The sequence below is a fragment of the Candidatus Polarisedimenticolia bacterium genome (assembly GCA_036004685.1).
Classification (GTDB): Bacteria; Acidobacteriota; Polarisedimenticolia; order Gp22-AA2; family AA152; genus DASYRE01.
The window spans coordinates 1-57671 of record DASYRE010000042.1 but is presented as its reverse complement, the minus strand read 5'-3'; the positions used below and the strand labels follow the sequence as shown (position 1 = coordinate 57671).

Below are 57671 nucleotides of genomic sequence, written 5' to 3'. Positions count from 1 at the left end.
TGTAAGAGTCAAGTTTTTGCAATGCGGTCTTTCATAGCGTTCGCTGCGGCGCTGCTCTTGGGGGTGGCACCCAATTGGTGCACTTCGTACTACTTGAGCACCGACGTGCCATCGCTCCTAGGAGGCACCAACTACACAACCAACCAGATCATGCGTAGCGATGACGCGGTCTACGTGTTGCAGGCCTCCCTGCCGGCGGGCACCGAAATCGCCTCCCTGCACCGCCGGGCCGACGGCAGCTACCTCTTCTCCCCGGCCCAGCCGGTCACCCTGGGCGCTACCGACTTCCAGCCCCGAGACCTCGTCTCTTACGACGGCACCGCGTTCGCCATGTTCCTCGACGGAAGCGCCGAGGGGATTCCCGCCGGTGCCCGAATCGACGCCCTCTTTGTGGATCCGGTCACTGGCAACCCCGTCCTCTCCTTCGACACTCCGGTGACTTTCGGCGTAGAGACCTTCAGCCCCTCCGACCTGGTCAGCCGTACCGGAGCCGGCGCGTTCGCGCTGTTCTGGGACGCCGATGCGGCGGGAGTACCCGCCTATGCCAACGTAGTGGGCGCCGACGTGAATGCCGCGGGCGACCCGGTCGTCAGCTTCGACGTGCCGACGAACCTGGGGGGGACCGAGTTCCTGCCCGGGCAACTAGTGAGGTGGGACGGAGTCGCCTTCGGCAGCTTCCTCGTGGATCCCGCCTGGCCCCCCTCCGCCCAACTCCGGGACTTCAGCTTCGTTCCCAGCGCGCCAGCCGGCCGGGTAGCTGACGACGGATGCCTCCCGGCAGCTGTGGCGTTGACGGTGACCCGCGATCCGGTCACCGGGGACCTTACCCTGACCTGGGACGCCTCGTGCCTGGCCGACGACAGCGATTACGAGATTTATGAGAGCGCGATGATGGGGCCCACTGGAGCTCAGGGCTTCTACAGCCATGCTTCGAGGTTCTGCACCAGCGGCGGTTCGCTGAGCCTCATGTTCGCTCCGCTTTCCGTCAGCGCTCCGGCCATCGGCAATTACTACCTAGTGGTTCCCCGGAACGCCGTGCGGGAGGGGTCCTATGGTCGTGACAGCAATTGCGTGGAGCGTCCGCCTGGAGACGGGTCCTGCGAGGCCCAGGAAATAGCGCCCTGTCCCTGATCCGTCGCCAGTGAAGTGGGCCAGCGAGATTTGACGGGCTGAAGTAGGCCACCGACATTTGGCGCCCATTCTTGTCTCGATCGGCCACTTCGGGGACGGGGGCTGGAGGAGAGACCTTAGGCGGCGCGCTTGAGGGCGACGAGGGGTAAATGTCGTCGCCCGGCCAGGTAGCAGACTTCCATTTCGAGTCCGACTCCTGCCTGGCCCCGGACTGGCGCGGCGCACGGAGATCGCCGTGGCGACCGGCAGCGGGGTTCGAAGCGAGGCGGACGGTTTGCCCGACACCGGCCGTGGTAGACCTCGTCGGGGGTGGCGCCGTTAAGCTAGGCCTGAGGCCGGTGGGCGTTGGCATCGGATCATGACCGGAGGATGCCACAGTCCCCGAAGTTCCTGCAAGCAACAGCCGGAGGTAACCTTGTGCCCAAGAGGTGGCGACGAAAGAACAAGGCCGGACGTGCAATCTCAGCCTACCTCAGTTCGAACCTCCGATCACTTGCTCCCCGAGGTGATCCCGGTCCCAAGTCTGAATTGAGTTCGAAGTACTGATCCACCTGGGGAGCCAAACCTTCCCCACCCATTCTTCGTGGATGAAAAGAGTCCCGTCACCAAGCGCAGTCAGGACTCTCGTTCCTCTAGAATCCACGCGAGTTTACTGCCGCCAGGACCCTCCTCCTCCGAGCCGCAGATCCGTTAACCAGAGAGCATAGTAATACCTCCGAGGGCGGGACAATTCTCTCGATCTCTGTCCGGGGCTCCCTGCGGGACCGCCGGGTTCTCGCCAGGGGAGTTAAAGGCCCGGATCACGATTTTGTGACCGGTCACGCGGAAGGGAGGGTGGAAGAGCGGTCGTTCCTTGCGTCAAACGCTTGCGGCGACAATATTTGAGGGGGCCCAAGCGGGCTGAAATCCAACGGCGCACGGGAGATCACCTTGCGGCTGCTTCGGTACCCTCTTCGAATAGGTGGTTTTCTCCACACTCTCGCCACGCTTTCATTCGCGGCCTTCCCGCTCGTCGCCTTGCTCGCGGCGTCCGCTTCCCCGCTCGCCTTCACCGAAGAGACGGACAAGCGCGAGCTGGCGGCGCTGGGGCCGGAGGCGACGCCGCTTCTGGCGCTGCCGCTGACCGACGCGCCGGGGGCGACGACGGTCATCACCGCCGAGGAAATCGAGCGCTCGGCGGCGGCGAACATCTTCGAGCTGCTGCGCCGGGTGCCGGGGGTCGACATCCGCTACACGCCGATGGGCGGGCACATCGGGATCCGGTCGACGGGCGCCTCGCCCTTCACCGAGGAGGTCCTGATGCTGATCGACGGCTCGCCTTACAACAGCCCCGACAAGGGGGGGTTCCCGGGGCATCCGAACTACACCGGGTTCTTCCCGCTCGATCGCATCGAGCGGATCGAAATCATCAAGGGGCCGATCTCGGTCATCTACGGGGCGAACGCCTTCGGCGGGGTGATCAACATCGTCTCGAAGCAGGCGGCCGACACGATCGCCGACAAGATCGAAGGGGTCTCGTCGGGGGCGACGCTGCTGGTGGGGAGCCGCGACACCTTCGACCGGAGGGTCCGGGCGGCGGCGGTGAAGGGGCAATGGGATTCCACCTTCGAGCTGGGCACCTCCGACGGGGCCACGCCGATTCGGCTGAACGGCGACGCCGATCACAGCCGCACCGACGCCTACGTAGCGGCGCGGCGGGGGGCGTTCTCCTTCTCGGCGCTGCACCAGCAGAACCGCAACGGCTCCTTCGATTTCGAAGGGACGCCGACGCGCACGGCGCGGCAAAGCGTCGACATCCTCGACACGCATTACGAGAAGAAGGCCGGGGAGTTCGTCCTGCACGGATCGGCGACGCTCAACCGCTACCGCGGCACGACGTGCGCCGTGTGCCACAACAACCAGACGGGGCCGCCGGACGACGCGGCGACGTCGGAGGTGGGCAACGAGCGCGAGACCGACAGCCGCGTGCGGGTCGCCTTTCGCGCCGACCGGACGCTGACCGACCACCAGGATCTCAACGTCGGCCTCGAGGCCTCCCACGACTCGGTCCACCGCGACATCGTCAAGATCGCCGGCGCGCCCGCGGGGCTGGACAGCGGCGGCGTTTTCGTCCAGCACCAATGGCACTTCCGCGACCGGTCGCTGCACCTGCTGTCGGGCCTGCGGCGGGACTATGCCGAGTTCCTGGGCGGGGCCACCTCGCCGCGCTTCGCGCTGGTGGCCGAGCCGACCGAGAACTTGATCCTGCGCGGCTCGCTGGCGCGCGCCTTCCGGGCTCCCACCTGGAACGAGCGCTACCGCCGCCAGCGCTTCCTCCCCGAGGAGCTGGCGCCCGGCTTGATCCTCGTCTTCCAGGGGAATCCCCAACTGGGTCGCGAGCGGATCGACACGCTCGAATTCGGCGTCTCCTGGCGCGCCGCGGAGCCGATGGTCTTGAAGTTCGACGGCTATTACAACCGGATTCATGACTTCATCCAGCTCGGGCCCGGCGTCTTCACGCCGGGGGTCCCGAACGAGATCCGGCGCGGCTACGAGAACCGGGACCCGGGATTCTCGCTGCGGGGCGGAGAGATCACGCTCCTCTCCCGGCCGCTGAAAAACCTCGACCTCACCGCGGCCTATGCCTTCCGGAGCTCGAGCCTCGACCACGACGACGGGGCGGCGGCGTACGCGCCGCGGAGCCGCGCCATCCTGACGGCGGCGTGGAGTCCCCACCCTCGCTGGACCTTCGACCTCGCGGGGAGCTACTCGAGCGGCTACACCGTCTCCTCGCCCGACGTCTTCGGGGTGCGGCCCCAGCCTTCCTATGAATTGTTCGACGCCGCGGCCCGGTACCACTTCGCCGCCGGCAAGGGAAGGTTCAGCGGCGGGCTGCTGGTGAGAAACGCGACGAACGCGCACCCGCGCGAGACCCTGATCAATGACGACATCGACACTTCCCTGCGCGGCCGGGTGGTGGCGCTCGAGCTGAAGGGCGACTTTTGATCCGACTCATCTCGCAGACTTCGATGGCGCTGACGCTGTTCATCGCCACCGCCGGAGCGGCGCCTGCCGACAATCCGTCCGGGATGCGGGTGAAGATCCTCGTCTCAGGGGAGCACAGCGCCTACCGCCGGGCCGAGGCGGCGGCGCGCGAAGCGCTCATGAAGTCGGCGCCGCGCGCCGAGGTGACGAGTCTCCAGGTCGGCGCCGGGGGCCGGGCCAAGAACGAGCCGGAGCAGCGCCCGTCGCTCATCATCGCCATCGGCTCGCGCGCCGCGCGGGTCGCCCGGGAGATGTTCGACGGCGCGCCGCTGTCGTACGCCATGGTCCTCGATCCCGCTTCCGTCGGGCTTCCGAGCCCCGGTGATTCTCCCGGGGCCAAGGTGACCGGGGTGACGATGGAGGTGACGACCGACCGGCAGTTCGATCTGATGCGCGAGATGGTTCCGGGCCTGCGCCGGATCGGCGTCATCTACGATCCGTCGGTGTCGGGCGAGTCGGTGCGCCGCGCCATCGAAGTGGCGCGCGCCGACGGCCTGGTCCTCGTGCCGCAGGCGGTCCGCTCGGAAGGCGAGGTCCTGCGGGCGGCCCAGCTCCTGTCGGGGGAAGTGGACGCGTTCTGGGCCCTGGCTGATCCGACGGTTCTCACGCCGGCCAACGCGCGCGCCCTGATCCTCCTCGCGCTGCGCGCCAAGAAGCCGCTTTTCGCCGCCTCCGAAGGGTTCGTCCGCAGCGGCGCGCTGGCGGCGCTCGCCGCCGATCCGGAGGAAGTGGGGCGGCGGGCCGCCCAGATGGGCCTCGCGCTGCTGGACGGCAAGTCGCCGAAGGGGCTTCGTCCGGAGCGCCCGCCCAGCGTCGCCCTCTTCCTGAACCGCGCGACCGCGGCGCACCTCGGAGTGAGCCTTCCGAGCGACATCGTCCTGCGGGCCCGGACGATCTATCCCCAGCCATGAAGCGTCTCCTCCGCCTCTTCAACCGGCTCACCGTCCGCATGGTCCTGCCCTTCGCGGTGGCGCTGATCGCGGTCCTCGGAGTGACGACGTTCTTCCTCGGGCGCACCGTGCGGGCCGAAGGGCTGCGCGAGCTGAACGAGCGCGCCAGCCTGCTGGCGGAGACGCTCGCCTACAATGCCGAGCTGCCGCTGCTCGCCCGGGACTCCGAAGCTCTCCGCACGCTGCTCGAAGGCGCCCGGCGCGATCCCGACCTCCTCGAGGCCTCGGTGTTCGACTCCGAAGGCCGCGCTCTGGCGCGGTTCACGGCCGGCGCGCCCTCAAGTGCCGTCCCGCGAACGATGCAGAAGGGATCGATCTTCCTGACCGCCCTCATCCGCACGGAAGGCAGCCCCGCGGCCGGCGGCGATTCGGCGGCGTTCGTCCTGGACGAGCCGCGCGGCAAGCCCGGCACGCCGATCGGCCGGGTCCGGCTGACGATTTCGACCGATCGGACGGTGGCGCGGACGCGGCGGCTGCAATCCCAGATCGCGGGCGCGGGCGCGGGGCTCCTGCTGCTCTGCGTCGGGATCGGCTTCGGGGTGGTCCGGATCATCGGCACGCCGCTGCGCGAGCTGGTGTCGGCGACGCGCCGGGTGTCGCAAGGAGATCTCTCCGTGCGGGTCACCCCCTCGACGGCCGACGAGATCGGCGAGCTGGGGGTGGCGTTCAACCGCATGGCGGCCGATCTCGACGTGACGCGCTCGGAGCTGGAAGCGGAGCGCTCCGCGCTGGAGCGGCGGGTGGAGGAGCGCACCGCCGCGCTGCAGCGCGCCCAGGAGACGCTGCTTCATTCGGAGAAGATGAAGGCGGTGGGGCAGCTCGTCGCGGGCGTGGCGCACGAGCTGAACAACCCGCTGACGGTGGTCCTCGGCTACGCCGGGCTGCTCCGGCAGCAGACCGCCGACGCCGCCACGCAGCGGAAGCTCGACCTGCTCGCCGGCGAGGCCGAGCGCTGCCAGAAGATCGTGCAGAACCTCCTCACCTTCGCCCGGAAGCAGAAGCACGAGCGCGGCATGGTCGACGTGAACGACGCCATCACGCGGACCGTGGGGCTGCGGGCCTACCAGCTCCGGGGCGAGAACATCGAGGTGGTCACCGATCTGGTGAAGGGGCTGCCCGCGACCTGGGCCGACGTGAGCCAGCTCCAGCAGGTGGTCCTGAACCTGATCGTGAACGCTGAGCAGGCGATTCAGGACGCAGGCAAAGGGAGCCGGATCCGGATCGCGACGCGGCAGGCCGAGGGACGCATCGAGATCGAGGTGGAGGACGACGGCCCCGGGATTCCGCCGGGCCTGCGCAGCAAGATCTTCGAGCCTTTCTTCACGACCAAGCCGGTGGGGCGCGGGACGGGGCTGGGGCTGTCGATCTGCTACGGGATCGTGGAGGCGCACGGCGGATCGGTGGACGTGGAAAGCGAGCCGGGCCGCGGAACGACCTTCCGACTCAAGATCCCGATCGCCGCCCGCCCCGCCAACTCCCCCGAAGCGGGCGCGGCGGCGCCGGCCGGCCGGGCGCCCGCGGTCCCGGCGCGAGCCCGCCAGGTCCTGGTGATCGACGACGATCCGGCGGTCCTGCAGTTCGTCGGAGACGCTTTCGCGGGGCTGCCGATCCGGGTCGAATCGGCGATGGGGGGGCGCGACGGCATCGCGCGGCTCGCCTCCGGGCGCGCTTTCGACCTGATCCTCGCCGACATCCGCATGCCCGACGTCGACGGGCGCGCCGTCTTCCTGTACATCCGCGAGAAGCGGCCGGAGCTGGAGAACAAGCTGGTCTTCGCCACGGGCGACGTCGCCAACGCCGAGTCGGCGGACTTCCTCAAACGGACCGGGCGCCCGATCCTGGAGAAGCCGTTCACCGTCGACGCGCTGCGGGAGATGGTGACGAGGCTGTCGAACTGAGAGGCGAGGAGCGGGCGCTTACAGCCCGAACTCCGACTTCACGAAGAGAGGCTGGTAGTCGTAGGCGGCCAGGGCCTGCTTGCCGCCCTGCTCGCGGTCGACCAGGCTGAACACGGCGGCCACTTTCAGGCGGGCTTCCTCCACGGCCCGGATCGCATCCAGCGTGGAGCCGCCGCTGGTGACGACGTCCTCGAAGACCACGACGCGGCTGCCGGCCGCGGGAGGATTCTCGATCAGCCGCCGGGTGCCGTGCGCCTTGCCTTCCTTGCGGACGAGGAAGGCGGCCATCGGCTTCCCCTTCTGCCACGACAGCGCCGCCAGGTGTCCGACGATCGGGTCGGCGCCGATCGTCGGGCCGCCGATCGCGCTCACCTCGCCGGGAAGCGCGACGATCCTCTCCCAAAGCAGCTCCCCGATGAGCGCGACGCCCTCGGGGTGGAGCGTCACGCGCTTGCAGTCGAAATAGACGCTGGAGCGGGCGCCCGAGGCGAGGACGAAATCGCCTTGCAGCAGGCAGCGCTCCCGGATCAGGCTCTTGAGCCGCTGGCGCGTTCCGGCCGTTTCCCCCTCTGTTTCCATGCCCGGTACTATAGCCGGAACGCCGGTCGGCCACAACGAGGCGGCGGTGCTATACTTTCAACAAGCTATGCGTCTCCATCACCTTACGTCCGCCGCGCTCGGGGCGCTTTTCCTGGCTCTGGCCGCGGGTTTCGCGACGCCCCCGGCCCGGGCGGGCGAGAGCCTGTACGAGATCAACGTCGACAAGCCGACGCCGGGATGGCGGGAAGGGCCCGTCCGCTACATCATCACCAAGGAAGAGGACAAGACTTACAAGATGCTGAAGACGGAGCAGGAGCGGGCCAACTTCATCGACCTCTTCTGGCGCCGCCGGGACCCCACGCCGAGGACGGAATACAACGAATTCAAGGAGCAGATCCGGAACCGGGCGCTCGACTCGATCCGCCTCTACTCCGAGACCTCCACCCCGGGATGGCTGACCGACATGGGGAAGATCTACATCCTCGTCGGGCCGCCCGACGAGATGGTCCGCGACCGGGTGGCCCGGGGGCACCGCGGCACGGTGCTCTGGATCTACCGGCATCCCCCCTTTCCCGACCTCCCCCCGAACACCGTCATCGCTTTCGCCAAGAACGTGCAGGGGGAGTACGAGCTGAGCAACAAGCCCACCTTCGACTCCGACGTGGCCCACGGGCTGCAGTTCATGGGGGACAAGCCGCGGGATCCCGACTTCAACCTGCCGATCTTCAACGGCAAGGACCCGCTGCTCCTTTCCCAGGGGGTTCCCTACTCCCAGAGTGATTTCGAGACAAGCTTCATCTATTCGCGCGTGCAGACCCTGCCGCCGAAGGAGGCGGCGATCCTCCACGACGTCGTGGTCACCCGCAGCAGCTTCGAGGTCTTCCCGCTGAAGAGCCGTTATTCCTTCTTCAAGACCGATTCGGGGCAGACGCTCGTGGCCATCACGATCGCCGTCAAGACGACCTCGGTGATGTACCGCTCGGAGGGCGGCAAGGAGCGGCCCGATCTGGGCCTCTTCGGCAAGCTGATCGACCAGGATCATCCGGGGGCGGAGGTGCCGATCTCCTCGCGCGAGGCGTTCGCCCCGGCTCCCCAGAACGACAAGGCGGGAATCGGCGATCACCTCCTGTACCAGGCGGTCGTGCCGGCGCCGCCGGGGCGCTACCTGGCGGTGTTCGCGGCGGAGGATCGGGTGGCGGGCAAGACCGGCGCGTACCGGGAGCCGCTGGTCGTCCCCGATCTCTCGAAGAACGATTCCTTGATGCTCAGCACCCTGACGGTGGCCAAGAGCCTCTCCCAGCACGCCCGCGCCGAAGGCGAGAAGCCGTCGCCGTTCCTCTTCGGATCGCTGGAGATCGTGCAGGCGGCCGAGCCGCTCTTCAAGCCGTCGGATGCGCTGAGCTTCTACTATCAGATCTACAACGTGAAGAAGGATCCCGAAGGACGCGCCAGCCTCGAGATCGATTACGACGTTTCCGCCTTCCAGCCCGACGGCAACGTCTCCCTGGGACGGATCCATCTCGGCCCCACCGCCTCCCAGGCGCAGGCCTACACGCTGCCGCTCGATCGATTCCCGACCGGCGAATACCGGCTGAAGGTGACGGTGAGCGACAAGCTGGCCGGAACCCAGGCCTCGGAAGAGATCTCCTTCTCCGTGATGCCCTAAAACCGGGAGACCCGGAAGCGGTACAGTGCCACGCCGTAGCCGGGAAGCTCCAGCCGGAAGCGATCCGGCTCCCCCGACCCAGCGGGGGAGGCTTCGAGCTTCCGCTGCGCGGCGCGCTCCGCGTGCCGGTACGTCAGCCGCTCGGGCGGCCCCGCCAGCTTCCATCCTTTCTCCAGGACGAGCTCCACGCCGCGTGCCTCGCGCTCGGAGGCGTTGGCGACCGCCAGGATCCAGCTGTCGCCCGACCGCTTGAGCATCGAGTCGATCGATTCGGCCCCCCCTTCCAGGCGATGGGGGAGATCGTTGTAATCGGCCCGCGTCAGGAAGCCGGTCTCGCGCTCCAGCGTCGCGAGCTCGGCGGCGGCGGGGACGAGGACCCGGGTCCAGTAAGGGTCGGCTGATGTCAGGAGCGTGTCGGCGTAGTCCTGGTAGAAATGGAGGCCGGTGGCGCCGTTCAGCACCGCCGCATAGAGCATGTAGCGCAGCTGGTGAAGGTCGGGGCGCGACGCCAGCAGCGCGGCCGCGTCGTGCGGCGCCGCGGCATACGACGGATCCTCGGGGTCCTCCACGATCCGTCCGCTCCCTCCGTTGACCACCATCCAGACCGGCTTCCCCTGGCGCCCGGCGCCGTCGGTGACGTCGTCGGCCAGCCGCCTCGCCGACTGGCGAATGCCGTTGATCGAAGTCTCCGGGAACTCCGACATCAGCCCGCCCACGGCGCCTTTCCTCGGGTTGCCGCCGCGGCGCAGGGTCGCCACGATGTCGAACGCTCCGGAGGCGTGGTAGCGGGCGACGTCGTCCCAACCGTAGGTGTTGAAGTAGACGCCGGCCGGCAGGTCGCTGCCGTAGAGCTCCAGCTGGCGGCCGAAGAGCGAGAGGCGCGCGGCGTTCTCCTTCATCCGGCGCGCCGTGCGCTCCAGCTCGCCGAGATCGCCCCCGATCTGGGGATTGAAGTTCGACTCGTCGAGCCAGACGCCCAGGATTCCCGGCATCCGGTGGATGGCGGGGTGGTACGCGTCACATGCCTCGGCGTGGTCGGGACAGCCGCGGCAGGCGGGACATTCGGCGGCGGCGGGACCGGCGCAGCCGCCGCAGGCCGGGTCGAGCATGGCGGCCATGGCGAACGACTCGATGCCGAGGGACGCCTTCTCCGGAAACGTCCCCCCCGACGTCGTGAAGTTGAAGATCGACAGCCGGGCGACGCCGGCCCAGGTGAGATCGCTCGGAATCATGTGGATTCCCAGCCCGAAGAAGGGACGGCCGTCGCGGCGCACGAGAGCCAGACGTCCCCGATCCCGGCGCGGCGGAGGGGGCGCCGCGCTCGAAGCGGCAAGCCGGAGATCGTCGAGCTGAACCGTGCCGGTGCCGTGCAGCCGGACCTGGAGAAAGAGGTTGAACCGGCCGTCGCTGCCGTTCGCCGGCGGCGGGAAAACGTCGGCCGGCGGCGTCGTAAAGCGCATCTTGCGAAGCTCCCAGGGGGTCGTCCCGTCGCGCCGCGGAGAAGCTCCCGACGGAAACAGGCGCTTCGTCCAGTCGGCGTCGGGGCCCAAGAGCCAGAAGAACAGTCCGCAGCCTTGGCCGTAGCCCCGCGGCTCCGCCACGGCCGACACGAGATCGATGCCGCGGACCCAGACCGAGAGATCGTAGGTGGTCCAGGGCCGCACTCGGACGTCTTGATGGAAATAGACGTTGGTGCTTGGCTTTCCGGCGGCGCGCGAGAGCGAGACCTCCGCCACGCGCTTCCCCTCCGGCGCCCCCGGAATCGCCACCGCCCGGAGCCTCGCGCCCGGCTCGGCCTTCCCCACGATGTCCCAAGCCGCCGGAGAATCGGCCGGTCCCTCCTCGAAGCCGCCGTTCAGGACGAGATTGGCGGCAGGAGACGGCCCGCTGAGACGCGCGGGGGCCGGCGGGATCCGCGAGAATCGGGGCGGTTTCCGGCCGGCGCACGACGCGGGGGCGAGGAGAGCGGGGACGGCGAGAAGCAGGGCCGCGCCGAGGGTTCTGGCGCGGCAACGGACCGGGCCAAGGACGCGGCGGGGCCTCAGTGGCATCGAGCCTGCCGGCGCGCGCCGGCGATCACTTCCTCCTCCGACAGGCTGGTCTCTACGTGGCAGTGCGAGGCCGAGATGACGACGGGCCCTCCGGACGTGTCGCCCCAGACACCGGTGGGATAGGGAACGACGAACGCGAACGCTCCGTCGCGGGCCGCCGTGGTGGTCGCGCTGTAGGTGAACTGCCGCCCGGCGTCGGAGTCGATCCGGATCTTCAAAGTCACCTCCTCGCCCGGATCGGTTCTTCCCTCGATGCGGGCCCCCTTCACGCGCTCGAAGATCTTCACTCGCGAGGCTTCGAGCGGCGCGGCGAGGCCGGGGATCCTCCGCCGGTGGGTCTCCGGAGACTCGTGCACCAGCCGGAACGAAGAGAGCGCGGCGATCTTCTCCCCCGCCGCCTCGTAGGCGGACCCGTCGAACAGGGCCAGCCGGACTCCGAAGGTGCGAAAGAACCGGGGGCTGGGGATAGCGCGCCGGTTGCCGGGCTGGATCGCCAGGTAGTCGTCGACTCTCTTGCCCGACAGCCGCGCGTAGTCGGGGATGGCGTTTTCCTGATTGTAGAGGAGGACGTAGCGCAGGCGCAGGCGATCGAGCTCCTCGACCAGAGGCCCCTCGTCCTCCGCCAGGAAGAGGCGCGCCGATTCGAAGATCGGCTTTTCGTGCCAGGGCGCGAGGCTGAAAGGATTGCAGAAGTTGGGGCGCTCGCCGATCACGGTGACCCAGTGGCCGAACGTGAAATCGGCGAGCACGCCGTATTCGGGGCGCTTGTCGGGCTCCATCAGGTGGCTGGTTTTCGGCGTGCGATCGCGCATCCACTCCAGGGAGGGATAGAGGTGAGGGAGCGCCGGGGTCGACGAGACGTTCCCCGGGAGGGAGTGGATCGACTCCCGGAGGATGGGGGCGAGAGGCAGCAGGATCACCAGCGCCCCGGCGCCGCCGATCGACCAGCGCAGGGATCGCTTGCGGGTGCGGCGCCGCAGCGCGTCGACGCCGGCGCGCAGCGCCCAGAGGATGACGATGCAGTAAGGCACGGCGAAGTAGTTCAGGAACCGGGCCTGCGAGGCGCCGAGCATCGCGGTGAACAGCGACAGGGCGAGCAGGCTGTTCATCCGGACGTCGCCGAACCGGTTCTTCACGAGCGCGCGCCCCAGGAGGAAGAACGCCAGCGGCGCTATATAGAGAAGAGGAGAGAAATACTCGACGAGCTGACCTTCCGGAAGCCTCCAGGCCGGGGTCGACTCCACGAGCAGCGCGATGACCCGATCCTTCCTCGTCAGGAAATCGAGTCCCCCGCTGCCGCGCACCAGAATCCAGCCGCCGAGGCCGAGCAGGAAGAGGACGACGAGTCCCCCTCCCGCGGCGCGCAGCCATCCGAGCCGGCGGCCGGGGGAGAAGATGACTTCCGCGAGCGCTGGAATCAGCAGCGCGGCAGTCCCGAGGATCGCCACCTGGTACCAGGAAAGGAAAAGGTAGCTGAATCGGGAGAGGCCTTCGTGGGGCGAGAGGAGCACCAGCGGGATCAGCAGGAGCGCCCCCCAGAAGATCACTCGCAGCGCGCTGCGCCCGGCCGCCGATTCGGGCCGGCCGAGGAGGCGGTCGAGGATCATCTGCCCCGCCGCGAAGACCGCCAGGAACCCGGCGTAGAGGATCGAGCCGGTCCAGCAGAAGACCCCGAGGGCCAGGGCCACCCCGCCCCAGAACGAGAAGCGGCTGCCGGGATCGTCGCGCAGCGCCCGGAGGAAGAACAGGACCGCCGTGCCGAAGGAGATCATCTCGACCACGTGATGATCGAGCCGCCCCACCGTGGAGATCGCTTGCTGCGCCGGCAGGAACGCGAACAGCAGGGCGGCGGCGAGCGCCTCCCACCGCGCGCGGCCGAGGATCTCCTCCGCCAGGAGCAGCACGAGCACGGCGGTGACCGCCCCGACGAACGGGATCAGCAAGGCCGCCGTGACTTCCACCTGGTGACGGGTCGGATGCCCGAGCCCGGCGATCCAGGAGACCCCGGCGACGAAGAGATCGAATCCGGGAGGCCAGGTGATGCGGGCCCCCTGCGGGAAGTTGGTGTAGAAGTCGAAGACGGGGACGCGCGGGAAGTGCGTCAGGGTGAGCAGGACGCGCCGCAGGTGATAGTAGGGATCGTCGAACCCGAGGAGGACGCGGTCCCCCGCCAGCACCGATCGGACGTTCCGCAGGCGCAGGGCCAGGGCCACGCCGTAGACGAGCAGCGCCCGGCCGAGCAGTCCGGCTTTTTTCACTTGAGGAGGCCCGCGTCCCGGCGCAGCGAGTTGACCGCCAGGGCCAGCGCGCGGCCGCGATGGCTCACCTGCCGCTTCACCGCCGGAAGCATCTGGGCGAACGTGAGGTGCAGGCTCGGATAATAGAAGATCGGGTCGTAGCCGAAACCGCCGGTCCCGCGCGGCTCGCGCAGGAGAACCCCCTCCGACTCGCCGCGAAACGTGCCGACGACCTTGCCCGGCAGCGCCAGGACCACGACCGCCACGTACTTCGCCCGCCGCTCCCCGTCGGGGACGGCCGCGACCGCCTCGAGGAGCTTGCGCGTCCGCTCCGGGTCGCTCAGCCCCGCGCCCCCGTACCGGGCGGAGAGGACGCCCGGCGCCCCTCCCAGCGCCGCCACCTCGATCCCCGAATCATCCGACAGGGTGGGCAGGCCGGTGGCTTCGCCGTAATGGAGCGCCTTCCGGGTCGCGTTCTCCTCGTACGACGTCTCCTCCTCCGGGCAGTCGGGGACGTCGGGGAAATCGAAGGCGCCCCGCAGCGTCAGGCGGAGCGGGACGAGCGCTTCGGCGATCTCGGCGAACTTGCCTCGGTTGCGGGTCGCGATGAGAAGCTCCACCGGGGGAAGCCTCCGTCACTGGAGCAGCGAGGGCAGGAAATCGGAAAGCAGGCTCCGCTGGCGTTCGAACAGGCGGTCGATGCCGTCGTTCGCCAGCTGGAGCATCTTCTGCATCTCCTCCGGCGTGAAGGGCGTCTTCTCGGCGGTCCCCTGTACTTCCACGTATTTCTGGGCGGAGGTGCGGACGATGTTCATGTCGACGTCGGCGCGCGAATCCTCCTCGTAGCTCAGGTCGAGGCTCGGCGTCCCCTCCAGGATCCCGACCGAGGTGGCGGCTACCAACCCGTTCAGAGGCTTCTTCAGGAGCTGGTCGCGATCCCGCATCTTGCGGAACGCCAGCGCCAGCGCGACGAATCCGCCGGTGATCGAGGCGGTCCGGGTACCCCCGTCGGCCTGGATCACGTCGCAGTCGATCCAGATCGTCCGCTCGCCGATGGCGGAGAGCTGGGTCACGGCGCGCAGCGAGCGGCCGATCAGGCGCTGGATCTCCTGGGTGCGCCCCGAGGGGCGGCCGCGCGACGCCTCGCGCTGCGTCCGCACGTCGGTGGAGCGCGGCAGCATGCCGTACTCCGCGGTGATCCATCCGTGGCCCTGCCCGCGGAGCCACTGGGGCACGCGGTCCTCCTGGCTCGCCGTGCAGATCACCTTCGTGTCGCCCAGGACGATCTGGGCCGAGCCTTCCGCGTACTTGTTCACGCCCAGCTCGATTCGAATCTCGCGCATCTGGTTCGGGCCCCGTCCGTCCTTCCGCAGCATCAGCTCTCTCCCGTGATGTCGACCTGTTCGAGCCGCGCCAGCGGCATCCCCAGAAACCTCGAGCCCACCTCCTCGAAGCGCCGCGAAGAGTCGGTCACGAAGAAATGGTGCGAGCCCTTCTCCCTGCCTTCGGCGAGGAGGCCCTTCTCCGCGAGCAGCATCGCCGTCTCCTCCGCCACCGCCGCCGCGGAGTCGACGAGCGTGATGGCGTCGCCGAGCACTTTCGCGATCACCCCGCGCAGGAGCGGGTAGTGCGTGCATCCCAGGACCATGGCGTCGATGCCGCGCTCGTCGAAGGCCGACAGGTAGCTCCGGGCCACGAGCAGCGCCACTTCCGATTCGGCCCACCCCTCCTCCGCGAGCGGGACGAAGAGCGGGCAGGCCACCGCCGTCACGCGCGCCTCGCGCCGGGCGCGCCGGATCGCCTCCGGATAGGCGGCGCTGCGAATCGTGGCCTCCGTGGCGATCACGCCGATCCGCCCCGTGGCGCTCGCGCGGCAGGCGCGGCGGGCCCCCGGATCGATCACCCCGAGCGACGGCACCGGCAGCTCGTCCGCCAGCGCCGGCAGCGCCAGGGCGGAGGCGGTGTTGCAGGCGACGACCAGCGCCTTGATCCCGCGCCGCAGGAGGAAGCGGGCCGACTCCCGCGTGTAGCGGGTCACCGTCTCCTCCGACTTCGTGCCGTAGGGCACGCGCGCCGTGTCCCCCAGATAGAGGAGGCTCTCCGCCCGCAGCCGCGCCGACAAGGCCCGGAAGACGGTCAGCCCGCCGATCCCCGAATCGAAGACGCCGATCGGCCGCGGATCGGCCACCTCAGGGCCCCTCCTTCTGCGAGACGATCGACATGTCGGGGAGATAGGCTCGGGTCAGGTCCAGGTGCTCCCGCAGGGTGCTGCGCTCCTCCCCTTCCACGAGAATCTTGACCCGCTTGATCTCCGGGAAATTGAAGGTGAGGGTGTCGACGAGCGAGAAGACGGTGTCGATCTCTCCCGAGGAGCCGCCGGGATGCGCGTCGACGAACGCCCGGGAGAAGTCGACGTAGGCGGTCCCGTCGGCCGCCAGGTAGACCTCCCGCAGCTCCGCCGCGGACGGGATCGTGGGCAGCAGCGACTCCCGGGGTCCGTCGATCAGCTCCTTGATCGTCTGGCGGGCTTGATCGGTCACGGTGTCGGTCAGAAAGATCTTCCGCTTCTCGCCTTGCAGATCGACTCCGCCCTGCGCCTGGAAGAAGAGCGTGACCTCCCGCTGGTTTTGCTCGGAGCCTTCGACCGGGGAGCGGCTCAGGGCCGGCGTCTCGGGGGACGCGGCCTGCTCCGGAGTGGGCGCGGGAGCCGGCGTCGCGGCCTTGCGCGAGTCGACCTTCCAGAGCATCGCTGCGGCGATCAGCGAGACGGAGAGGACCATCGCGCCCAGGAGGAACGCCTTGTCGCGGGGCTTCATCGCAGTCCCAGCTGTTTTTCGGAGCGTTCCTTGAAGGCGGCGACGCTATCGACGATGGCCGCGGCGATGCGGTCCCGGTAGACCCCTTCCTTGAGCCTCGCCTCTTCTTCGCCGTTGGTGATGAACCCGATCTCCACCAGGACGGCGGGCATCGTGGCCCCCATCAGCACCCGGAACGGCGCCTGCTTGACGCCGCGGCTCTCGATGCGCAGCGCGTCGTTCAGGTTCTGCTGGATCGTCTCGGCCAGCTGGCTGCTCTCGGAAAGGAATTGCGACTGCGCGAGATCCCAGAGCACCATCCCGAGGTTCGAATTGCCGGGGGGGGCCGCCACGCCCAGGGTGTTGTTCTCCAGCGCGGCCAGGGCGCGGGATTCGTCGTCCGTCGCCTGGTAGGAGAGGAAATAGGTCTCGGCGCCGCGGGCCTCTTTCGCGCGCGAGGCGTTGACGTGGATCGACAGGAAGAGATCGGCGCGCTCGTGATTGGCGATGGCGGTGCGCTCGTCGAGCGGCACCTGCTTGTCCCCTTCCCGCGTGAGGATCACGTTCACCCCGAGCTTGCGGCTCAGGCCGGCCTGGATCCGGCGGGCGACGTCGAGCGTCACGTCCTTCTCGAGCAGGCCGGTCGGGCCTTTCGCCCCGGTCTCGCTTCCCCCGTGGCCCGCGTCGACCACGATCACCTGGATCCCGGGCTTCTTCGTCGGCACCGGGATGCTCCGCGCCGTCGGGCCCTCCGGGACGGGCGCGCGCCCCGGCGGCTCCTGCTCGGGTAGGCGCGGCGGCGGCTCCGCCCCCGGCGCGGCGCGCGCGCCCGCGCCGAGCGGCGAGGGGCCCGGGACACCGGCGCGCCGCTGAAAATCGATGACCAGGCGGAAGGGGGAGGTCATCTCGAAGGAGCTCACCGATCCGAACTCGGGCCCGGTGAAGAAAAGGAGATCGGTCTGGCGCGAGCCGCGATCGAGCTTGAAGCGATCGAGCACGGGATCGTCCAGCCTCTTCGACTTGAAGGGAATCGATCGGAAAGATCCCTGGAGAGTCAGGGTGACGCGATCGGCCTGGCGGAGAATCTGGTAGGCGGGGCGCGCCGGGAACTCCAGGATGACGCGGGTCGCAAGCGGCAGATTCTGGATCCGCACCCCGACTTCGCCCTCGCCCAGCTCCGCCGCCCCCGCGGCGAGCGCAGCCAGCAGGATCGCGAGGGCGGACGCCGCCGCCGCGGACCGGACAGGGAGCTGAATCGGATGTGGCAACGGATCCTCGGGCCCTGGCACGCCAGGGCCAAGCCTCGGCTGACGAGGGTAGCGTGACCGGGAAGGATAGGCAAGTGATCGGGGAGCCGTCAACTCGGCGGCGGGCCGGCGCCGCCCGCGCGAGTCGAGACCGTTGAGTTGGCGAAGGTTATCTCTTTATTGCCGGCCGCCTGCGGCGCGACCGCGACGGCGAGGACGCGTCGAGACGCAATCCGCGGCGCCATCCGGGGCGGACCCGCCGGCGATTGGTAGCGTGACCAGGGTAGTAGTAAGGATGAGACGCGAGACCGTTCCTCTGCCGCTTTGGCTCGGGGCGCTTCTCGCGGCCGGCGGGATTACCGCCTTGCCGAGCGAATCCCGCGGTGGCTCCCGAGCCGGCCGCTACTTCCGGCCGTCCTTCGCAACCTTCTCGAACGTCAGCCAGCGATCGGTCCCCGCGAAGGCCTGGTGCTTCCGGGTCACGGGCTCCAGCCCGGGCTCCGCCACCTCGCTGATCTGCAGGTCGGCCAGCGCCTCCAGCCCGCTGGTGCGGAACGCCCTCAGGGCGCGCTCCAGCGCCATGCCGCTGGACCGGAAGGCGAGCAGCGTGCAGAACTGCAGCGCGTAGCCGAGCTTTCCGAGATCGGCGTTGGTCAGGAGCGTTCCGCCCTGCTTCGCCTTGCCCCAGTGCAACGACGGGGAGAGGTTGAAGCCGAGCATCTGGTTCGGATAGCGCTCGTGGATCGCCTCGGCGAACTGCCGGGGACCGTCCAGGAGCGTGTCGTTGAACTCCGGCCAGATCACGTCGACGATGCCGAGCGAGGCGGCCTCGAGGCCGCGCTCGATGGCGTTGCGGATCCCGGGCTCACGTCCCCCCGGGACGGCGCCGTCGACCGCGTCGGTGCGGGCGATGATCACGACGTCCTTGCCGGCGGCCTGGGCCGCCGCGCGGATGGCGATCAGTTTCTCGATCCAGCGGCGCGTCTCGACCAGCACTTTGGGCCGCTTCTTGCCGTGATGGGCGACGATGTGGCCGCAAGTGCGCTCCGCGGGGTCCTGATCTTCCAGGTGCACCCCGGCGACGCCGGCGCGGATCAGCTCCCGGGTGAGGGTGAAGGTCTGGGTGGGCCCTCCGAACCCGGCCTCGATGTCGGCGAAGATGGGAGGGACGTTGAGGATCTCGCCGCCGGTGTCGTAGAAATGCGTGTCGCGGGTCCCCTCGACGCCGCGGATCAGCTCGCGGACGAGATCCACCATCGAATGCGAGGGATAGATCCCGATGTCGGGATACATGCTGTGGGCGACGGCCAGCTGCCAGCCGCTCGCGTAGATGGCGTCGAACCCGACCCGGGTGAGCATCGAGGCGGTCAGGGCGTCGAAAGCGCCCGCGGTGTGCGTGAAGGAGTTGCGCGGATCCGAGTGCCGCTTCTCGAAACGCTCCCGCAGCATGGCGCGCAGCTTCAGGCAGGGGTCGATCCCTTCCGGCGGCGCGAAGAGCCGCGCCACCTCTTCCTCGGGATATCTCCAGGTCCGTTCCTCCGCCGCGCCGACCGCCACTTCCACCCCCGCTTCGCTCACCGCCGCTTCCACCTCCAGTCCCATGATCCTCACCTCCGGTTTTGGATTTATTCCAGCCGTTAGAATTCGCCCCGCCGAATCATCGCTTCCGACAGCTCGCGCGCCCGGCGATAGCGTCGCGCCACGCCTGCCTCGTCCGGGCCCGCGGACGCGAGAATCTTCTCCAACTCCTCGTCGAACAGCCGGCTGACGAGCTCCAGCGTGATCGCCGCTCCCTCCTCCGTCGCCACGCCGTGCCGGATCCTCTGGGCGATCATCAGCCGGTAGATCCGATCGGTGGCGAGATCCTCCATGAACCCCCCGATCAGGTTTCCGTGATGGTCGAAGCCGCGGATCAGCCGCGCTCCCAGTCCCGAGAGCACTCCGAAGCGGTATTCGATCACCGTCCGCACCGCGTCGCGCGTCCCGGCCAGGCTGACGTGCCCCACGCCCCGGGGGTTCGGCGTCAACTGGGGCTCGGCGGGAGCTTCCGGATGGGTCACGCCGATCTGGTTGGGGGACGGGAACTGCCGGATCGCCCCTTCGTGCTGGTCGGGGTGTCCGGTCCAGGCGCCGTCGAACCCCGCCGCCGCTTCGTTGCTCTTGTCGACAGCGAGGCGCTCCAGGGCGATCCGGTTCAGCTCCGCGTTCTTGCGATCCGGGAAGAGCGCGGTCATGCCGCCGATGGCGAGGGCCCCGCGGCGGTGGCACACGTCGACCAGCCGGAGCCGGACGTTCTGGAAGAAAGGGATGTCGTGGGGAATCGTGTTTCGATCCGGGAGAATCCACTCCGGGTCGGCCAGCTTGTAATGGAGCAGGCTCGCCATGTAGTCCCAGCGCCCCAGGTTCAGACCGATCGCGTGGCGGCGCGACTCGTGGAGGATCTCCTCGATTTGCAAGGCCGCGGGGAGCGATTCGATCAGGAACATCACCTTCGTGGTCCCGACCGGGAGGCCCACCGCTTCCTCCATGGCCGCGATCAGGTCGCTCCACCACCTCGCCTCCTCCGCCGATTCGGTCTTGGGGAGATAGAAGCAGAGCTTGCGTTGCGCGGAGGGGTCCTTGGCGACCGCCCGCCGCTCGGCGGCGGTCCGGAAGAAGACCACGGCGAGATCGAACAGCGAGGCGGAGACCTCCTCGTGCGGCACCACCCGGCCTTCCGCGAGGTGCAGCCCCCGGGGGCGGTAGAACATGAGCTGGCGGCTGGAGCGAATCTCGTGAATTCTTCCCGACTCGGGGTCGGTCCACGCCAGCTCGCCGCGGATGGCGGCGACGGTGTTCTCCTGGGCCGCCCGCACGTGGTCCCATTGGGTCGTGATGGAGTCTTCCCCGTCGGGCATGCAGCCGGGGTCGGCGGTGTTGCACATGGCGATCAGGAGCTTGGGATTGTCGGCCGGGCCGGTAATCTGATTGCGCTGGTCCAGGGACCAATCGGGAAGCTCGATCCGCCAGCTGGCCGTCCGGGCTTCCGAAACGGGCAGGTAGCCCGGAAGCGATCCTGCGTGCGCGGCGGCGAGCACCCGGGCGCGGGATTCCAGAAGGGCCGTGCGCCGCGGCTCGAACTGGCTTCGGAGACCGGCGAGAAACTCCAGGAAGCCGTTGGGGAGTTCGGGGGTCGCGGGGGTCGCGACTTCGCCGGCTTCGAGCTCCGTGGATGCCATGCTTCCCATCGTGTCGTTTTCCATCGCCCTCTGGTCTGCGCCGTTTGCCGCTGGTTCGGCGTCTCTTTTAAGGCAATCCCCATACCACCTGCCTTCCCCTCGCCGGCGCTACGGGTTTCCGGCTCGCAGCTCTATGAAAGCAGTGGAGATCGCGAAACGGCGGGAGGCCCCGCGCGGGCTCGAGGTCTCGACACATTTGTCGATGTGACCAATTCTTTCTACAAAGATGTCGATAAATCTTCAGGCCGCCCGGCGTCGTCCCATCGCACGAACCCGATGTGGGAAAAGGCCGAGGTCTTGAGCTGTTTCGGAGGAAGCAGCGCGCGGCGGGGTGGGAGCCCTGCGCCGGGGCGGCTTTACGACATGAATGTCGAGAAATTCCCACGGTTCGACATTAATGACGAGGCGGCTAGGTCTTGCGCGGAGCAGCCTGGCGCGACTCGAGCCGGTACTTCCGCGTTTTGTAGCGCACCATCCTCTCCGAAATCCCGAGAAGGCGGGCGGCCCGGCTCTGGTTGCCGTCGGCGTTGGCGAGCGCCTCGCTCAGGAGCTCCTTCTCGAGCTGGGCCACCGCCGCCCGGAGCGACGGGGCGTGCCCCTTCGGGCGGCCCGCAGCCTGGATGTTCGGGGGAAGGTGGTAGGGATAGAGGGTCAGGCCGGTGCAGACGAGGACGGCGCGCTCCATCGCGTTCTCCAGCTCGCGGACGTTCCCGGGCCACGGGTAGGCCATGAGAAGCTCCAGCGCCCCGGGAGAGAAGCGCCGCACCGGCTTCTTGTTGGCGCCGGCGCTGCGCTCCAGGAAATACTCGGCCAGGATGGGAATGTCGCTCTTGCGATCCCGCAAGGGGGGAAGGTGGATGGAGACGACGTTGAGGCGGTAGTAGAGGTCCTCCCGGAACGATCCGGCCGCTACCGCCGCCTCGAGATCGCGGTTGGTCGCGGCCAGTAGGCGGGCCGAGCACTTCAGGGTCTGGCTCCCGCCCACCCGTTCGAACTCCCGTTCCTGGAGGACGCGAAGGAATTTCGCCTGGGTGGCCGGAGTGAGCTCGGCGATCTCGTCGAGAAAGATCGTGCCGTCCCCGGCCAGCTCGAAGCGCCCCTTCTTCCGCTCCATGGCGCCCGTGAAGGCCCCCCGCTCGTGGCCGAACAGCTCGCTCTCGATGAGCGTGTCGGGAAGAACGGCGCAGTTCACCCGCACGAAAGGACGGCCGGCGCGGCCGCTGAGGTGGTGGACGGCGGCCGCCACCAGCTCCTTGCCGGTGCCGCTCTCGCCCCGCAGCAGGACCGTCGCGTCGGAGCGCGCCACCTGCTCCGTCATCCGGAAAAGCTCCTGCATCCGCGCGCTGTTGCCGATAATGTTCTTGAACTGGACGCGATCGCCCGCGACCGGGGCGGCGCCCTCCCCGTCGGCGCGGTGCGGCCGGGCCGCATCGCCGCGCCGCTGCAGGCGGATGAACAGGCCCAGCAGCGCCGCGACCCCGGAGAGGAAGATGAGATCCTCCTCGAATCCCGCCGACTCCCGGGGGGAGCGGTCCACGCTCAGCGTCCCGATGGGACGATCGCCTTCGAGGATGGGCACGCAGAGAAAAGCGGCGTCGGGGGAATTCTTGCGGGCGCCCGTCCGGTCCAGGAATTGAGGCTCCTTGGAGATCCGCGGCACCACGACCGGCTCGCCTCCGGCCATGACCTGGCCGGTGATTCCTTCCCCGATCTGGTAGCGGCCCCGCCGCTTCTCCTCTTCGGACAGGCCGTGGGCCGCCGCGATCTCGAGGTCACGGCGTCCGGGATGCAGGAGGCTCACGGTGCCGCGCTCCATCCTGAGCTCGCGGGCGAGGCTCTCCACCACCAGATCGAGGCCGCGGGAGAGGGAGGTCGCTCTTCCGAGGGCCCGGCTGATCTCCTGGATGGCTTGCAGCTCTTTGAAGCTTCTTCCGGCCATGGGCGCCGCCTCCCGCCGCGCGCCGCCGCGGACGCGGACGCGGAGATTCTAATCCAGCGCCCGCGCGGGCGAAACTCAATGCGGCGCCTTGGTCCACTGATCCAGCCAGGCGAGGACCGTGTCGTGCCAGAGGATGCTGTTCTGCGGCTTGAGGACCCAGTGATTCTCGTCGGGGAAATAAAGGAACTTGCTCGGGATCCCGCGGCGCTGGAGGGCCGTGAAGACGGAGATCCCCTGGCTGTAGACGATGCGGTAGTCCTTCCCTCCATGGACGACCAGCATCGGGGTCTTCCAATTCTTCACGAAGTTGGTCGGGTTCTGCCGCTCGTAGCCTTCGGGGTTGTCCCACGGCGTGCCGCGGTGATCCCATTCCGGGAACCAGAGCTCCTCCGTGTCGAAATAGGCCATGCGCTCGTCCAGATTGCCGTCGTGGCTCACCAGGCAGCGGAAGCGGTCCGGCCAATTGCCCTCGATCCAGTTGACCATGTAGGCGCCGTAGGAGGCGCCCAGGGCGCTGACGCGATTCCCGTCCAGCCAGGGATAGCGCGCCAGCGCCGCGTCGAGGCCCTTCTGGAGGTCGACGAGCGGCTTGCCGCCCCAGTCCCCCCCGATCGCGTCGCTGAAGGCCTGCCCGTAGCCGGTCGACCCGTGGAAGTCGATCATCACCGAGGCGTAGCCGGCGCCCGCGTACGCCTGCGGATTCCAGCGGTAATGGAAGTGGTTGCCGAACGATCCCTGCGGGCCGCCGTGGATCAGGAAGGCCACCGGATACTTCCGGCCCTCCTGGTAATCGGCCGGCTGCACGACGTAACCGTAGACGGGGTCGTCGTTCGCCCCCTTGAAGGAGAACTGCTCCGCCTTGCCCATGCGCGCATCCCTCACTTTGGTCCCGTTCATGCTGGTCACCACCCGGAGGCTGCTCCCGTCGGGGTTGACCGAGAACAGCTCCGCCGGATGGTTCAGATCGTCGGCCAGGTAGACGAGGCGCGACCCGGCCGGCGAGGGATTCGACAGGGTGCCCTCCTTGACGATCGTCCGGACCTTTCCGGTGGAGGCGTCCACCGCGAAGAGCGACGCTTGCCCGAGATTCTCCGCGGTCGTGTACAGCGTCCTTCCGTCCGCCGACCAGATCAGGCTCTGGGGCGAGCGATCCCAGTCTCCGGTCAGCCTCCGGTCCCGCCCCCCGGGCCAGGAGCGCAGCACGATCACGTAACGGTCCGCCTCGTAGCCGGGCCGGGCCATGGCGAGATAGGCGAGCGTCTTGCCGTCGGGGGAGAAGGCGGGCTGCGTGTCCCACGCCGGGTTGTCGGTGATCCGCTTCGCCGGGGCCGAGCCGTCGGCCGGCGACAGGAAGAGATCGAAGTTCGTCGACCAGGCCTCCTCACGCCCCGCGTCGCGGGCCGAGAAGAGAATCGCCTTCCCGTCCGGCGTGAAGGTGAACTCTTCGGTCCCGCCGAAAGGCTTGGAGGGCGAGTCGGCGTCCATCCCTTTCATGGCGTCGACGGGGCTCCCTCCCGCCGCGGGCAGGACGAACAGGTGCGATCGCCGGCCGTCGCTCCAAGCGTCCCAATGCCGGATGAAGAGACGGTCGAAGATCTGCCCGGTGGCTTTCCGGCCGGCGATCTCGTCCAGACGTTTCGTCGTGCATTCCAGGCTGGCGCAATCGGGAAACACTTCCAGGGCGACGGCGAGCCTCGAGCCGTCCGGAGACGGGAGGAAAGCGTTCACGTCGAGCGGCAGGTGCGTCGCCTGTTCCGCCTCCCCTCCGTCGGCCGGGATCCTCCAGACCTGGGACGTCCCGGATCGGCTCGAGAGAAACCAGATCCGGCGGCCGTCCGCGGACCAGCGGGGCGCGCTGTCACCCGCCTCGTGGCTCGTGAGCCGCCGCAGTCCGGTTCCATCGGCTCTCACCAGATAGAGATCGGAGCGCCGCTTGTTGGCCTCGAGGTCCACGGCGCTGACGCTGAAGACGATCCACTTGCCGTCCGGGGAGACCTGGGGCTCGGAGATCCGATCGAAGGCGACCATGTCGTGGACCGAGAAAGGGTGCGCGCCGGCGGCCAGGACCGCCGCCGGAGCCGTCACGGAGAAGATCAAGATGCAAGTCAGGCTGGGGAGCCAGGGGCGCATGAAGGTCTCTCCTCCCGGGAGTTGAAAAAGGATTGGTGCGGCCGGCGCATTCTGTGTGGAGCCGCCGGAAGGATAGGCAGGTCGGGCGCGCCGCGTCAACCGCTCGCGGCGATGGCGGGCCGGAGAGAAACTCGCTAGGATGGGGGCGGTGACGCTTTTCCCCGGACCGTCTTGCAGAGGGAGGAGCCATGGACTTCGTGCGGCACTGCCCGCGCTGTCACGCCGACTACCGGCCCGAAATCCTGACTTGCGCCGATTGCGGCGGCGACCTGGAGATCCGGCAGGAGGAGACCGATCCCGAGCGTGAGATCGAGGCGGCTTCCGAGCCTCCCCCGGGGGTCTACCGATCTCTTTATTACACTTCCGTGGTCGAGGACCTGGAGCCGCTGGCCGCGGCCCTGACCCGCGCGGCCATCCCGTTTCGCATCGAATCCTCCGAAGAGCAGCGCGCCACGACCCTCGTCCCGCACAGCCGGTTCGATCTGAGCGTGCGCGACGAGGAGCGGGAGGCGGCGCGCCGGATCCTCGCGGAGCTGCCCGATTTCCCCGAGCCGGAGAGCGGTTCGGAAAATCCCGAAGCGCCGTTCGACCCGGAAAGGGGTTATGCCCGCTGTCCCGCCTGCTCCGCGAGTCTCGCCGCCGGAACGGACAAATGCCCCGATTGCGGGCTCGCCCTCGCCGGCAGCCTGGAGCCGCTGCTCTGCTCCGACTGCGGTGCCGAAGTCTCCCCGGGCGATTCCTCCTGTCCTCGCTGCGGCGCCGCCCTGGAGGGCTGAGAGGAGAGCGCGGCTATTTCCCGGCGCCGGCCGGCTGGCCCTGCGGCGCCCGCATTCCCAGCCATCGATCGATCTCCAGCAGTCCCGCCGAGTCGCCGCCGACCATTTGAAGCCGGGCGGCGACCTCGCGCGCCGTCTTCTCCTCCTCCACCTGCTCGTTCAGGAACCATTCGAGCTGGACCACCGCCGGGTAGGCTTTCTCCTTGAAGACCAGCTCGTACAGCGAGTCGATCTGGGAGCTCACCGATTTCTCCTGCTCGTAGGCGATCTCGAAGACTTCCGCCAGCGACTGGAACTCGCTGCGCGGCTTCTCGAGGTTCGGAAGCTCCGGCTTGGTGTTGCGGGCCAGCATGAAATCGAAGAGGCGCATGGCGTGGCCGTATTCCTCCTGGCTCTGGAGCCGGAGCCAGCGGGCCGCGCCGGTGAAGTTGCTGCGCTCGCACCAGGCCGACATGGCCAGGTAGGTGTACGAGGCGCTCAGCTCGGAATGGATCTGGCCGTTGATCGCATCCAACACGATCTTGCTCATCATGCGCGCTTCTCCCCGGGCTCCAGGCCCGAAATCGAAAGTCCTTGAGCGCCTTCCCGGATTTCGTCGAGGAATCCGTGGCGTCGCATCCAGTCGTCGTTGAAAATGGTGCTGAGATAGCGGCCGCCGGAATCGGGAAACAACGTGACGACTCGGGCCGGAGCGTCGAGACGGCGCACCAGCTCGCGGACCCCCCATAGCGCGGCCCCGCTGGAGCCCCCCGCCAGGATCGCCTCGCAGCGCGCCAGCTCGCGCGCCGCCAGGAAAGCGTCCCGATCCGTGACCTGGAGCATCTCGTCGATCAGCTCGAACTCGGGGCACCCGATGACCTCCTCGTCCCCGAGTCCCTCGAGCAGGCCCGGCGAGGGTCGGCCGGGCTTCCCGGTCTTGAAAAAATCGTGAAACACGGAGCCGACCGGATCGACCGCCACGATCCGGACGCCGGGATCCTGCTCCTTGAGGTAGCGGCCCACGCCGCACAGCGTGCCTCCCGTGCCGATCCCCGCCACGACGTAGTCGATCCGCCCCTCCATCTGGCTCCAGATCTCGGGGCCGGTGGTCCGATAATGGGCTTCGTTGTTGGCGCGGTTGTTGTGCTGGTCGGTGAAGTAGGCGCCCGGCGTCTCGGCCGCGAGCCGCTGCGCCTTGCGATTGTAGCTCTCGGGATCCTCGGGCGGCAGGCCGCCGTCAACGAGCACGAGCTCGACTCCCATGGCCCGCAGGCAGTCGAGCTTCTCCCGGCTGGTCTCACGCCGGACGACCATCTTGCAGCGCAGCCCCTCGAGCACCGCCATCATCGCGAGGCCCATCGCCGTGTTTCCGGAGGAGCTCTCGATGATCACGTCGCCGGGGCGCACGGCGTCTTCGTGTCGCGCCTTCTCGATCATGAAGCGTGCGATGCGATCCTTCACGCTGCCCATCGGATTCATGAATTCGATCTTGGCGAAGACCTCGCCGGCGAAGCCCGGAACGCTCCGCCGTAGCCTCACCAAAGGGGTCCACCCGACGGCTTCGGAGATGTTGTCGCACACGCGCAGGCCGGCCATGCGGCCGAGTATATCCTACCGGCGCGGCCGCTGAGGTGGTGGACGGCGGCCGCGGCCGGCCGCGGAAATCGCTTGACGCGAAGCGGGCGCCGACCTTAAAGTGCTAGGCATTCACCAACCAGGCTTCGGGCGAGGATCCCATGAACCATGCCGACCGGGAACGACTGCGAATCCGGTACCCCGTCCTGGAAGAGCTCCCCACCGATCTCCAGCAGAGGCTCGAGCAGGAGGTCCGGCTCGTCAAGATCCCCTCGGGCCAGGAGCTTTTTCACGAGGGGAGTCCCTGCACCGCCTACCCCCTGCTCGTCGAGGGAATGATTCGAGCCACCAAGTCCGGCCCCGACGGGCACGAGATTCTCCTCTATCATCTGAACCCGGGCGAGAGCTGCGTGATCACCGTCGTGGCGCTGCTGGGAGAGACCATCTATCCGGCCCGGGGGGCGGCCGAGACCGATCTGGTCCTCGGGGGGGCGCCGCGCGACCTCTTCCTCGAGATGGTCCTGAAATCGCAGCCCTTCCGGACTTTCGTCTTCCAGGCCCTGTCGGGGCGGATGGCCCACCTGATGGCGTTGATCGACGACGTGGCCTTCCGCCGCGTGGACCAGCGCCTCGCCTCCCACCTCCTGGGTCACAAGGATCCGATCACGCTGACCCACCAGAAGCTGGCCGACTCGCTGGGCACCACGCGCGAGGTCGTCAGCCGAATTCTCGAGTCGTTTCAGCAGCTGGGGTTGTTGAGGCTCGGAAGGAAACGAATCGAGATCCTGAACCGGCGGGCCCTCACGGAAGTCCACCGCGCGACCGATCGATGAGAAGAATGTAAGCGGGGGGAAGTGTCGACACTTCCCCCCGCCCCCTCTCCAGGGGACGGCTGCCTCCCGAGACGTCTCGGGGATTTCCGATCCAGACCGCCGGGCCGGCCGTCGGCGCTCGCCGGAGCCCGAGGGCGGAGCGGTGGGCGCCTCGAATGGTCGTGGGGTGGAGGCAGCCGCCGGTGGGCTCATCCTAGGCGGCCGTCACGCCTCGTTTCCGTGACTCTTGTCACACTTGCAATCAATAAGACCTTCGGCCGGCGCCCGAAAATCCTTCCTCCCCTTCCCTGAACCAGCCCCTGGAGTCGCCCGAGGTCACGCGCCAGCCGGACCGGTTCGCCGCGGGCTCCGGGGCGCCACGGCCGGCACTCGTGGAGAGGGTCATCCGCCGCGACGCTACGCTCCTGGCGAGCCCATCAAGGGATGACCGTCCAGACCGCGGGGAAAGGGGACCCCGGCAAGCGCCGCCAGGGTGGGAGCGAGATCGAACGTCCCGACCGGTTCGTCCGAGGAGCCCGGCGCCACGCCCGGTCCGAAAAAAATCATCGGAACGTGGCGATCGTATTCGTAGGGCGATCCGTGGACCGAGGCGTCGAAGTCGATCATCGCCCCCTCCTCGAGCCGGACGAGAACGCCGTAGCGGCCAATCCCCTGCTCGGGATGATCGGAGGAGAAGACCGGAAACCGGGGGACGCGATCGGCGCGAACGTTGTTGCGATACAGCCCCCGGAAGGGATCGGCGCCCGCGCTGCTCCCAAGAAGCTCGCCGACGGTCATGGCATCGGCCACGAAGGGGCTGCGCCGGAGCATCCCGGCGATCTCGTCGGCCAGGCGCTCGGGAGGCTGCGCCGACTTGGCCGCCAGGGCGCCGGCGGCGTCGAGGAGGGCCTGGATCTCGCCGGCCCGGATCCGGCGCGCCTTCTCACCCGCGGCGATCCGGTGCTCCGGGATGTCGGGCGCGCCGTGATCGGCGGACAGCGCGACGAGGTAGCGGCCCTGGCCGACCGATCGATCCAGGAAGGAGAGGAACCTTCCGAGGCGCTGGTCGATGCGCAACAGGTTGTCGAGCTGCTCCTGGCTGAGCGGCCCGTACGCATGGCCGATGTCGTCGACCTGGGACAGGGTGACGGAAAGGTAGTCGGTCGCCTCTCGGCGGCCGAGCGCCAGCGACTCGATCGATCTCTCCGCCAGGGTCAGGGTCGCATCGTCCAGCGCCGGCGTCACGGCGATCCAATACTCGCGCGCCCGCCGCCGGAAGCCTTCGTCGGTGAACTTCTCCCGTGGGGCCACGTCGAGGATACGGTGCGGGAAGGTCGTGTGCACGTGGTCCCCTTCGTAGGGCGACGCATCGGGACGCGCCAAGCCTCTCGCCGCCTCCGGCACGAGATTGTCCCAGGTTTCACATCCCTGCAGGAAAACCGGCAGATCTTCGCGGTTGAAGCGCTCGACCCACTCGGGATACTCCCGGCGGTAATAGGTCGAGGTGACGTACCTCCCCGCTTCGATCGAGTACCAATAGACGTCGCCGCGGAAATGCCCGGCGTGGAGAAGCGAGGAATACTGCCCGGAGCCGACGGCGACGGCGCGCGCCGCGGGATCGGCGCCGACGAACCATTCCGGCAGCGTGCTCGAGAGGATTTTCGCGGGCGAGACGCCTTTCTGGTCGGGAGCGCCGAGGATCTTCTCCGCCGGATCCTCCAGGGCGTCCACCAGCCGGCGCTCCCCCGCGGGACCTTCGAAGAAGGCGGCGTCGACGATGCCGTGCCGCGCCGGCGTCATGCCCGTCGCCAGCGTGACGTGTCCCGGATGGGAGACGGTGATGGCATGTTCCACCATCGCGCCGGTGTACCGCCTCCCCCGGTCCCTCAGGCGCCGGAAGCCGCCGGTGAACAGGGAGTCGTAGCGGTCCAGGAGGTCGGCGCGAAGCTGGTCCACGGCGATCAGCACCACCAGCTTGGGCCGGTCGCGCCGCTGGGCGGCGACTCCGCATCCGGACGCGATCCCGAGAAACGCGGCCAGGCCGAGGAGGATCGCACCGGTGCGAAGTTTCATGACGCTCCCGCAAGCGCTCTCGGAGATTCCATCGATGAAACGTGCAGGAGCGCAAAGAGTTTCGTGTTTTCGGCGCGATTCGGGCGATGGGCGCGGACTTTTCTCCGCACGACCGCCGCGAAATCGGCGCGCCGCGCCTTCGCCGTGCAACCCGGGGGACCATCGCGGCGTATGATCCGAATCGATGGAACCTCTAAAGCGGGCCCGGGCCGCGTTCCTCCCGGGGAAGCGCAGCGCGGCGCCCGATCCCGCCGCGGGCCGCCCGGAAGTCGCCGGAATCGACCTCCGCTGGCTTTTCGAGAGCTCCATCGTCCGATTGAACCGCTGGCACTGCCGCGAGACGGCGACCGGGCTCACGGGGGAGCGCCAGCAGTTCTGGAGGGTCATCGGATTCGTCCACGCCGGGGCCTACGAGCTCCTTTCCCCGCGCGGGACGGTCCTGGTCGATCCGATCAAGGTCGCGTTTCTCAACCCTTTCGAGGCCTACCGGACCCGGCACCCCTGCGGGTGCGGGGATCATGGCAGCCCCATGATCGTGCGGGAGGACGTGCTGCGGGAGATCGTCGCGCGACGCCGGCCCGATTTGGGCGACTCCGCCGCGGGACCCTTCCCGAAACCGGCGGGACCTTGTCCGAACGGCGCGTTTCTCCGGCATCGATCCCTCCTGCGCCGCTTGGACGTTCCGGGTCATTGCGCGTGTCGCGTCTCCGAAATCACGTCAACACCAAGACCCGGTCGACTGTGACGTGATTGAGAAGACGCGACACGCTTCAGGGTTGGATGACGCCCCGGCGGATGGCGTAGCGGACGAGGCCGGCCGTGTCGTGGATGTCGAGCTTGTCCATCAGCCGCATGCGGTGGGTCTCGATCGTCTTGGCGCTGATGCCGAGAATCGCGGCGATCTCCTTGATGGTTTTCCCCTCCGCGATCAGCTGCAGGACCTCGCGCTCCCGCGGGCTGAGCGGATCGGAGCGCCTTTCCTTGTTGGAGAGGTAGGCCTGGATGGCGTCCCGCGGGATGCCCGAGCTCATGTAGAGCGTTCCGCGGGAGACCTCCCGGATCGCCTGGACCAGATCGGTCGCCGCCTTCGTCTTGAGGAGGTAGCCGTTCACCCCGGCCCGCAACGCGTCGAGGATGTACTGCTCCTCCGTGTACATGGTGAGGAGAATCCGCTTGGTCTCGGGCGAGACCTTCTCGATCTCCCGCGCCGCGTCGATGCCGTTCATCAGGGGCATCGCCAGATCCAGGACGGCCACGTCCGGCCGGTGCTTCTTGGCGAGCCGCACCGCCTCGCGGCCGTCGGCGGCCTCGCCGACCACCTCCATCTTCTCCTTCTCGAGAATGTCCTTCAGGCCTTGGACGAACATCCGGTGATCATCGGCCAACAGGACACGCAACGGCATCTCACCCCCCCAGCGGGACGTTCATCAGCAATTCCGTCCCTTGTCCGGGCGCCGAGGTGATCTGAAGCGATCCGCTCAGCGCCTCAAGCCGATCCCGGAGGCCGATCAGCCCCAGGGCCCGCCGGCGATGGCCCGCCAGGACCCTCGCGACGTCGAAACCGGCTCCGTCGTCCCGAATCACGCACAGGACCGCCCGCGGCTCCCGGACGACCTGGATCAGGATCTTCTCCGCCCGGGCGTGCCGGACCGCGTTTCCGAGGCCCTCCTGGACGCCCCGGTACAGCGCCGTCTCCACCGCCGGCGGGAGACGTCCCACCGCCGTCTTCTCGACGAGGATCTGCATTTTCGATCGATTCGACGTGACCTTGGCGAGGAACTCGAGAGCCGGGAGCAGCCCCAGATCGTCCAGGATCGTCGGCCGGAGCTCGTGGGAAAGCCGCCGCAGCTGCTGATCCATCTGATCCAGGAGCTCGCGGAGCTGGGCGAGCCGGCCGGCCTCCCCCGAGGCGAGGTCCCGCGCCAGGTCGGCGACGGCGAGGTGGGTCAAGGCCAGGATGCCGCCGGCCTCGTTGTGCAGCGCATGCGCGACCTGCTTCACGTCTCCTTCCAGCCGATCGTTCATGTGCCGCAGCGCCGCGATGACCCCGCCCCGGGAGCGCCGCCGCTTGCCGAAGGGGGCCAGGCTCTCCGCGAAGAACTCGCCGGCGCGCCGCAGCGCCGCGACCCGATCGCGCGGCGGTCGCGTTCCGAGGATGCGGGCCAGGGTTTCGTGATGCAGGAAGACCATTCCGAGGACGTCCGCCTCGGCGCGGGCGGCCTGGAGCCCCAGATCGGACGCCCGCAGCAGGGTCTGCTCGCTGGGCTGCGAGAGGTGCTTGCGGAGGGCGGCCGCGTATCGGGTTTGCAGCCGGCTGGGGATCCCCGTCTTTTCCAAGCGATCCGGCATGGAGACACCCGTCGCGGCGCGGGCCCGCGGGCGCCATGAATGAAGCGAGCGAAGATTCGATCTCTTGGGGCTGCTTTGCATGCCCGGATTGCCTGATCTCTTCGGTAGCCGATCCGAACGTCGGATCCCGGCGAGCCTTGTCTGCGTGCCGGTTTCGAACTCGAAGCGGGGGATTGGCGAATGCCGCCGGCTTCAGTCACCGCCGGGGGAGACGACTCTTCGGCAATTCCGGGTCGGCACTTTGGCTCGGGCAAATTATAACACGACAGTATCACCCACTATCCAGGAGACTTAGGATCTCTGCGTTCCAGAGATGCATGGTTTTTGTCTCTGACTCGCGGCGCTCCTCGAGCCCGCGCGAAACTCTCCACTCCGAAGCGCGTCGGTGCGGCTCGCGAATGCCTCGGGGACCGATCTTGGGCCCCGAGACTCCTGCGCGGAAGGATCGGTTCTCTGTTTGGCGAACCCTTGCGCGCTCTCCACCCTCCCATTAGATCGGGGGGACGACCATCAGGAGACGGCTGAATCAGGCCGGGAAAAGTCCTGACACAAGGGAGGTGGCGCCGTCCCGCCTATCCGCCCCCGAACCACCACCCTCCTTTGGGATTGAATCAGGAGACTCCTGACACGCCTGTCGGAATCTGCTCGGCGGCTTTTCAGGAATCCGCGAATGTTCAGGTCTCTCCATAGGGAGTAAAAGATAAGGCGTGCGAGGCGAACTGGATGTTGCTGGGCGGCGCACTCCCGATGGCGAGCAGATTCGAGCCCAGACGAACAGGAAGAGGGGCCGAAGGGGGCGAAGCCCGGCCGGATGCCGGGCGTATCCGGCCGCCAGGATCGCCCCGGACACGTTCAAGACGGCTAGGGAAACCGCGATGAACTGGTGGGACCGACCGATCGATCGATGCAACGGCGGCGGGCGGAGCGTCGCAGGACGCCCGATGGCACGTCCTTTGGACCCGCAGCCAAGCAGCTGGTTAACGATCAACTCACGAGAAAGGAACCTCCTCAAAGCGCAGGTCGACGAAGGGAAGGACCGTCTGGAGAAAACCAGCGACACTCGCTGATGGAAGAAGCAGGATCAGGCTCCTCTGCTTCGCCGAGTTCCGGCTCGTTCCACGGCTCCGGCGCCACCGATCCTTTCGCCTCGCGCGCCACGCCGCGCTGGCGATGGCCCGGGGCTGGCCGGTCCGGCGGCCGGGCTGGGACCCGGCCTTGGGGAAGTCTCGAGAGGACGGACTGTCCGAGAAGGAGGAAACGGAGTGACTTCGACGCTTCTCCAAAAGGAGACGACATGAGCCCGATCAAGATCCTGGCCATCCTCCTGATCGTCGGTGGGATTCTAGGATTGGCCTACGGAAGCTTCACTTACACGAAGGAGCAGCACGACCTCAAGGTCGGCCCGCTCGAGATGTCGGTCAAGGATCGGGAGACGGTCAATATCCCCGTATGGGCAGGGGTAGGCGCGATCGTCCTGGGGGCGGTGCTCCTGCTCGCACCGCGGAAAAGCTAGAAGGCCCCGATGTCACTCGCCCGCCTCGACGCACCGGCGCGACCGGCGGCCGTGGTCGAGACGATCGACGGGAGGGCTTCCGCAGCTCGTCCCCTCCTGGGCGGAGCTGCTCGCCTCGAGTCCCTCCGATTCGCTTTCCTGACTTGGGAATGGCTGTTCACCCAGTGGAGGCACCTCGCCGCCGCGCGGCGCCCTCGTTTTACGTCAGGAACAGCCTGACAGCCTGTCAGGATCTTTTTCAGGGTGGGTTTTGAAATGCCTGACGGTTTTCCGGCCGGATCTGCCTTTATATATATCCCGTTAGGGAGTTGATCATGTCCGTGAGGATCATTCTGGCCGACGATCACCCGATGTTCCTGCAGGGTCTGAAGCGTCTGCTCGAGCGCGCCGACTTCGAGGTCGTCGGGGAGGCGGGCGACGGGCGGGAAGCGGTTCGACTCGCCACCGAGAAGCGGCCCGACGTCGCCATCCTCGATCTGGCGATGCCCCTGCTCAACGGCGTCGATGCCGCCCGGGAGATCGGCAAGGCCGCCCCCGGGACCAAGACGATCATCCTGACGACCTACTCCGAGGATCAATGCGTCCGGGAGGCGATGCGGGCCGGGGTGAGCGGCTATCTCTTGAAGACGAAGGCGGCGTCCGACCTGATGCAGGCGATCCGGGAAGTGTCGCAAGGAACGATCTACCTCGGGGAGGGGCTCTCCCGGGATCTCCTTCAGCTGCAGCCGGAAGCCGGGGGGGGCCGCGAAAACCCCCTGAGCGGGCGCGAGCGCCAGGTGCTGCAGCTCATCGCCGAAGGGAAGAAAATCAAGGAGATCGCCGCCATCCTCGGGGTGAGCGTCAAGACGATCGAGACGCATCGGATGCGGCTGATGGACAAGCTCGACATCCACGAGACCGCCGGTCTCGTGCGTTACGCCATCCGCATGGGGATTATCCATGTGTGAAACGGCGCGCCCGGCCTTCCGCCTCACCCGGGATGCCCGGCCGGAGTCGCGGCCGGCGCCGTCGGATCGAGCTCGGCCACCAGGAGCACGTTGCCCGGGGCCAGCCGGCTCGCGACCTCCCCTCCTTCCACGCGGAAGCCCAGCGCGGCGAGCGTCGCGCACAGCTCCGAAATCGGTCGGAACGCCACGGCCGGACCGCGGTTCCAACCCCTGCGCGTCGCCCACTGCTCGATGAACTTCGTCCAGCGGACGCCCCCCCGCCGCGCCCCGTCGACGTCGCGGATGAGGAGCCGTCCGCCCGGCCGGAGCGCCGCCCGGCACCGCCGGAGCAGCTCCTCCTGCCGATCGGCGTCGTAGTAATGGAGCACGTCGATCAGGGTGATGACGTCGCACGGCGGAATCGCGCAGCGGTGCAGATCGCCCTCGATCACCCGGATGTGGGGAAGCCCCCGGGCGGCGTGCAGCGCCCCGCGCACCTTTTCGGCGTCCCATTCGACGCCGAGAGCCTGGCGACGCCCGAGAACCCCGAGCAGCACCGGAAGCATCCCGAGGCCGGTTCCCAGATCCACGGTGAACGAGCCCTGGCCGATGAGGTCGCCGAGCGCGCGGTAGCAGGGATCGAAGCGGTACTTGATCCAGGCGTACCAATGGTAGCGGGGATGGAGCCCGCGGTAGCGGGCGGACGCCAGCCGGAGAGCCTGCTCGGGCGGCGGCGCCGGCCCCGCGCCCGCCGGCCGGGTCGCCGCCGTCTCGGGTGTGGGAAGCGGAGTGCTCGTGGTCGAACCTCCGGAAAATGGACCGCGCCTATCCTAGTCCACGCGGGGGGCCGGCGTCCTGGAGCTCCTGCACTGTCAGCAAGATCCTGACGCGGGATTCAGAAAAATGATGAATTGCCCCGGGCGCTCAATGGCCGTAAAGTCAAAATGCGTAAGAGACGCGTCTTTGGCGGCCGCAATCCACTGTCAAAGACTTGCTGTTTGACGCTTCTTACTTCCTTCCGAAGAGGCTCCCCCCTCTTTGAATATCCCCTCCTCAAGGGGCCCCGACACGGGGCCCCTCTCGCACTTCGTCGCTCCCTCTGGGGTTATTACCCCATGTTCCCGCGCCGTCGATTCATCTAGCATCAAATAAGTCGTGGACGACTTTGGGACGACTTTGGACTCCGGCCGCCAAAGTGAACGGCGTGAAAGGCTAAGTGGAACGTAGACCTTCACGATTGGCGCCCGCAAGATCGAGGTGATGAAATGAATCCCGCCAAGAACAAGAAACCGATTGCCGGCGCTCTTTTCCTGATTGTGACGGTGCTTGCCGCGGGCCTCGCCTTCGCGCAGACTCAGGTGAAGCCCGGATTCAATCTCTTTTCCCCGCAGCAGGATGTCGAGATAGGCCGCCAATCCGCCTTGGAAGTGGAGAAACAGCTGCCGGTTCTGCAGAACCGGGCCGTCGAGCGGTACGTCACCAGCATCGGTAAGCGGCTGGCGGCGGTGGCGCCCGGCGCCAAGTACCCCTATCAGTTCAAAGTGGTGAACGTCTCGGACATCAATGCGTTCGCGCTTCCGGGGGGGTACCTCTATTTCAACCGGGGCCTGATCGCGGCCGCTCAGAACGAAGGACAGCTCGCGGGCGTGATGGCTCACGAGATCTCCCACGTCGCCCTGCGCCATGGGACCAATCAGGCCTCCAAGGCCTATCTGGGCCAGGCCGGCCTCGGAGTCATGGGCGGCCTCCTCGGGAGAAACAGCGGCTCCACCCAGAAGACCATCAACGCCGTCGGCGGGTTCGGCCTGAACGCCCTTTTCCTGAAATTCAGCCGGACGGACGAGGAGCAGGCGGACGTCGTGGGCGCGCAGATGATGGCGCGCGCCGGCTACGACCCCAACGACATGATCGATTTTTTCGAGATCCTGCGCAGCCAGAGCTCCCGGGACCCCGGCCGCGTGCAGCAGTTCTTCAGCAGCCACCCGGCCCCGAAGGACCGCGCCGCGCGCATCCGCAAGGAAAGAAGATCTCTGAGCATCAATGAGACCTCGGAAGTCGGCGGCTTCTCTGAAGTGAAGAACGCCCTGCAGCGGATGCCCACGGCGCCCACCATGCAACAGCTCGCCAAGGGGCAGACCCCCGTCGGCGGCGCCTCCCCGGCGGGTACCGACGGGGTCTATCGGGGAATCGACGCCCCCGCCACGAGCTTCCGGACCTTCGAGCAGCGAACCGGGTTCTTCACCATCAAATATCCGGCGAACTGGCGGGCCTACGAGCCGTCAACCGGCTACGGGGCGACGTTCGCCCCGGACGGAGGGTTCGTCGACACGGGCAGCCAGGACAGGAGCCTCGTCTACGGGGTGATCGTCAACCATTACGACCCGATGTATTCGGAGACCAACCAGCGGTTCGTCTATCCCGATCCCGACGACAACGGCAACGCTTTCGTCGATCACAGCGGCCGCATCGTGAGCCGGACCCATCTCGCCGAGGCGACGAACGATCTCATCGGGCAGATTCTCCGGACCAACCCGCACCTGCGGCTCGTCCCGAACTCGCAGCGGACCGACACCATCAGCGGCACATCGGCCCTTTCCCTGGTCCTCGCCGGCCGATCGCCGGTGACGCACGCGGAGGAGCGGGTCACCGTGTTCACCCGCGAGCTTGCCGACGACGACGTCATCTACGCCTTGTTCATCGCCCCCGGCGAAGACTACGCCGCCCTGCGGAGGACGTTCGACCGGATGATCTCGAGCCTCGAGGTGAACGACGAGGCGGCGCATCCCTGAGCCGGGAACGGCACTACAATGCCCATCTTCCTCCCCCGCTGGGCCCTTTGGGGCCTCACGGAGCAGGAAATGAGGGAGGGGAGAGACATCGTCGCGTATCTCAAATCGCTCCCCGAGCAGCGGGGAGCCGGCACGAGGAGGCAATGATGAGTTTCAAACGACGGTTCATACCACTGCTCGCGGGCGCGCTGGTTCTCACCGCGGGCTGGGGCGGCGTCCGGGCGGAACACGATTCCGGCTCCGACAAGTCGCTGGTCTCCTGCGAAATGACGTTCGATCTCAAGGGCTGGTCGGCGTTCTACAAGAGCAGCAAGGGAGACGCCACGATCCGCTGCGACAACGGGCAGAGCGCGAACGCCCGGATCGTCGCCAAAGGCGGAGGCCTGACGTTCGGGAAATCGGAAGTGATCAACGGAACCGGCAAGTTCAGCGGAGCGCGGAACATCAACGAGCTGTTCGGGTCCTACGCGCAGGCGGAGGCCCATGCCGGGGCCGGGAAATCGGTGGCGGCGCAGGCGATGACCAAGGGAGAGGTTTCGCTGGTCCTCTCGGGGTCGGGGCGCGGCGTCGACGTCGGTTTCGCCTTCGGAAAGTTCACCCTGAAGAGAGCCTCGGAGGCCAATGTCTCCTCGCACGGAAGCTCGAGCAAGTAAAGCGCTCCTCCCGATGCCAAAATCAAAGAGCCGCCGGAAATCTCGGCGGCTCTTTGATTCACAGGGGACGAACCGACTAGCGCAGATCGTGCAGATAATCCTTGCCCTGGGCGGCCACGTTTTTGGCCTCCTGGCGGGCCGCTTCCTTGCCTTGCTCGAACAAGCTGGCCGCCTTGTCTCCCAGCTCGCGGCTCCGGCGCGCCAGCCAATCGCGCGCTTCTTTTCCGGTGGTCGGGGCGTACAGGAGAGCGACACTGGCACCCACGGCGGCGCCCACCAGGCTGCCGACCAGGATGCCCATCATGTTGCTGTTGCCGTTGCCGTTGGGGGTGGTCAGATCTTCTCTCTCTCTCATTGTTCCTCCTAGGAAATGGCGAATTCCTCGCACGGGTGGCCGCGACATCGTTTGCCGTTCAGGAAAATTACCGGCGAAGCAATGATAAGGAGGGAGGAAACCGGCGGCCATGGGGTGATCGCCCCACCGGAAAGGCGGCGCCCGGCGCCTTCCGCTGGAAAGGCCCGCTACCAAGCGCCGCTATTCGATGGTGATAGGTCCGCTCGTCTCGATGATCCCGGCGGAGATGGCGTAGCGCGTCAGGCCGGCAGTATCGTGAATCCCGAGTTTGCTCATGAGGTGCTGGCGGTGCTTCTCGACGGTCTTGATGCTGATCCCGAGTTGGGCCGCCGTTTCCTTGTTGGCCTTCCCTTCGGCGATCAACTGCAGCACTTCCACTTCGCGGGAAGTCAGCCGCGAGGCCCCTTTCCGCGGACGCCCCCCCCGGCCGATGGCCTTCTCCTGGAGGTCGCTCATGCGCTTGGAGATGGAGGGGCTGAAGAACGTCCGGCCGAGATGGGCCTCCCGGATGGCCTGCACCAGGACGTTCGCCGCAGTTTGCTTGAGGAGATAACCGGCCGCACCGGCCTCCGTGACCTGCTCCACGTACTCGTCTTCGCTGTGAGCCGAGAGAATGAGGATTTTCGTCGAAGGGACGATCTTGAGAATCTGCCGCGTGGCTTCCACGCCGTTGAGCAGCGGCATGGCGATGTCCATGACGACCACGTCGGGAAACAGCTTCTCGATCAGCTGCACCGCCTCCCGCCCGCTGCGCGCCTCGCCGACCACTTCAATGTCGTCCTCGGCCGTCAGCAAGGCGCGAAGACCTTCGCGCACGACGGTGTGATCTTCGGCAATCAAGACGCTGATTCGCTTCATGGGCAACCGCCTGCCGAGATCGCTGCGAAAACCAAAGTCTAAGCTCGGAACCCCAGCCGGACAAGCCGAAGAGCCGTAAAAGCCGGTCTGGGGCCCCTCCCCGCTGACGTCGTAAACGAAATCATATCAGAACCATCGCTTCGGGGGGCTTCCGGCTTTCTCTACTTCCTTCTCGGAGTCCCGAGCTCGCCGGCCGGCGGAGGCTCGGAGCTCGCGAGACCGCCGACAGCCCTGAGTTACATTTCCGTCAGAAAAAACACGATTTGCAACACCGCGATCCGGGCTCCGTTCCAGGGACTGGCGCGTAATCCAAAGTAATTCATGAGGATGGCTAGTTGGTCGGATTCTTGCTCATCGGTGTGGCGAAGCATGTCTCATGAATCTGTTGGAGAGGCAGCCGGTGAAGGAAGAGATGATTCCACCGGGGCCTGTCGATGCTTCGAGAGCCGGGAGGACGGAATGCTGATGGCGTTATTGCTCGCCGCTTGGACCTGGGACCGTGTGGTCGCCGACTGCCACGGCGGTCCGGAGAGGATGTCGCATTATTACTTTCAGGCGACGGTTCGCGTGATGGGGCCGGGCATCTGTATCTCGGGTCCAGGCAACCAGGCTGAGCCATGCACCAAATCGGTCCCCGCGGCGCCGCTGCCGTTCGGACCGAACATCGGGGATCCGGGGGCCGGGCCCACGGTTTCGACGGGATTCGATCCCGTTACGTATCCGCAGCTGCTGCCCGCCCCTCCGCTCGGCGGTTTTTCGGCCTGGCCCTGGCCGACGGCCGACAATCCGCATGTCATCATCTCCGTCGACCTTCAGGGAAATCGCTGCGACCAGAACTGTCCCTGACGCGACCGCCTAAGCCCTCTGGCCTGCGCCCGACCGTCCCACCGGCACCTGCTCCCTGAAGGCGCGCGAGAGAACCGCAACCGACCTCTCATTGCAGCGCATAGAGGGTCCCGTCCATGCTGCCGAAATAGACCACCCCGCGGCTCACGGCAGGCGAGGACACCACCGCGCCGATCGAGATGAACCGGTAGTAATCGATGTACATGTCCTGAAAGTCTCCGAACAAGGGCTTAAAGGCCTCCTGGTTGAGGCGGCCATCGGGGTTGAGGGCTTTCATCGGGTCCTTCCTCGACCCTTCGGTTTGAAATTCCCACGCCAGACGGCCGGTGTCCGCTTCAATGGCGTAGAGCCTGCCGTTGTGATCCCCCACGTAAGCGAGATCCCCCGCGACGGCCGCCGATGAGAACATGTACGCCTTGGCGTCGAAGTTGAAGCGCAGGCGCCCCGTCTTCGCATCCAGGGCCATGAAGCGCGAGCTGTCCGACGTTCCCACGTAGACCGTGCCTTTCCGGACCGCCGGCGTTCCGATGACCCAGGACTTGCTGGTGGGATAATCCCATTTCTTCCGGCCGGTGCCCGCGTCGAGGGCATAGACGTGGGCGTCGCGGCATCCGACGTAGACCACTCCATCCACGACGGCGGGGGAGGATTGAAAACCGACCTGGTTGTGGATGGAGGGATCTTCCCCCGCCTGGAACGACCACCGAAGCTCCCCCGTCTCGGCCCGGAGCGCATACAGACGGCTGTCCCAGCTGCCGATGTAGACCGTGCCGTCGGCCACCGCAGGCGAGGCGTGCACCACGTCTCCGGTCTGGAACTTCCATTGCAACAAGCCGGTGGCGGCGTCGACGGCGTAGACGTTCGAATCGCCGCTGCCGAAGTAGACCTTGCCGTTCGCGACCGCGGGCGATGACGTGAAGAGATCCCAGGCGTCGGGAATGGTCTGGGCGGCGGAGGGGAGCCCGTGGAGGTTCTTCGCTTCGAACCTTTTCTCGAACTCCGCCGCGAACACCCACTTGGGCTTGCCCGTCGCCGTTTCGAGCGCCGCGAGGGAGCCGACCGACGACACGAAATAAAGGGTGTCGCCCGCGACCGCCGCGGTGGAGGCGATCGGCATCCGCGACTTGAAATTCCATTTTTCCTTGCCGCTCTCCTGGTCGATGGCGTAAAGATGCCCGTCGAGACTGCCGACGTACACCACACCGTCGGCGACGACCGGTGAGGCGACGATCGGTCCTCCCGCCTTGAAGGTCCACTTGACCCCGCCGAATCGCTTCGGGCCGGGAGATCCGAACACTCCGGTGCGGGCGACGTCGCCATGGAAGGTCGCTTGCGCGCCGGCGGCGGTCGCGGCCAGGGCGAGGGCCAGAATCAGGGTCGTGAAACGGCGTATCATCGGCGTTCCTTTTTGCCATGAGGGGCGCACGGGATTGAAGTCGGCTTGGACACGAACGGCCTTATGTCGCGATCCTCTCGATCCGGATGAGGATCGCCGGAATGTACGCGGAACGGATGTAAATGTCGCGGGAAGGAAGGTAAAAAGTTGTGTCCGACGTCAACGGCGTGTAAAGGCGCCGACCGCCGCTCGCGGGCTCGCCGCGGCCGGAGAAGGGGCCTGAAGTGAAGACGCGATTCACCATACCAGCAGTCCCCTGGAAGAAGGACGCCCTGTCGCTCCCTTCGGGGCTCGAAGAGCCGGTTCGCGCCGAGATATTCGGCATCGAGCGCCTCGAGCAGCATGCCGAGAGCCTCGCCTCGGCGCACCTGACGACCGAAGCGCCCGCGCGCAAGAGAAACCTTCTCCCCCGGGTCCGGGAGAACGGCCGCCTGCTCCTGGCCGCCTACCGGAACATCGCCGATACGGTTCTCGCGATGCGCGAGATCACCCCCGCCGCGGAGTGGATCCTCGACAATTTTCACGTCGTGGATCAGCAGCTCCGGGATATCCGGGATCACCTTCCGGGAGGCTACTACCGGCTGCTGCCGAGAATCGCCTCCGGCCACCTCGCCGGATACCCGCGCGTCTACGGGCTCGCGTGGGCCTACGTCGCCCATACCGACAGCCGGTTCGAGCTGGAGACGCTCCATCGGTTCGTCCGCGCCTACCAACGCGTCCAGGTTCTGACCATCGGGGAGCTCTGGGCGGTGGCCATCCACCTGCGCGTCGCGCTCGTGGAAAATCTGCGCCGGCTCGCGGTGCTGATCATCCGCTCGCGCCACGGGCGGGCGCGCGCCGACGCTCTCGCCGACCGGCTGCTGGGGCTCGGCCGGGACGCCGAGCGCCCGGAGGACGCCCTGGCGGAGCTGGACGACGCGTCTTTGGATCGGGCGTTCGCCGTGCAGCTGATCCAGCGTCTTCGCGGCGAGGACCCGTCGCTCCAGCCGGCGATGGCCTGGCTCGAAGCGAAGCTGGGCGCCCAGGGGACCTCGGCGGAGGAGGCGGTCGCCTCGGAGCATCAGGCCCAGGCCGCGGCGAACGTGACGGTCCGGAACATCATCACGAGCATGCGATGGATGTCCTCCATCGAATGGCAGGCTTTCTTCGAGAGCGTGAGCCTGGTGGACGACGTGCTGCGGTCCTCCCCCGGCTTCGCCGCCATGGATTTCGCGACGCGCGATCAGTACCGGGCACGCATCGAGCTGCTCTCCCGCCGCTCGGGTCGTCCGGAAATCGAGGTGGCCCGCGAGGCGGCGCGGCTGGCGCGCGACGCCGGGGAGAAGGCGGCCGAGGCGGGCGGGGGCGTCGCGGCGCTCGATCGCCTGCCGGCGCGCGCCGAAGAGGACGTCGGCCATTACCTCGTCGCCGGGGGCCGCCGCGCGTTCGAGAAACGGATCGGCTTCCGCGTCCCGTGGCGCATCCGCCTGCGCCGCGTCTATCGCGCGCGCGCCCTCGCCGCCTATCTCGGAGGAATCTTCCTGCTCGCCGGAGGGGCCCTTGGGGGGCTGCTCTCGTGGACCCGGGCGGCCGGCGTGCCGGGCTCCTGGCTCGTCGGGCTTGCCGCTCTCGGCCTGGTGCCGATCTCCGAAGTCGCGGTCGCCCTGATGCACCGCATCGTTCCCTGGCTTCTCCCGCCTCGCCTGCTCCCTAAGCTCGATTTCACCGACGGCGTGCCCGCCCCCCTGCGGACCCTGGTCGCCGTCCCCACGCTCCTGACGAGCCGCGCCGACGTCGCGGAGGAGATCGAGCGGCTGGAAGTGCATTTCCTGGCGAACCCGAAGGGTCACCTTCACTTCGCCCTCCTGACCGACTGGACGGACGCGGACCAGGAGCGGATGCCGGAGGACGAGGAGCTCCTCTCGGCGGCGGCCGACGGGATACGCGACCTGAACCGTCGGCACGGGACCCGTCCCGGCGGAGAGATTTTTCTCCTGCTGCACCGGCGGCGCCTGTGGAACGACCGGGAAGGAAAGTGGATGGGCTGGGAGAGAAAACGGGGCAAGCTCCATGAGCTGAACCGGCTCCTGCGCGGCGCCCGCGACACGACGTTCATGCCGGTCCAGGGCCGCCCGCCCTGGGCGCCCGAGGGGGTGAAGTATGTGCTCACCCTCGACGCCGACACCCGGCTTCCCCAGGGAGTCGCCCATCGTCTGGTCGGGACGATGGCCCACCCCTTGAACCGCCCTCGCTACGATCGCCGGAAGGGCCGGGTCGTGGAGGGTTATGCGATTCTCCAGCCGCGCGTCACCCCCTCGCTGCCGACCGGGCCGTCCAGCACCGCCTACCAGCGCATCGTTTCGGGACCCGGCGGGGTCGATCCTTACGCCGCGGCGGTCTCGGACGTGTATCAAGATCTCTTCGGAGAGGGCTCCTACACGGGGAAGGGAATCTACGACGTCGATGCCTTCGAAGCCGCGCTTCAGGGCAAGACTCCCGAGAACGCGCTGCTCAGCCACGACCTTTTCGAAGGCTCGTTCGCCCGCGCCGGATTGGCGACCGATCTGGATCTCTTCGAGGAATTCCCACGAAGCTACCTGGTGGCCGCCCGCCGGTTGCATCGCTGGGTGAGGGGCGACTGGCAGCTCCTGCCATGGATCCTGGGCACCGCGAGGAGCGGGTCGGAGCGGGCGCGGAAGATCCGCATGACCGGCCACGCCCGCTGGAAGATGGTGGACAACCTGAGGCGCAGCCTCCTGGCGCCGTCGGCGTTTCTCCTCGCCGTGGTCGCCTGGGTCCTTCCCCCGGCTCCCTGCCTCCTGTGGAGCGGTCTCGCCTTCGGATCCTTGGTCCTGCCTTTCTGCATCCCCATCCTGGACGGCCTCGTTCTCCGGCGCCGGGGTTTTTCCAAGCGCAGCTACTTCCGGGCCGTGGGAAGGGACGCCGTTACCGCCCTGTCGCAATCGTTTCTATCGATCGCCATGCTCGCCCACCAGAGCTGGCTCATGGGCGATGCCATCGTCCGAACGCTGGGGCGCCTCTTCTTCACCAAGCGCCACCTCCTGGAGTGGGAGACTGCGGCCCAAGCCGGCCGGGGATCCGGGCTGAGCCTGAAGACCTTCGCGTGGGAGCTGCGCCACGGCGTGGTGCTCGCCGCCGGCGCCGCCCTGCCGGTCATCGCCTTCAACGCGCCCGGCCTGCCGGCCGCCGCGCCGTTCCTCCTGCTCTGGGCGATGTCCCCTCTCGTCGCCTGGCGCCTCAGCATCCCCCGGGAGGCGCCCGCGTCCCAGGCGCTCTCCGGGGCCGAGTCGCAGTTGTTGCGGCGGATCGCCCGCCAGACCTGGCGCTTCTTCGAGGCCTTCGTCGACCCGGACGATCACGCCCTCCCGCCGGACAACTTCCAGGAGGATCCCAAGCCGGTGGAGGCCCACCGGATTTCCCCGACGAACGCCGGCCTTTACCTCTTGAGCGTGGTGACCGCCCGCGATTTCGGGTGGATCGGAGGGCTGGAAGCGACGGAGCGCCTCGAGGCGGCGCTCGACAGCATGCATCGCCTGCGGCGCTTCCGCGGCCACTTCTTCAACTGGTACGACACGCGGGATCTCCGCCCCCTGGAGCCGATGTACGTCTCGACGGTGGACAGCGGCAATCTCGCCGGAAACCTCATCGCGCTCGCACAATCGTGCCGCGAGCTGGCTCGCGCCCCGCTCCTCGATTCCTCCGCGTTCAAAGGCATCAAGGACGCTCACCGGTTGCTCCTGGATTCGTTGCCGGAGCGCGAGGCGCTCGCTTCGGGAAATCATGCGCCCCCGGGCCTGCGCCGGGCCGCCGAAGGAATGTCGGCTCTCTTGACCGACCCTCCCGGGTCGCTTGACGAACGGCGGCGGCGGCTGCGCGAGCTGGAGGCGCGAGTTGGGGGTCTCTTCGAGATCGCCCTCGGCGCCTCCCTCCCCGCCGGAGGCGAGACCATGATCTGGGCCCGGGCGCTGCGCGATTCGATACACAGTCATGTCCGCGATCTGGAGGACGGCGACGCCTTCAGCGCGCCCGGCCCATCATCCGAGAATGCGATGAACGGCGCCGCCGCGCGGCTCGAGGCGATCGCCGCGCGGGCGGAAGCGATGGCCCAGGAGATGGATTTCAGCTTTCTCTTCGATGCGCCGCGCAAGCTCTTCTCGATCGGCTACCGGGCGACGGACGGCATCCTCGACGACGCGACGTACGATCTGCTGGCCTCCGAGGCCCGGCTCGCGAGCTTCGTCGCCATCGCCAAGGGGGACGTGCCGCCGCAGCACTGGTTCCTCCTCGGCCGCGCGCTCACCCCGGTGGGTCGCGGCGCCGCGCTCGTCTCCTGGTCGGGCTCGATGTTCGAATACCTCATGCCGCTTCTCGTGATGCGCCAGCCGGAGCGCAGCCTCCTGGATCTGACCTGCCGGCTCGCCGTAGGCCGCCAAATCCAATACGGCGCGGAGCGCGGCGTCCCCTGGGGAGTCTCCGAGTCGGCCTACAGCGTTCGCGATGCCGAGATGACCTACCAGTATTCGGCGTTCGGCGTGCCGGGGCTGGGGCTCAAGCGAGGCCTGCGCGAGGACCTGGTGGTGGCGCCTTACGCCACCGCCCTCGCCGCGATGCTGGATCCCCGAGGCGCGCTCGACAATTTCGCGGGCCTCGAGAAGGCCGGCGCGCGCGGCTCCTATGGGTTCTATGACGCGCTCGATTACACCCGCTCCCGGCTCCCGGAGAGCGCCCGGAGGGCGGTGGTGTACGCCTACATGGCGCATCATCAGGGGATGACGATCGTCTCCTTGGGAAACGTGGTCCACGACCATCTCATCCCGAGGCGGTTTCATTCGCACCCCATGATCCAGGCGGCCGAGCTGCTCCTCCAGGAGCGCACGCCCCGGGCGGTCGCCGTGACTCGCCCGCGCGGCGAGGAGGTTCGCGGCCCCGCCATCGTTCGCGAGCTCGCCCCCCTGGCGCTGCGCCGTCTCGAATCGCCGCACGACGTCACGCCTCGCAGCCACGTCCTTTCCAACGGCCGTTACACCGTCATGGTGACCGCCGCGGGCTCCGGATTCAGCCGCTGGAACGATCTGGCGATCAGCCGGTGGCGCGAAGACACGACCCGGGACGACTGGGGGACGTTCCTGTTCCTCCGCGACGCGCAGACGGGGCAGATCTGGTCGGCCGGGTTCCAGCCGAGCGGCACGGAAGCGGATCGCTACGAGGTCATCTATGCCGAGGACCGCGCCAAGATCACCCGCGAGGATCGCTCCCTTTCGATCGCCCTCGAGCTCGTCGTCTCCCCGGAGGACGACGCCGAGCTTCGCCGCCTCACGGTGATCAACCTGGAGAGCCGGAGGCGCGAGATCGACTTCACGTCCTACGCCGAGGTGGTCCTGGCTCCCCAGGCGGCCGACGAGGCCCATCCCGCTTTTTCCAATCTCTTCGTGGAGACGGAGTTCGTCGCCGAGCAGGAGACGCTGCTCGCGAGCCGCCGGCCCCGGTCCGAAGAAGACCCGCGGCTGTGGCTCGCCCATGTCTGCGCGGCGGACACGGAGGGGGGCGGCGCGCTCCAGTTCGAAAGCGATCGCGCCCGGTTCCTCGGGCGCGGCCGAGGCGTCCGGGCCCCGATCGCGGTGACCAGCGGCGCGCCGCTCTCGAACACGGCGGGAACGGTCCTGGATCCGATCGTCAGCCTGCGGCGGCGCGTGAGCCTTCCGCCGCGGGGGACGCTGCACCTCGTCTTCACGACGCTCGTCGCGGAGTCGCGCGAGGCGGCCCTCGAGATCGGCGAGAAATACCGCCATCTGGCCACGTTCGACCGCGCCAGCTCGCTCGCCTGGACGCAGGCGCAGATTCAGCTGCATCACCTCAAGATCGGCCGGGACGAGGCCCACCTCTTCCAGCGCCTGGCCAACCGTCTCCTGTACGCCGACCGCACCCTGCGCGCCGAGCCCCAGGTCCTCGCCGCGAGCCGCGGGGGAGTGGAGGGACTCTGGGCCCACGGGATCTCCGGAGACTTGCCGATCGCGCTCGTGCGCATCGAGCGGGACGAAGACCGGGAGGTCGTGAGGCAGATGTTGCGGGCCCATGAGTACTGGCGCCTGAAGGGGATCGCCGCCGATTTGATCGTGCTGAACGCCAAAGGGCCCTCCTACGTCCAGGACCTGCAGGATTCGCTCGAGGCGATGGTCCGGGCCAGCCAGCTCGCGGCGGGGCATGAGGCCCGCATCCGGCGAGGCGGCGTCTTCGTCCTGCGGGAGGATCTTCTGGCTCCGCGGGATCGGACTCTGCTCCGCTCCGCGGCGCGGGTGGTGATCCTGCCGCGGCGCGGCACCCTCTTCGAGCAGACGACGCGCCTGGAGCTTTCGCGGCAGGAGCCCGTGACTTCGCCGCCGCGCTCGAACCGCGAGAAGGAGGAGACGGCCGGCGCCGACCTTCCCGATCTTCTGTTTTTCAACGGCCTGGGCGGGTTCACGCGCGACGGCCGCGAATACGTCGTCGCCCTGGGCAAAGGGCAATGGACCCCCGCCCCCTGGATCAACGTCGTGGCCAATCCCGACTTCGGATTCCAGGTCTCCGAATCGGGTTCCGGATTCACCTGGTCGGTCAACAGCCGCGAAAACCGTCTCACTCCCTGGTCGAACGATCCGGTCAGCGACCCTCCCGGCGAGATCCTGTTCGTGCGGGACGCCGACAGCGGCCGCATCTGGAGTCCGACCTGCCTGCCGATCCGGCAGGACTCCGCGCCCTACGTCGCCCGCCACGGCCAGGGCTACAGCCGCTTCGAGCACGCCTCCCACGGGATCGGCCTCGATCTGGTGCAGCTCGTGCCGCCTCGCGATCCGATCAAGATCTCCCGCCTGATCGTCGTGAACCGCAGCTCGCGCCGGAGAAGGCTCTCGGTGACCGCGTACGTGGAATGGGTCCTCGGGGTCGGCCGCGCGCACTCCGCCCCTTACGTCGTCACCGAGCTCGATCCCGAGACCCGGGCGATCTTCGCGACCAACGCCTGGAACGGGGAGTTCGCCGAGCGGATCGCCTTCGCCGATCTCGGGGGCCTGCAGGCGTCCTGGACCGGGGATCGGCTCGAGTTCCTGGGCCGGAATTCCGGGCTCGATCATCCCGCCTCGCTCGAGCGGGGGCGAGAGCTTTCGGGGAGCCTCGGAGCGGGACTCGATCCGTGCGCCGCCCTGCAGACTGGCCTCGAGCTCGAGCCGGGCCAACGCGCCGAGATCCTGTTCCTTCTGGGCCAGGGAGAGAGCCGCGAAGAAGCGCGCTCCCTCGTGAAGCGATACCGCCGCATCGGCTTCGACCTCCTCCTGCGGGAGGTTCGCGAGCACTGGGACCAGGTTCTGGGCGCGATCGAGGTCCAGACCCCGGATCCCTCCGCCAATCTCCTGCTCAACCGGTGGCTTCTCTATCAGACCCTCTCCTGCCGCCTTTGGTCCCGTTCCGCGCTCTACCAGTCGGGAGGAGCGTACGGCTTCCGGGATCAGCTCCAGGACGCGATGGCGCTGGCGATCGCGCGTCCCGACATCCCTCGCGCGCAGCTTCTGCGGGCCGCCGGCCGCCAGTTTCCCGAAGGGGACGTGCAGCACTGGTGGCACCCGCCCACCGGACGGGGGGTCCGGACGCGCATCTCGGACGATCGCCTCTGGCTCCCCTATGCCGCCGTGCACTACCTCCGCACCACCGGCGACGACGCGCTGCTCGGCGAGCAGGCCGGCTGGGTCGAGGGGCCGCCCCTGGAAGCCTCCCAGCAGGAGGCCTACTACGCGCCCCGCGAGTCGGGGGAGCGCTCGGCCTTCTACGAGCATTGCGCCCGGGCGCTGGATCGGAGCCTCGAGACGGGCGCGCACGGCCTGCCGTTGATCGGCACCGGAGACTGGAACGACGGAATGAACCGTGTCGGTCGGGAGGGCCGGGGTGAAAGTGTGTGGCTCGGCTGGTTCCTGCTCGTCAATCTCAGGCAGTTCGTCCCCATCGCCGAAGGGCGGGGAGACGAGGAGCGCGCCGCGCGATGGCGCGCGGCGGCCGCCGGCCTGGAGGCCTCCCTGGACCGCGAGGGCTGGGACGGAGACTGGTACCGGCGCGCCTTCTTCGACGACGGAGCGCCGCTCGGATCGGCGGCCAACGAAGAGTGCCGCATCGATTCGATCTCCCAGTCGTGGGCAGTCCTCTCCGGGGCGGCCGACCCGGAGAAGGCGCGCCGCGCCATGGATTCGCTGGAGTCCCGTCTCCTGCGCCGTGAGGATCGGCTGCTCCTCCTGCTGACCCCTCCCTTCGACCGGACGCCGCTCGACGTCGGCTACATCAAGGGATATCCGCCGGGGATTCGCGAGAACGGCGGCCAGTACACCCACGCGGCGACCTGGGCGGTCGTGGCCTTCACCGAGCTCGGCGACGGCGATCGGGCTTACCATCTGTTCGACCTCCTCAGTCCGATCCGCCACGCCGTCCGGATGGGCGATGCCGGCCGCTACAAGGTCGAACCCTACGTGGTCGCCGCCGACATCTACTCGGAGGCGCCCCATGCGGGGCGCGGCGGCTGGACCTGGTACACGGGGGCGGCGGGCTGGCTCTACCGGGCCGGAATCGAGTCGATTCTGGGATTTCGCAAGCGAGGCGCCGAGCTCCGCATCGATCCGTGCATCCCGCGGGCCTGGAAGGGCTACCAGATCGTCTATCGCCACGGCTCGGCGCGCTACCGGATCACCGTGGAAAACCCCCGCTCCGTTTGTCGCGGGGTCGTCGATCTCCGCCTCGACGCGTCGGTTCTTCCCCCGGAAGCCTCGATTCCCCTGGTCGACGACGGGCGCACCCACGAAGTCCGGGTAATCCTCGGGTGATGCGGCCCCTTCCCCGGGGCGATTCCGTGTTTATCGAGTGACGACCAAGGAGGAATCGCCATGTCGAGACGACTTGCGGGATCGCGGGGGCGACGGATCGAGTGGGTCCTGATCGCGGCCGTCCTGGCCGCTCCCGCCCAAGCTCAGACCAGGGACGGCGGCGGCCGGGCCCTCAGGAGCCTCACGAAAGCCGCGGCCGCCGCGTTCGCGCCGGCGATCGAGGAGCCGGAAGCGAAGCTTTACGAGGAGGAGGTGCCACTGCGCCTCGCGCCCCCGGCGTCGGAAAAAGGGGGCCTGCCGGCGGAGTACATCCTCGAAATCTCGTCGTGGGATAGAGCGGCGCAGGGATGGGCCTCCCCGGAGGTCCGGTCCGTCGCCGCCGGAGAGGACGGACGGGTCGCCGGGGTTCTGCCGGTGGAATGGCTCGGGGAATCCTCCCCCGACCCACGGCGGTTTCGCCTGCGCGCCCGAGCGAGCCGGGATCCGGTCGTCTGGAGCGCCTGGCGGGTGTTCAACGCCCGCTTCCGATCCGAGGCCGCCCCGCCCCGCGCAGCATCTCCCGCCGAAGCTTCGTCACCGGAAGCGGCCCGCCGGCTGCATCTCCCGAAAGCCGCGCCGCGCGGCGGGGGGGCCGCCGGGCTGTCCCCCACGGTGAAGGATCCCGAGCGGAAGGTCTACGAAGCCGACGTCCCGATCCAGATCCTCCCTCCGTCCGGAGGCCTTCCTTCCGGCTACCTCCTGGAATTGTCGTTCTACGACGGCGCCGCTCAGAACTGGTCGGAGGCGATCTCCCGGACGATCGAGGCCGACCCGGACGGCTCGCTGAGCGCCACGCTTCCAAGCTCATGGCTGGACGAGCAGGCCCCCGCCGCAGTCCGCTGGCGGCTGCGTGTCAAGATCGACGGATTGGAAGCCCCGTGGAGCGAATGGAAGATGTTCGGCCGGAGGCTGGCCGCGGCTCCGAAGGAGCCGCCCGAAGGGCAGCTGCGCTCGGCCCCGACCCGCAAGCCGTCTCCCTAGGCTCCGCGGTGCGCCTCCTCTTGACGAAACGCAGAGTGCCCGGCCGGATGCGGCGCGGCATCGCGCTCGTCCTGGGGTCCTGGCTGGCCGCGGCGACTCTCGGTCTCGGCGCCCAACGAGATTCGCGGGCGTTCGCCGGCGGGCGAGCCGTCTCGCGCGAAGCCCGGAAGGGCACCGGTCCTCCCCGGGTCGAAATGCCGAGAGGCACCTCGGGGCGGATGGACCTCGTCATCCATCCTCCACGGGGCGCCACCATCCGGCGCTACGCGGTGGAGCTGTCCGCGTGGGATGCGGCGTCCCGTCGCTGGAGGGAACCTTCTCCGCAAGCGCGCCGAACTCTTTCCGGTCCGGAGGGCAAGGAGAGCCTCGACGCAGGATGGTTCTCCGCCGCCGCGCCCGGAAGCGTACGATGGCGGCTCCGGGCGCGCTGCGCCGATCCGCCGGGTCCCTGGAGCGATTGGCTCGAATTCCAGCCAGGATTCCGCGGCGATCGGGTGATCCGCCGGCTCGCGCCTCCGGCGGGCCGCTCTCCGGTCGTTCCGAATCGCGCCGCCCCGCCTTCCACGGGTTCCGAGGGGCGCGTCCCGGCCTTCCGGCCCGCCGCCGAAGGGCGGGAGCAGAGCGCGCCACTGAGCCGACCGCCGCGCCGGCCCCCGCCGTTCGTCAAACGGGGAACAGGCGGGAGCGCCGGCGCGGGGAGCGGCGCCGGCCCGGTCGCCCTCGCGGCCCCGCGGATCGAAGCCTGGAGCTGGAACGTCCTCACCCAGGAAGGATCCTGGACGGACCATCTTTCCGTCGACGAGGCGGGCGTCCTGCAGCTGCGATGGAAGCCCGCGAGCTCCGGCGCCGGATCCGCCCTCTGGGAGCTGCGCGCCGGCAATCCCTCCGCCGGCTTCCAGACCGCCCCGCTCCTGTGCCAGGCGTCGATCGAGCCGCCCGCTTCCGGGCAGGAATGGCGCACGTTCCAGATCGATCTGGGCGCCTATCCCGTCAAGGGCGCTCCCCGTCGCTACGTCGCCGTGCGGCAGGCTCCTTATCCCGTTTCGTCGCCGGTCGAGATCCGTTTCGGAGAACCCGACCGCGCGGCGGCCCCGCAGGGAGTGGTGAAGGTCGCCGGAATCGACACGGCGGCCCGCGTGATCCAGGGACCGCTTTCGGCCAAGTTCGAAGCGGGCAAATACGTCACGGTGAGCTTCGCCTACAAACTGCTGAAGCCGGCCGGGGGACGGATCTTTCCCGCGCTCCTCGATGAGAACGGCAAGATCTCGCCGCGCAACTACTGGGAGGCCAGCGGAACGCTCGAAGGCCTTCAGGGAATTGCGCAGAGCCGCATGACGCTCACCTGTCCGAAGTCTTCGGCCGGAGTCGTCCGCGTCCCGGCTGTCCTGTACACGGTGACCAATCCCGCGGGCGACAAGATATTCAACGGCGTGGCCAAGCTGCCGCGGACGCTTCTGTTCACCTGTCCTTCCTCCCCCGTCCGGACGGATCGCAACGAAATCGCCGTGGCGGCGCCGCCGAAGCCCGCCGCGGGGAAGCTCACGGTCGCGATGTCGTTCCACGCCTCCCCCGATTGCAACTGCGACTACGGGCGGTTCAACCTGGAGTATCCGATCTACCGCTCGGTGAAGGCGGGAGAGACGATGCGGCTCTTCAGCTACCTTCTGCGCGAGGGCGGGAAACCGATCCTGGAGAAGAACCAATGCGGCACCGTGGTCCCGGAGAGCAATGGGCTCGGATTCGAGTGGGTGGGAGGAAAGCTTGGAGGCACGGTCTATTCGGGGCATTACGACGCCGTCTTCTGCCGGGACGCGGCGGCGGCGCCGGGATGGGGGCCCTCCTACCGGATCACCGGGATCCGCGTGGAGTTGCGGCGGCACAACGGCTGGGGCATGTGCCAGAGTCCCGAGAGCATGGATCTCGTCGCCTCCGACACTTTTCCGGTGGATCTCATGGTCGTCTGCCAGTGATCCCTGCCGAAACTTTTGGTTCCCCGGCGCCCTGCCCGCGGGCTCCGTTCTTCCGGCAGACGAGCAGGATCTCGTCCACTTCCTCCATGTCGATCATCCCGGGGACGACCGCCAGCTTCTTTTGAAACCGCAGCCCGATCCTCATGATCACGTGGTTGTACCACCACATGGCGCGATCCCTCCGATGCTGGAGCCACCACATCCCGAAATCGAGCAGGCGCGAGGATTTGGGCTGCATCCCGTACCCGGCGCTGCGCTCGACCGTCAATCCGTGCCGGTCGAGCGTCTCCAGCAGGCGTCCGGGCTCGTAGCGCCGCCGGTGCCCCACGAAATCATCGAAAGTGGTCCAGCGCGACGGATGAAGCGGCACGGACAACAGCAGCGAGCCGCCCGGGGCCGTCACCCGCACCAGCTCCGCGAATGCCCCGTGCTCGTCGTCGACGTGCTCGATGATGTCGAGCGCGCAGACCGGATCGAAGCAGCCGTCGGGATAGGGAAGCGCCGTGATGCGCCCGAGCGCCACCCGCCCTTGCAGCCCGCGCAGCACCTCCAGGGCCGGAGCGCTGGCGTCCAGGAAGTGGGTGCCGGCGATCGGCAGGCGGGGCCGGAGGCCGGGGCCCACTTCCAGCCGGGAGGACGGCGTGAGCAGCGAGCGGACCAGGGGCCAGGTGTTGAAGCGCTCGGCCGTGACGAGTCGCGCTCCCGCCCACATGGCGTCGTAGAAGCGGCGATTCGCCTCGAAGAGATCCTCTTCCGTCCGTCCGGCGCTCGATTCCATCATGCGGCGAACACTCTAGCACAGCCTTCTCGACGATCCCCGCGACGCCCGGCTCTGCCCGATGCTTATCGCTGATCCAGCAGGAGTGAGTCCTGCCTCGGGAAGGTCGTCCCGGCCAGGTAGCTGTCCCAGCGGTCGCGGAGGCGAGGAAACGAACGACCCATGGGTTGGGGGAAACACGAAGAGACTGCGGGTAAATGCCAGGACGTTGAGGCGAATAGCCCGGACGACGGCCCTGCGGACAAGCCACTGATCACTGCACCTGATTCTGGGAATAAGTCCTGTTTTTTGTGTACACTAGAAATGTGGACGCTGGAGCCCGATGAGGCCGGGGGCGTCATGAAGCTCCACCGGGAATGATGGAGCCCGGGAGACCGCGAAGGTGAGCAGCAGCCTCCAGCCTGAGGACCGGATCTCCCACTACCGCATCGTCGGCCCCCTCGGCGCCGGCGGCATGGGTGAGGTCTACATCGCGCAGGACGAGACGCTCGAGCGCAGCGTTGCTCTGAAAATCCTTCCCCCACACCTCGTCCGCAATGAGGAGCGCCTCCGGCGGTTCGTCACGGAGGCCAAGTCAGCCTCTTCGCTAAACCATCCCAATATCGTCACCATCCACGAGATCGGCAAGGGCGTCGTGAAGCCCGGCTCCGACTCTGTGCATTTCATCTCGATGGAGCTGGTCAGCGGCGAAACCCTCGGCCAGAAGATCCATCACGAGAAGACCGACGTGAAGACCCTCCTCGGGTGGCTCGGCCAGGCCGCCGAGGGTATCGCCAAGGCCCATGCCGCCGGGATTGTTCACCGGGATCTCAAGCCCGCCAACATCATGATCTCGAAGGACGGCTTCGCCAAGGTGCTGGACTTCGGTCTAGCCAAGCTCACGGACAGGCCAATGGACTCGAGCGAGGGTTTGACAAGCGCGCCGACGGAGGGGGTTACCGGTGGCGGAGTCGTGCTGGGCACCGTCGGCTACATGAGCCCCGAGCAGGTGCAGGGGAAGCCGGTCGATTATCGGTCCGACATCTTTTCAATGGGTTGCATTCTCTACGAAGCCGTCACCCGGACGCGTCCTTTCGTTGCCGACACCGACGTGGAGACCATGCAGCGCATCCTCCGCGAGCGGCCGGCGCCAGTGGAGGAGCTGAATCCAGACGTACCCGCCGAGGTCCGTCGGCTGATCCGACGCTGCCTGGCCAAGAGCTCTGAACAGCGCTATCAGTCGATGAAGGATCTGGCCATCGATCTGCACGAGGTGGTGGACGAATACGACTCCCTCTCCGCCTCGGCCACTTCCGCGGGCACCGTGACCTCGGGCGCCCTCGGTGTGCCGCCCGCCCGGCGAAAGGGCCTCGCGGCTTGGATCGCCGCGGCCTCCCTCCTGGGGCTCGGCGGCCTCGCTGTCGGACTCTACAGCCTCATCGGGCGGACTGGATCGGAGCCCTCCTCCGCGCCGGTCTCCCAGCAGATGAAGATCTCCACCCTCATGAGCCGGAACGACCTCGACGAGGCGGTCCTTTCCGGCGACGGCCGCTACCTGGCCTATGTCACGTCCGTCGGCGATCGTGCGTCGCTCAACGTGCGCCAGGTGCGCACGGGAAGCGACGCGCAGGTCCTTCCGCCACAGGAGTTCGCGTTCGGGGGGATCAGCTTTTCCCCAGACGGCGACTACCTCTACTTCCTCAACCGGGACCCCCAGTCTCCCAACTACAGCGCTCTATTCCAGGTCGCGTCGCTGGGAGGTACCCCGCGGAAAGTCGCCTTCGACGTGGACTCCGCCCTAACCTTCTCCCCCGACGGGAAGCGGATTTGCTTCCGGCGGGGCCTGCTCGGCGAGGGGGATTCCCTCGTCATCGCGGAGCTGGAGACGGGCAAGGAGCGCGAGCTGATCCGCATCAAGGGTCCGGAGACCTTCGACCCGCTCAACCTCCACGCCTCACCGGCTTGGTCTCCGGATGGCAGGCGGATCGCAATGACGATGGCCAGCGCGGTGGGCGGACTTCATACTTGGATCGCCGCGATCGACGTGGAAAGCGGAGAGCGGAAAAACGTCGGTTCGCAGACCTGGCTCTATGCCGACAGCCTCGGCTGGCTTCCAGACGGCAGCGCCATCTTCGTAAGCGCCTTCGTCCTCGGCTCGCGCGGCAGCCAGATCTACCGGTTGTCCTTCCCGGAGGGAGCGGCCCGCAAGATGACGACCGATCTGGATGGATACACGCGCCTTTCCCTCTCCTCCGACGGGAATTCTATCGCCGCCATCCGCCGGACCGGCATTCGCAATGTCTGGGTGGCTTCGCTGGAGCCCGGGAGGGAGGCGCAGCCGCTCACCTTCGCTTCGGGAGGCGCCGCGTCGGTCGAATTCATCGCGCCATTGGGCGGTGGCCCGATCGCCTTCACGGCTCCCCAGGGGGATGCGATGTTCGTCTGGCGCATGGAGCGCGACGGCTCCGGCCGGAGACAGCTTACGACCCAAGGGGTCTATGTCGTCGACCTGACGTTCGCCGAAGGCGCTGGCATCGTCTTCACCCAAGCGGAAAAGGGGGGAGTCCTCCATCTGTGGCGGATTGATCCCAACGGTGGCAGTCTCCGGAAGCTGACCGACGGCCCGGGAGAACTCTTCGTGGCGCTCTCTGAGTCCGGCAAGACGGTGTTTTTCAACAAGGTGGGTGAACCGCAGGCGCTATGGGCAGTGGACATAGCCGGAGGGGAGCCCCGGCTTCTCGTCACCGAGTTGCTCAGAGGAACGGTGGCCACCACGCGCGATGGCCGCCTCCTGATATACACGAAGCGGGATGAAGTCGAGGGCCGGGCCTATCCGCGGCGTATCGTCATTCCTGCCGAAGGCGGGGAGCCCGTTGCGTCCTTCCTGCTTCCTCCTGGCGCCGAGGACCTGCAGTGGACGCCCGACGGGCAGGCCGTGACCTACATCGACCGCGCCAGCGGCTTCAACCTCATGCGCCGGTCGATCGCGAAGGACGACGCCGCGCAGCTGACGCGCTTCACCGAAGGTCGCCTCCGTGGCCATGAATGGTCGCCCGACGGCAAGAGGCTCCTGCTGCGTCGCCGGCTCGGCCAGAAGGACAGCTTATGGCTTCTGAATCCCGGGGCGGTCGGGCCGCCCGCCCGGCTGACCGAGTTCAAGACCGGCGAGATCACGATCTCCCGCTGGGCCCGCGACTCCAAGAGCGTCGTCTTCACCTTCGGCTCCGAGAACCAGGACGTAGTCCTGATCACCGACTTCCACTAGTGTCGCGTCTCAAAAATCATGTTACATTCGGCCCCCGATCCATCCCGGCTCGCCGCGTTGCGCCTCGCTTGCGTACCGCCTTGGGTACGCGACGCTCTG

Annotated in this window: 39 protein-coding genes; 17 read left to right on the top strand and 22 right to left on the bottom strand. The window is 67.9% G+C overall.

Going from position 1 to position 57671, the window contains the following annotated elements:
* The first annotated feature begins 105 nt into the window (after positions 1 to 105).
* The 4 genes from VGR67_11480 to VGR67_11465 all read left to right on the top strand — a co-directional run bounded on the left by VGR67_11480 (position 106) and on the right by VGR67_11465 (position 7003).
* Complete coding sequence (locus tag VGR67_11480; GenBank protein HEV8337032.1) at positions 106 to 1131, top strand: hypothetical protein; 1026 nt, start codon at positions 106 to 108, stop codon at positions 1129 to 1131.
* Positions 1132 to 2061: 930 nt separating this feature from the next.
* Positions 2062 to 4116 carry a TonB-dependent receptor gene (locus tag VGR67_11475; GenBank protein HEV8337031.1) on the top strand — a complete coding sequence of 685 codons (2055 nt, stop codon included), beginning with the start codon at positions 2062 to 2064 and terminating at the stop codon, positions 4114 to 4116.
* A complete protein-coding gene (locus tag VGR67_11470) occupies positions 4113 to 5066 on the top strand; it encodes an ABC transporter substrate-binding protein (GenBank protein ID HEV8337030.1) in 954 nt (317 codons plus the stop codon). The genes VGR67_11475 and VGR67_11470 overlap by 4 nt, the downstream gene beginning before the upstream one ends.
* A complete protein-coding gene (locus VGR67_11465) occupies positions 5063 to 7003 on the top strand; it encodes an ATP-binding protein (GenBank protein ID HEV8337029.1) in 1941 nt (646 codons plus the stop codon). Before VGR67_11470 ends, VGR67_11465 begins: the two co-directional genes overlap by 4 nt.
* An 18-nt stretch (positions 7004 to 7021) precedes the next feature.
* Here the strand turns inward: VGR67_11465 and pyrE are convergent, their stop codons facing one another.
* Positions 7022 to 7582, bottom strand: a complete 561-nt coding sequence (gene pyrE / locus VGR67_11460) for an orotate phosphoribosyltransferase (GenBank protein HEV8337028.1) — start codon at positions 7580 to 7582, stop codon at positions 7022 to 7024.
* A 46-nt stretch (positions 7583 to 7628) separates the two neighbouring features.
* Here pyrE and VGR67_11455 point away from each other — a divergent pair, with 46 nt between their 5' ends.
* Positions 7629 to 9209 (top strand): GWxTD domain-containing protein, encoded by a 1581-nt coding sequence (locus VGR67_11455; protein ID HEV8337027.1) that lies wholly within the window; start codon positions 7629 to 7631, stop codon positions 9207 to 9209.
* On the opposite strand, the gene VGR67_11450 is transcribed toward VGR67_11455, so the two are convergent.
* From VGR67_11450 to VGR67_11400, 11 genes are all read right to left on the bottom strand, one after another.
* The gene (locus tag VGR67_11450; protein HEV8337026.1) at positions 9206 to 11260 is read right to left on the bottom strand and encodes a hypothetical protein; all 2055 of its coding nucleotides are present in this window, start codon (positions 11258 to 11260) and stop codon (positions 9206 to 9208) included. The genes VGR67_11455 and VGR67_11450 overlap by 4 nt on opposite strands.
* Positions 11251 to 13518: an STT3 domain-containing protein gene (locus tag VGR67_11445; GenBank protein HEV8337025.1), complete on the bottom strand. Its 2268-nt coding sequence runs from the start codon at positions 13516 to 13518 to the stop codon at positions 11251 to 11253. Before VGR67_11445 ends, VGR67_11450 begins: the two co-directional genes overlap by 10 nt.
* Positions 13515 to 14117: a non-canonical purine NTP pyrophosphatase gene (locus tag VGR67_11440; GenBank protein HEV8337024.1), complete on the bottom strand. Its 603-nt coding sequence runs from the start codon at positions 14115 to 14117 to the stop codon at positions 13515 to 13517. The genes VGR67_11445 and VGR67_11440 overlap by 4 nt, the downstream gene beginning before the upstream one ends.
* Positions 14118 to 14132: 15 nt before the next feature.
* Positions 14133 to 14873 (bottom strand): ribonuclease PH, encoded by a 741-nt coding sequence (rph, locus tag VGR67_11435; protein HEV8337023.1) that lies wholly within the window; start codon positions 14871 to 14873, stop codon positions 14133 to 14135.
* Positions 14873 to 15685 carry a glutamate racemase gene (murI, locus tag VGR67_11430; protein HEV8337022.1) on the bottom strand — a complete coding sequence of 271 codons (813 nt, stop codon included), beginning with the start codon at positions 15683 to 15685 and terminating at the stop codon, positions 14873 to 14875. The genes rph and murI overlap by 1 nt, the downstream gene beginning before the upstream one ends.
* 1 nt (position 15686) lies before the next feature.
* Positions 15687 to 16313, bottom strand: coding sequence for a GerMN domain-containing protein (locus tag VGR67_11425; GenBank protein ID HEV8337021.1), 627 nt, complete (start codon positions 16311 to 16313; stop codon positions 15687 to 15689).
* Positions 16310 to 17560: an N-acetylmuramoyl-L-alanine amidase gene (locus VGR67_11420; GenBank protein ID HEV8337020.1), complete on the bottom strand. Its 1251-nt coding sequence runs from the start codon at positions 17558 to 17560 to the stop codon at positions 16310 to 16312. The genes VGR67_11425 and VGR67_11420 overlap by 4 nt, the downstream gene beginning before the upstream one ends.
* Before the next feature lie 381 nt (positions 17561 to 17941).
* The gene (locus tag VGR67_11415; GenBank protein HEV8337019.1) at positions 17942 to 19141 is read right to left on the bottom strand and encodes an isocitrate lyase/phosphoenolpyruvate mutase family protein; all 1200 of its coding nucleotides are present in this window, start codon (positions 19139 to 19141) and stop codon (positions 17942 to 17944) included.
* Between the two features lie 35 nt (positions 19142 to 19176).
* Entirely contained in the window at positions 19177 to 20757 is a 1581-nt protein-coding gene (locus tag VGR67_11410) for an aldolase/citrate lyase family protein (GenBank protein ID HEV8337018.1), read from the bottom strand.
* A 409-nt stretch (positions 20758 to 21166) separates the two neighbouring features.
* A complete protein-coding gene (locus VGR67_11405; GenBank protein HEV8337017.1) occupies positions 21167 to 22696 on the bottom strand; it encodes a sigma 54-interacting transcriptional regulator in 1530 nt (509 codons plus the stop codon).
* 75 nt (positions 22697 to 22771) lie between these two features.
* A complete protein-coding gene (locus tag VGR67_11400) occupies positions 22772 to 24826 on the bottom strand; it encodes a S9 family peptidase (GenBank protein HEV8337016.1) in 2055 nt (684 codons plus the stop codon).
* Positions 24827 to 25014: 188 nt separating this feature from the next.
* Here VGR67_11400 and VGR67_11395 point away from each other — a divergent pair, with 188 nt between their 5' ends.
* A complete protein-coding gene (locus VGR67_11395) occupies positions 25015 to 25602 on the top strand; it encodes a zinc ribbon domain-containing protein (GenBank protein ID HEV8337015.1) in 588 nt (195 codons plus the stop codon).
* Between the two features lie 13 nt (positions 25603 to 25615).
* On the opposite strand, the gene VGR67_11390 is transcribed toward VGR67_11395, so the two are convergent.
* The gene (locus tag VGR67_11390; GenBank protein HEV8337014.1) at positions 25616 to 26134 is read right to left on the bottom strand and encodes a ferritin; all 519 of its coding nucleotides are present in this window, start codon (positions 26132 to 26134) and stop codon (positions 25616 to 25618) included.
* Positions 26131 to 27177, bottom strand: a complete 1047-nt coding sequence (locus tag VGR67_11385; GenBank protein ID HEV8337013.1) for a cysteine synthase family protein — start codon at positions 27175 to 27177, stop codon at positions 26131 to 26133. Before VGR67_11385 ends, VGR67_11390 begins: the two co-directional genes overlap by 4 nt.
* Before the next feature lie 140 nt (positions 27178 to 27317).
* Between VGR67_11385 and VGR67_11380 the strand changes: the two genes are divergently transcribed.
* The gene (locus tag VGR67_11380) at positions 27318 to 27989 is read left to right on the top strand and encodes a Crp/Fnr family transcriptional regulator (protein HEV8337012.1); all 672 of its coding nucleotides are present in this window, start codon (positions 27318 to 27320) and stop codon (positions 27987 to 27989) included.
* Positions 27990 to 28385: 396 nt separating this feature from the next.
* Here the strand turns inward: VGR67_11380 and VGR67_11375 are convergent, their stop codons facing one another.
* Positions 28386 to 30041 carry an alkaline phosphatase family protein gene (locus VGR67_11375; GenBank protein ID HEV8337011.1) on the bottom strand — a complete coding sequence of 552 codons (1656 nt, stop codon included), beginning with the start codon at positions 30039 to 30041 and terminating at the stop codon, positions 28386 to 28388.
* A gap of 184 nt (positions 30042 to 30225) precedes the next feature.
* Here VGR67_11375 and VGR67_11370 point away from each other — a divergent pair, with 184 nt between their 5' ends.
* Positions 30226 to 30786, top strand: a complete 561-nt coding sequence (locus tag VGR67_11370) for a hypothetical protein (protein HEV8337010.1) — start codon at positions 30226 to 30228, stop codon at positions 30784 to 30786.
* A gap of 25 nt (positions 30787 to 30811) precedes the next feature.
* Here the strand turns inward: VGR67_11370 and VGR67_11365 are convergent, their stop codons facing one another.
* Together VGR67_11365 and VGR67_11360 are read right to left on the bottom strand one after the other, a co-directional pair.
* Positions 30812 to 31444, bottom strand: coding sequence for a response regulator transcription factor (locus tag VGR67_11365; protein ID HEV8337009.1), 633 nt, complete (start codon positions 31442 to 31444; stop codon positions 30812 to 30814).
* A gap of 1 nt (position 31445) precedes the next feature.
* A complete protein-coding gene (locus VGR67_11360) occupies positions 31446 to 32390 on the bottom strand; it encodes an ATP-binding protein (protein ID HEV8337008.1) in 945 nt (314 codons plus the stop codon).
* Between the two features lie 1294 nt (positions 32391 to 33684).
* Here VGR67_11360 and VGR67_11355 point away from each other — a divergent pair.
* Complete coding sequence (locus tag VGR67_11355; GenBank protein HEV8337007.1) at positions 33685 to 33903, top strand: hypothetical protein; 219 nt, start codon at positions 33685 to 33687, stop codon at positions 33901 to 33903.
* A gap of 314 nt (positions 33904 to 34217) precedes the next feature.
* Positions 34218 to 34850, top strand: coding sequence for a response regulator transcription factor (locus VGR67_11350; GenBank protein ID HEV8337006.1), 633 nt, complete (start codon positions 34218 to 34220; stop codon positions 34848 to 34850).
* A gap of 23 nt (positions 34851 to 34873) precedes the next feature.
* Here VGR67_11350 and VGR67_11345 read toward each other — a convergent pair whose 3' ends face one another.
* The gene (locus VGR67_11345) at positions 34874 to 35419 is read right to left on the bottom strand and encodes a methyltransferase (protein HEV8337005.1); all 546 of its coding nucleotides are present in this window, start codon (positions 35417 to 35419) and stop codon (positions 34874 to 34876) included.
* A 675-nt stretch (positions 35420 to 36094) separates the two neighbouring features.
* Here VGR67_11345 and VGR67_11340 point away from each other — a divergent pair.
* The gene (locus tag VGR67_11340) at positions 36095 to 37618 is read left to right on the top strand and encodes a M48 family metallopeptidase (GenBank protein HEV8337004.1); all 1524 of its coding nucleotides are present in this window, start codon (positions 36095 to 36097) and stop codon (positions 37616 to 37618) included.
* Positions 37619 to 37764: 146 nt separating this feature from the next.
* A complete protein-coding gene (locus VGR67_11335; protein HEV8337003.1) occupies positions 37765 to 38271 on the top strand; it encodes a hypothetical protein in 507 nt (168 codons plus the stop codon).
* A gap of 76 nt (positions 38272 to 38347) precedes the next feature.
* Here the strand turns inward: VGR67_11335 and VGR67_11330 are convergent, their stop codons facing one another.
* Both VGR67_11330 and VGR67_11325 read right to left on the bottom strand, forming a co-directional pair.
* Entirely contained in the window at positions 38348 to 38626 is a 279-nt protein-coding gene (locus tag VGR67_11330) for a YtxH domain-containing protein (GenBank protein HEV8337002.1), read from the bottom strand.
* Between the two features lie 180 nt (positions 38627 to 38806).
* Positions 38807 to 39484, bottom strand: a complete 678-nt coding sequence (locus VGR67_11325; GenBank protein HEV8337001.1) for a response regulator transcription factor — start codon at positions 39482 to 39484, stop codon at positions 38807 to 38809.
* A 465-nt stretch (positions 39485 to 39949) separates the two neighbouring features.
* On the opposite strand from VGR67_11325, the gene VGR67_11320 reads away from it, so the two are divergent.
* On the top strand, positions 39950 to 40330 hold the full coding sequence (locus VGR67_11320; GenBank protein HEV8337000.1) for a hypothetical protein: 381 nt from the start codon (positions 39950 to 39952) through the stop codon (positions 40328 to 40330).
* A gap of 88 nt (positions 40331 to 40418) precedes the next feature.
* Here VGR67_11320 and VGR67_11315 read toward each other — a convergent pair whose 3' ends face one another.
* Positions 40419 to 41726, bottom strand: a complete 1308-nt coding sequence (locus VGR67_11315) for a PQQ-binding-like beta-propeller repeat protein (protein ID HEV8336999.1) — start codon at positions 41724 to 41726, stop codon at positions 40419 to 40421.
* A gap of 224 nt (positions 41727 to 41950) precedes the next feature.
* Between VGR67_11315 and VGR67_11310 the strand changes: the two genes are divergently transcribed.
* Genes VGR67_11310 through VGR67_11300 form a run of 3 tightly spaced genes read left to right on the top strand, consistent with a single transcriptional unit; the run spans position 41951 to position 53550 of the window.
* Positions 41951 to 50560, top strand: coding sequence for a glucoamylase family protein (locus tag VGR67_11310; GenBank protein HEV8336998.1), 8610 nt, complete (start codon positions 41951 to 41953; stop codon positions 50558 to 50560).
* Positions 50561 to 50620: 60 nt separating this feature from the next.
* Positions 50621 to 51580, top strand: coding sequence for a hypothetical protein (locus VGR67_11305; GenBank protein ID HEV8336997.1), 960 nt, complete (start codon positions 50621 to 50623; stop codon positions 51578 to 51580).
* 20 nt (positions 51581 to 51600) lie between these two features.
* Positions 51601 to 53550: a hypothetical protein gene (locus tag VGR67_11300; protein ID HEV8336996.1), complete on the top strand. Its 1950-nt coding sequence runs from the start codon at positions 51601 to 51603 to the stop codon at positions 53548 to 53550.
* On the opposite strand, the gene VGR67_11295 is transcribed toward VGR67_11300, so the two are convergent.
* Positions 53531 to 54328, bottom strand: a complete 798-nt coding sequence (locus tag VGR67_11295) for a class I SAM-dependent methyltransferase (GenBank protein ID HEV8336995.1) — start codon at positions 54326 to 54328, stop codon at positions 53531 to 53533. The two genes, VGR67_11300 and VGR67_11295, sit on opposite strands and share 20 nt — an antisense overlap.
* A 382-nt stretch (positions 54329 to 54710) precedes the next feature.
* Here VGR67_11295 and VGR67_11290 point away from each other — a divergent pair, with 382 nt between their 5' ends.
* The gene (locus tag VGR67_11290) at positions 54711 to 57572 is read left to right on the top strand and encodes a protein kinase (GenBank protein HEV8336994.1); all 2862 of its coding nucleotides are present in this window, start codon (positions 54711 to 54713) and stop codon (positions 57570 to 57572) included.
* The last annotated feature ends 99 nt before the right edge of the window (positions 57573 to 57671 follow it).

What these genes read in the sequence shown, in the direction of transcription:
- VGR67_11465 (HEV8337029.1), top strand. Translation starts at nt 5,063, where the DNA reads ATGAAGCGTCTCCTCCGCCTCTTCAACCGGCTCACCGTCCGCATGGTC.
- pyrE (HEV8337028.1), bottom strand. Translation starts at nt 7,582, where the DNA reads ATGGAAACAGAGGGGGAAACGGCCGGAACGCGCCAGCGGCTCAAGAGC.
- VGR67_11450 (HEV8337026.1), bottom strand. Translation starts at nt 11,260, where the DNA reads ATGCCACTGAGGCCCCGCCGCGTCCTTGGCCCGGTCCGTTGCCGCGCC.
- rph (HEV8337023.1), bottom strand. Translation starts at nt 14,873, where the DNA reads ATGCTGCGGAAGGACGGACGGGGCCCGAACCAGATGCGCGAGATTCGA.
- VGR67_11425 (HEV8337021.1), bottom strand. Translation starts at nt 16,313, where the DNA reads ATGAAGCCCCGCGACAAGGCGTTCCTCCTGGGCGCGATGGTCCTCTCC.
- VGR67_11415 (HEV8337019.1), bottom strand. Translation starts at nt 19,141, where the DNA reads ATGGGACTGGAGGTGGAAGCGGCGGTGAGCGAAGCGGGGGTGGAAGTG.
- VGR67_11410 (HEV8337018.1), bottom strand. Translation starts at nt 20,757, where the DNA reads ATGGCATCCACGGAGCTCGAAGCCGGCGAAGTCGCGACCCCCGCGACC.
- VGR67_11405 (HEV8337017.1), bottom strand. Translation starts at nt 22,696, where the DNA reads ATGGCCGGAAGAAGCTTCAAAGAGCTGCAAGCCATCCAGGAGATCAGC.
- VGR67_11400 (HEV8337016.1), bottom strand. Translation starts at nt 24,826, where the DNA reads ATGCGCCCCTGGCTCCCCAGCCTGACTTGCATCTTGATCTTCTCCGTG.
- VGR67_11395 (HEV8337015.1), top strand. Translation starts at nt 25,015, where the DNA reads ATGGACTTCGTGCGGCACTGCCCGCGCTGTCACGCCGACTACCGGCCC.
- VGR67_11390 (HEV8337014.1), bottom strand. Translation starts at nt 26,134, where the DNA reads ATGATGAGCAAGATCGTGTTGGATGCGATCAACGGCCAGATCCATTCC.
- VGR67_11385 (HEV8337013.1), bottom strand. Translation starts at nt 27,177, where the DNA reads ATGGCCGGCCTGCGCGTGTGCGACAACATCTCCGAAGCCGTCGGGTGG.
- VGR67_11380 (HEV8337012.1), top strand. Translation starts at nt 27,318, where the DNA reads ATGAACCATGCCGACCGGGAACGACTGCGAATCCGGTACCCCGTCCTG.
- VGR67_11375 (HEV8337011.1), bottom strand. Translation starts at nt 30,041, where the DNA reads ATGAAACTTCGCACCGGTGCGATCCTCCTCGGCCTGGCCGCGTTTCTC.
- VGR67_11370 (HEV8337010.1), top strand. Translation starts at nt 30,226, where the DNA reads ATGGAACCTCTAAAGCGGGCCCGGGCCGCGTTCCTCCCGGGGAAGCGC.
- VGR67_11365 (HEV8337009.1), bottom strand. Translation starts at nt 31,444, where the DNA reads ATGCCGTTGCGTGTCCTGTTGGCCGATGATCACCGGATGTTCGTCCAA.
- VGR67_11360 (HEV8337008.1), bottom strand. Translation starts at nt 32,390, where the DNA reads ATGCCGGATCGCTTGGAAAAGACGGGGATCCCCAGCCGGCTGCAAACC.
- VGR67_11355 (HEV8337007.1), top strand. Translation starts at nt 33,685, where the DNA reads ATGAGCCCGATCAAGATCCTGGCCATCCTCCTGATCGTCGGTGGGATT.
- VGR67_11350 (HEV8337006.1), top strand. Translation starts at nt 34,218, where the DNA reads ATGTCCGTGAGGATCATTCTGGCCGACGATCACCCGATGTTCCTGCAG.
- VGR67_11340 (HEV8337004.1), top strand. Translation starts at nt 36,095, where the DNA reads ATGAATCCCGCCAAGAACAAGAAACCGATTGCCGGCGCTCTTTTCCTG.
- VGR67_11335 (HEV8337003.1), top strand. Translation starts at nt 37,765, where the DNA reads ATGAGTTTCAAACGACGGTTCATACCACTGCTCGCGGGCGCGCTGGTT.
- VGR67_11330 (HEV8337002.1), bottom strand. Translation starts at nt 38,626, where the DNA reads ATGAGAGAGAGAGAAGATCTGACCACCCCCAACGGCAACGGCAACAGC.
- VGR67_11325 (HEV8337001.1), bottom strand. Translation starts at nt 39,484, where the DNA reads ATGAAGCGAATCAGCGTCTTGATTGCCGAAGATCACACCGTCGTGCGC.
- VGR67_11320 (HEV8337000.1), top strand. Translation starts at nt 39,950, where the DNA reads ATGGCGTTATTGCTCGCCGCTTGGACCTGGGACCGTGTGGTCGCCGAC.
- VGR67_11315 (HEV8336999.1), bottom strand. Translation starts at nt 41,726, where the DNA reads ATGATACGCCGTTTCACGACCCTGATTCTGGCCCTCGCCCTGGCCGCG.
- VGR67_11305 (HEV8336997.1), top strand. Translation starts at nt 50,621, where the DNA reads ATGTCGAGACGACTTGCGGGATCGCGGGGGCGACGGATCGAGTGGGTC.
- VGR67_11295 (HEV8336995.1), bottom strand. Translation starts at nt 54,328, where the DNA reads ATGGAATCGAGCGCCGGACGGACGGAAGAGGATCTCTTCGAGGCGAAT.